Source organism: Streptomyces botrytidirepellens, assembly GCF_003721215.1.
Taxonomy (GTDB): Bacteria; Actinomycetota; Actinomycetes; order Streptomycetales; family Streptomycetaceae; genus Streptomyces; species Streptomyces himastatinicus.
Genome location: NZ_RIBZ01000121.1, coordinates 1 through 49,632, shown reverse-complemented (window position 1 = coordinate 49,632; position 49,632 = coordinate 1). Strand labels below are relative to the sequence as shown.

40 protein-coding genes and 8 pseudogenes are annotated in these 49,632 nt (G+C 70.2%); 20 read left to right on the top strand and 28 right to left on the bottom strand.

What is annotated here, in order from left to right:
- Both EEJ42_RS09570 and EEJ42_RS09565 read right to left on the bottom strand, forming a co-directional pair.
- A partial coding sequence (locus tag EEJ42_RS09570) for a M56 family metallopeptidase (RefSeq protein WP_246096286.1) occupies positions 1 to 619 on the bottom strand: 619 nt, incomplete at its 3' end.
- A 197-nt stretch (positions 620 to 816) separates the two neighbouring features.
- Positions 817 to 1,185, bottom strand: coding sequence for a BlaI/MecI/CopY family transcriptional regulator (locus EEJ42_RS09565; protein WP_009720553.1), 369 nt, complete (start codon positions 1,183 to 1,185; stop codon positions 817 to 819).
- A gap of 229 nt (positions 1,186 to 1,414) precedes the next feature.
- Here EEJ42_RS09565 and EEJ42_RS09560 point away from each other — a divergent pair, with 229 nt between their 5' ends.
- Entirely contained in the window at positions 1,415 to 1,945 is a 531-nt protein-coding gene (locus EEJ42_RS09560) for a TerD family protein (RefSeq protein ID WP_123099531.1), read from the top strand.
- 40 nt (positions 1,946 to 1,985) lie between these two features.
- Here EEJ42_RS09560 and EEJ42_RS09555 read toward each other — a convergent pair whose 3' ends face one another.
- Complete coding sequence (locus EEJ42_RS09555; protein WP_123099530.1) at positions 1,986 to 5,069, bottom strand: CHAT domain-containing protein; 3,084 nt, start codon at positions 5,067 to 5,069, stop codon at positions 1,986 to 1,988.
- Between the two features lie 164 nt (positions 5,070 to 5,233).
- On the opposite strand from EEJ42_RS09555, the gene EEJ42_RS09550 reads away from it, so the two are divergent.
- Positions 5,234 to 8,026, top strand: coding sequence for an alpha/beta fold hydrolase (locus tag EEJ42_RS09550; RefSeq protein WP_123099529.1), 2,793 nt, complete (start codon positions 5,234 to 5,236; stop codon positions 8,024 to 8,026).
- Positions 8,023 to 8,898 carry an ABC transporter permease gene (locus EEJ42_RS09545; RefSeq protein ID WP_123099528.1) on the top strand — a complete coding sequence of 292 codons (876 nt, stop codon included), beginning with the start codon at positions 8,023 to 8,025 and terminating at the stop codon, positions 8,896 to 8,898. The genes EEJ42_RS09550 and EEJ42_RS09545 overlap by 4 nt, the downstream gene beginning before the upstream one ends.
- A 5-nt stretch (positions 8,899 to 8,903) precedes the next feature.
- Here the strand turns inward: EEJ42_RS09545 and EEJ42_RS09540 are convergent, their stop codons facing one another.
- Positions 8,904 to 10,070: an FAD-dependent monooxygenase gene (locus EEJ42_RS09540; protein ID WP_123099527.1), complete on the bottom strand. Its 1,167-nt coding sequence runs from the start codon at positions 10,068 to 10,070 to the stop codon at positions 8,904 to 8,906.
- A gap of 1,008 nt (positions 10,071 to 11,078) precedes the next feature.
- Here EEJ42_RS09540 and EEJ42_RS09535 point away from each other — a divergent pair.
- The 3 genes from EEJ42_RS09535 (at position 11,079) to EEJ42_RS09525 (ending at position 15,070) form a co-directional block, all read left to right on the top strand.
- Positions 11,079 to 13,073, top strand: a complete 1,995-nt coding sequence (locus EEJ42_RS09535) for a glycosyltransferase (RefSeq protein WP_123099535.1) — start codon at positions 11,079 to 11,081, stop codon at positions 13,071 to 13,073.
- Positions 13,070 to 14,320, top strand: coding sequence for an acyltransferase family protein (locus EEJ42_RS09530; RefSeq protein WP_123099536.1), 1,251 nt, complete (start codon positions 13,070 to 13,072; stop codon positions 14,318 to 14,320). Before EEJ42_RS09535 ends, EEJ42_RS09530 begins: the two co-directional genes overlap by 4 nt.
- A 120-nt stretch (positions 14,321 to 14,440) precedes the next feature.
- On the top strand, positions 14,441 to 15,070 hold the full coding sequence (locus tag EEJ42_RS09525; RefSeq protein WP_123099526.1) for an extensin: 630 nt from the start codon (positions 14,441 to 14,443) through the stop codon (positions 15,068 to 15,070).
- A 46-nt stretch (positions 15,071 to 15,116) separates the two neighbouring features.
- On the opposite strand, the gene EEJ42_RS09520 is transcribed toward EEJ42_RS09525, so the two are convergent.
- From EEJ42_RS09520 to EEJ42_RS09500, 5 genes are all read right to left on the bottom strand, one after another.
- Positions 15,117 to 15,896 (bottom strand): lysozyme, encoded by a 780-nt coding sequence (locus EEJ42_RS09520; RefSeq protein WP_246096279.1) that lies wholly within the window; start codon positions 15,894 to 15,896, stop codon positions 15,117 to 15,119.
- A gap of 315 nt (positions 15,897 to 16,211) precedes the next feature.
- A complete protein-coding gene (locus tag EEJ42_RS09515) occupies positions 16,212 to 16,832 on the bottom strand; it encodes a TetR/AcrR family transcriptional regulator (protein WP_123099524.1) in 621 nt (206 codons plus the stop codon).
- A gap of 10 nt (positions 16,833 to 16,842) precedes the next feature.
- Positions 16,843 to 19,017 carry a xanthine dehydrogenase family protein molybdopterin-binding subunit gene (locus tag EEJ42_RS09510; protein ID WP_246096277.1) on the bottom strand — a complete coding sequence of 725 codons (2,175 nt, stop codon included), beginning with the start codon at positions 19,015 to 19,017 and terminating at the stop codon, positions 16,843 to 16,845.
- The gene (locus tag EEJ42_RS09505) at positions 19,014 to 20,015 is read right to left on the bottom strand and encodes an FAD binding domain-containing protein (RefSeq protein WP_123099523.1); all 1,002 of its coding nucleotides are present in this window, start codon (positions 20,013 to 20,015) and stop codon (positions 19,014 to 19,016) included. Before EEJ42_RS09505 ends, EEJ42_RS09510 begins: the two co-directional genes overlap by 4 nt.
- Positions 20,012 to 20,608: a (2Fe-2S)-binding protein gene (locus EEJ42_RS09500; protein ID WP_123099522.1), complete on the bottom strand. Its 597-nt coding sequence runs from the start codon at positions 20,606 to 20,608 to the stop codon at positions 20,012 to 20,014. Before EEJ42_RS09500 ends, EEJ42_RS09505 begins: the two co-directional genes overlap by 4 nt.
- A 61-nt stretch (positions 20,609 to 20,669) precedes the next feature.
- Between EEJ42_RS09500 and EEJ42_RS09495 the strand changes: the two genes are divergently transcribed.
- Positions 20,670 to 21,821 (top strand): XdhC family protein, encoded by a 1,152-nt coding sequence (locus EEJ42_RS09495; protein WP_123099521.1) that lies wholly within the window; start codon positions 20,670 to 20,672, stop codon positions 21,819 to 21,821.
- An 80-nt stretch (positions 21,822 to 21,901) separates the two neighbouring features.
- On the top strand, positions 21,902 to 23,233 hold the full coding sequence (locus tag EEJ42_RS09490; protein ID WP_123099520.1) for an MFS transporter: 1,332 nt from the start codon (positions 21,902 to 21,904) through the stop codon (positions 23,231 to 23,233).
- A 52-nt stretch (positions 23,234 to 23,285) separates the two neighbouring features.
- Here EEJ42_RS09490 and gndA read toward each other — a convergent pair whose 3' ends face one another.
- The 7 genes and pseudogenes from gndA to EEJ42_RS09455 all read right to left on the bottom strand — a co-directional run bounded on the left by gndA (position 23,286) and on the right by EEJ42_RS09455 (position 29,464).
- Positions 23,286 to 24,740, bottom strand: a complete 1,455-nt coding sequence (gene gndA / locus EEJ42_RS09485; protein WP_123099519.1) for an NADP-dependent phosphogluconate dehydrogenase — start codon at positions 24,738 to 24,740, stop codon at positions 23,286 to 23,288.
- 737 nt (positions 24,741 to 25,477) lie between these two features.
- Positions 25,478 to 25,735 (bottom strand): annotated as a pseudogene (locus EEJ42_RS09480) (integrase core domain-containing protein); the annotation flags it as partial.
- A gap of 487 nt (positions 25,736 to 26,222) precedes the next feature.
- Positions 26,223 to 26,615, bottom strand: a complete 393-nt coding sequence (locus EEJ42_RS50750; RefSeq protein WP_184503009.1) for a trypsin-like serine peptidase — start codon at positions 26,613 to 26,615, stop codon at positions 26,223 to 26,225.
- A 79-nt stretch (positions 26,616 to 26,694) separates the two neighbouring features.
- Positions 26,695 to 27,126 carry a trypsin-like serine peptidase gene (locus EEJ42_RS50225; RefSeq protein ID WP_148081909.1) on the bottom strand — a complete coding sequence of 144 codons (432 nt, stop codon included), beginning with the start codon at positions 27,124 to 27,126 and terminating at the stop codon, positions 26,695 to 26,697.
- Positions 27,126 to 28,016, bottom strand: coding sequence for an aminoglycoside phosphotransferase family protein (locus EEJ42_RS09465; RefSeq protein ID WP_123099516.1), 891 nt, complete (start codon positions 28,014 to 28,016; stop codon positions 27,126 to 27,128). Before EEJ42_RS09465 ends, EEJ42_RS50225 begins: the two co-directional genes overlap by 1 nt.
- 136 nt (positions 28,017 to 28,152) lie before the next feature.
- A pseudogene (locus tag EEJ42_RS09460) lies at positions 28,153 to 28,982 on the bottom strand (DUF6192 family protein); the annotation flags it as partial.
- The gene (locus EEJ42_RS09455; RefSeq protein WP_123099515.1) at positions 28,931 to 29,464 is read right to left on the bottom strand and encodes a hypothetical protein; all 534 of its coding nucleotides are present in this window, start codon (positions 29,462 to 29,464) and stop codon (positions 28,931 to 28,933) included. The gene EEJ42_RS09455 and the pseudogene EEJ42_RS09460, both read right to left, overlap by 52 nt.
- Before the next feature lie 159 nt (positions 29,465 to 29,623).
- Between EEJ42_RS09455 and EEJ42_RS09450 the strand changes: the two are divergent.
- Positions 29,624 to 29,938 (top strand): annotated as a pseudogene (locus EEJ42_RS09450) (hypothetical protein); the annotation flags it as partial.
- A 634-nt stretch (positions 29,939 to 30,572) separates the two neighbouring features.
- Here the strand turns inward: EEJ42_RS09450 and EEJ42_RS09435 are convergent.
- A complete protein-coding gene (locus EEJ42_RS09435) occupies positions 30,573 to 31,244 on the bottom strand; it encodes a hemerythrin domain-containing protein (protein ID WP_123099513.1) in 672 nt (223 codons plus the stop codon).
- A 247-nt stretch (positions 31,245 to 31,491) separates the two neighbouring features.
- Here EEJ42_RS09435 and EEJ42_RS54565 point away from each other — a divergent pair.
- Positions 31,492 to 31,903: pseudogene (locus tag EEJ42_RS54565) on the top strand (HemK2/MTQ2 family protein methyltransferase); the annotation flags it as partial.
- A 54-nt stretch (positions 31,904 to 31,957) separates the two neighbouring features.
- On the opposite strand, the pseudogene EEJ42_RS09425 reads toward EEJ42_RS54565, so the two are convergent.
- From EEJ42_RS09425 to ctaD, 3 genes and pseudogenes are all read right to left on the bottom strand, one after another.
- Positions 31,958 to 32,226, bottom strand: a pseudogene (locus tag EEJ42_RS09425) (iron-containing redox enzyme family protein); the annotation flags it as partial.
- A gap of 657 nt (positions 32,227 to 32,883) precedes the next feature.
- Positions 32,884 to 33,240 (bottom strand): hypothetical protein, encoded by a 357-nt coding sequence (locus EEJ42_RS09415; protein ID WP_123099512.1) that lies wholly within the window; start codon positions 33,238 to 33,240, stop codon positions 32,884 to 32,886.
- On the bottom strand, positions 33,237 to 34,967 hold the full coding sequence (gene ctaD / locus EEJ42_RS09410) for an aa3-type cytochrome oxidase subunit I (RefSeq protein WP_123099511.1): 1,731 nt from the start codon (positions 34,965 to 34,967) through the stop codon (positions 33,237 to 33,239). Before ctaD ends, EEJ42_RS09415 begins: the two co-directional genes overlap by 4 nt.
- 323 nt (positions 34,968 to 35,290) lie before the next feature.
- On the opposite strand from ctaD, the gene EEJ42_RS09405 reads away from it, so the two are divergent.
- Positions 35,291 to 35,824, top strand: a complete 534-nt coding sequence (locus EEJ42_RS09405; RefSeq protein WP_123099510.1) for a hypothetical protein — start codon at positions 35,291 to 35,293, stop codon at positions 35,822 to 35,824.
- Positions 35,821 to 36,069, top strand: a pseudogene (locus EEJ42_RS09400) (transposase); the annotation flags it as partial. The gene EEJ42_RS09405 and the pseudogene EEJ42_RS09400, both read left to right, overlap by 4 nt.
- On the opposite strand, the gene EEJ42_RS51740 reads toward EEJ42_RS09400, so the two are convergent.
- Positions 36,008 to 36,562, bottom strand: a complete 555-nt coding sequence (locus tag EEJ42_RS51740; protein ID WP_246096288.1) for a flavin reductase family protein — start codon at positions 36,560 to 36,562, stop codon at positions 36,008 to 36,010. The pseudogene EEJ42_RS09400 and the gene EEJ42_RS51740 sit on opposite strands and share 62 nt — an antisense overlap.
- Positions 36,563 to 36,905: 343 nt before the next feature.
- Positions 36,906 to 37,772 (bottom strand): hypothetical protein, encoded by an 867-nt coding sequence (locus EEJ42_RS51735; RefSeq protein WP_221179344.1) that lies wholly within the window; start codon positions 37,770 to 37,772, stop codon positions 36,906 to 36,908.
- A gap of 157 nt (positions 37,773 to 37,929) precedes the next feature.
- Here EEJ42_RS51735 and EEJ42_RS09390 point away from each other — a divergent pair, with 157 nt between their 5' ends.
- Together EEJ42_RS09390 and EEJ42_RS09385 are read left to right on the top strand one after the other, a co-directional pair.
- Positions 37,930 to 39,105 carry a sensor histidine kinase gene (locus EEJ42_RS09390; protein ID WP_246096273.1) on the top strand — a complete coding sequence of 392 codons (1,176 nt, stop codon included), beginning with the start codon at positions 37,930 to 37,932 and terminating at the stop codon, positions 39,103 to 39,105.
- Positions 39,102 to 39,770: a response regulator gene (locus EEJ42_RS09385; RefSeq protein WP_123099509.1), complete on the top strand. Its 669-nt coding sequence runs from the start codon at positions 39,102 to 39,104 to the stop codon at positions 39,768 to 39,770. The genes EEJ42_RS09390 and EEJ42_RS09385 overlap by 4 nt, the downstream gene beginning before the upstream one ends.
- Before the next feature lie 558 nt (positions 39,771 to 40,328).
- Here the strand turns inward: EEJ42_RS09385 and EEJ42_RS09380 are convergent.
- The 3 genes and pseudogenes from EEJ42_RS09380 to EEJ42_RS09365 form a co-directional block, all read right to left on the bottom strand.
- The gene (locus EEJ42_RS09380; protein ID WP_246096271.1) at positions 40,329 to 41,225 is read right to left on the bottom strand and encodes a poly(ethylene terephthalate) hydrolase family protein; all 897 of its coding nucleotides are present in this window, start codon (positions 41,223 to 41,225) and stop codon (positions 40,329 to 40,331) included.
- Positions 41,226 to 41,439: 214 nt separating this feature from the next.
- A complete protein-coding gene (locus EEJ42_RS09375) occupies positions 41,440 to 42,912 on the bottom strand; it encodes an FMN-binding glutamate synthase family protein (RefSeq protein ID WP_425472866.1) in 1,473 nt (490 codons plus the stop codon).
- Between the two features lie 909 nt (positions 42,913 to 43,821).
- Positions 43,822 to 44,118, bottom strand: a pseudogene (locus tag EEJ42_RS09365) (ATP-grasp domain-containing protein); the annotation flags it as partial.
- Positions 44,119 to 44,300: 182 nt separating this feature from the next.
- On the opposite strand from EEJ42_RS09365, the gene EEJ42_RS09360 reads away from it, so the two are divergent.
- On the top strand, positions 44,301 to 44,627 hold the full coding sequence (locus EEJ42_RS09360; protein ID WP_123099506.1) for a plasmid stabilization protein: 327 nt from the start codon (positions 44,301 to 44,303) through the stop codon (positions 44,625 to 44,627).
- 56 nt (positions 44,628 to 44,683) lie between these two features.
- Here EEJ42_RS09360 and EEJ42_RS09355 read toward each other — a convergent pair whose 3' ends face one another.
- Together EEJ42_RS09355 and EEJ42_RS53785 are read right to left on the bottom strand one after the other, a co-directional pair.
- A complete protein-coding gene (locus EEJ42_RS09355; protein ID WP_123099505.1) occupies positions 44,684 to 44,917 on the bottom strand; it encodes a DUF5133 domain-containing protein in 234 nt (77 codons plus the stop codon).
- A gap of 43 nt (positions 44,918 to 44,960) precedes the next feature.
- A complete protein-coding gene (locus tag EEJ42_RS53785; RefSeq protein ID WP_281291419.1) occupies positions 44,961 to 45,086 on the bottom strand; it encodes a hypothetical protein in 126 nt (41 codons plus the stop codon).
- Positions 45,087 to 45,365: 279 nt separating this feature from the next.
- Between EEJ42_RS53785 and EEJ42_RS09350 the strand changes: the two genes are divergently transcribed.
- Positions 45,366 to 46,574 carry an FUSC family protein gene (locus tag EEJ42_RS09350; protein ID WP_123099504.1) on the top strand — a complete coding sequence of 403 codons (1,209 nt, stop codon included), beginning with the start codon at positions 45,366 to 45,368 and terminating at the stop codon, positions 46,572 to 46,574.
- Between the two features lie 127 nt (positions 46,575 to 46,701).
- Entirely contained in the window at positions 46,702 to 47,316 is a 615-nt protein-coding gene (locus EEJ42_RS09345) for a DNA polymerase ligase N-terminal domain-containing protein (protein WP_123099503.1), read from the top strand.
- Positions 47,317 to 47,355: 39 nt separating this feature from the next.
- Here EEJ42_RS09345 and EEJ42_RS52640 read toward each other — a convergent pair.
- Positions 47,356 to 47,523, bottom strand: a pseudogene (locus EEJ42_RS52640) (glutathione-dependent formaldehyde dehydrogenase); the annotation flags it as partial.
- Between the two features lie 185 nt (positions 47,524 to 47,708).
- Here EEJ42_RS52640 and EEJ42_RS09335 point away from each other — a divergent pair.
- The 3 genes from EEJ42_RS09335 to EEJ42_RS09325 all read left to right on the top strand — a co-directional run.
- Entirely contained in the window at positions 47,709 to 48,269 is a 561-nt protein-coding gene (locus EEJ42_RS09335; protein WP_123099502.1) for a DUF2243 domain-containing protein, read from the top strand.
- Positions 48,266 to 49,093 (top strand): cytochrome c oxidase assembly protein, encoded by an 828-nt coding sequence (locus tag EEJ42_RS09330; RefSeq protein WP_425472865.1) that lies wholly within the window; start codon positions 48,266 to 48,268, stop codon positions 49,091 to 49,093. Before EEJ42_RS09335 ends, EEJ42_RS09330 begins: the two co-directional genes overlap by 4 nt.
- Positions 49,094 to 49,294: 201 nt before the next feature.
- Positions 49,295 to 49,632, top strand: a 338-nt coding sequence (locus EEJ42_RS09325; RefSeq protein ID WP_123099532.1) for a sigma-70 family RNA polymerase sigma factor, incomplete at its 3' end; no start/stop codon positions are given.

Genomic DNA, 49,632 nt, shown 5'->3' with positions numbered 1-49,632 from the left:
GGCGGCGGTGCGGGCCCAGCATGCGGTGCAGCCGGACCAGGGCGCCGGGGCCACCGGCCGCGAACGCCCCGCGGGGCGTACGGCTCGCCGCCATCTCGTACAGCGCCGCGGCGAGCGTCTCGCGCGGGTGGCGGCGCAGCGCGCGGTCGTCCGCCGCCATCTCCAGCAGCATCGCCGTCTGCTCGCGGGCGGCGCGGGCCAGCGGCAGCCACCGGAAGGCCCTGGCGAACGCCTCGGCCGCGGCCAGCGTCAGATGGTGGCGGCCCGCGATGTGCGCGCGCTCATGGTCCAGGACGGCGTCGAGCTGGGCGCTGGACAGCACGCGCAGCGCGCCCGTGCTGACGACCACGCGCGGGCAGCGCCCCGGCAGGCAGTACACGGCGGGCAGCTCATGGTCGAGCACGGTGGCGCGCAGCCCCGCCGAGCGGCGCCCGACCAGGGCCAGCACACCCAGGTGGCGGGAGCGGGCCCGCCGCGCCCGCAGCACCTCGTGGCCGAAGCGGGCGAGCGTGAGCAGCGCCACCAGGAGCGGCAGCACGGCGGCCGGGATGTCGAGGGGGCCGGGCACCGGGAGGCGGGCGTGCCACGACAGCCCGCACAAGTGCACTAAGCCGGACACTCCCGCGTCGAGGTGTCCGGTCGGGACGGCGAGGTGGTACGCGGCCAGCGCCAGCGCGACCGTGAACGACACGGCCAGGCCCTGCCAGGCGGCCACGGCGAGCGCGGGGGAGCGGTGCGGCCAGGCGCTGCGCAGCAGGATCCGCGGGGCCAGGGTGCCGACCGCGGCCGCGTAGCAGGCCAGGGCGAACGCCGGGATCACTCCTGGTTCCGCCGCCCTGCCGCCCGCAGCGCCTTGCGCAGGGCGCTGACCTCCTCGGGGCCCATCTGCTCGACGAAGTGGGCGAGCGCCGCCGGGCGGTCCTGGCTGGTGCCCAGCGCGTCCTCCATCAGCGCGGCGGAGTACTCCTCACGGCTGCGTACCGGCGAGTACAGCCAGGCCCGGCCCTCTTTGCCGCGCTGGAGCCAGCCCTTGTTGTAGAGGATGGTGGCCACGGTCATCACCGTGGTGTAAGCGACCGGCCGCTGTGTGTTGATGTCGTCGACGATCTCCCGCACCGTCGCCGGGCGCCGCCACGTCCACAGACGGTCCATGATCTCCGCCTCGAGATCCCCCAGCCGCCGCATGGACGCTTCCTTCCGCCGTCAGACGCTTACCTCCGTTAGTACGGAGGCCCATAGTAGAGAGCCCTCATCGCGGGGTGGACACCGGGGGGAATGCCGGGCGGGCCTAGGAAGATCGCCGATCATCCGAGCGCCGGGTGCTCCGCCCCTGGCCAAAGCCTCAACTGGCCTTGCGCACGATAGGATTGACCGGACGCGTATTCAACACGGGTAAGGGGAAAGGGAAGTCTGGATGAGTGGTCTGAACAAGGGGCTCGGGAAAATCGAGGTGGCGCTCAAGTGGGACCCCAGCCCCAGCGGGGAACCGGCCAATGATCTCGACATCGTCGCCGGGACCTACCGTGCGAGCGATCCGTACGGTGAACCCGCGTATCTGGTGCACTTCGACAGCCGGTCGCCCGACGGCACCATTTACCTCAATCGGGACAGCCGCACCGGCCAGGGACTGGGCACCGACGAGGCGATGACCTTGGAGTTCGAGCGGCTGTCGGAGGAGTACTCCCGGGTCGTCGTGGGTGTGGCCATCCAGCAGAACGCCGGGCGGAAGACCTTCGGCGATGTCCGGAACACCAGCGTCCGGATTGTCGAGGGATATACCGAGCTGATGGAAGGTGATTTCACCGGCGTCTCCGGAGCCACGGCAGCCACGGTCGCGGAGTTCACCCGGGACGAAGCGGGGGAGTGGGGAATCCACAGCGTCGTCCGTGGATTCGACGTCGACCCGGAAACGTTTACGGATGTGATGGGCAAGGATTATTCCTGACCGCATTTGTGCGCTTTCTCTGTCGCCCGGGCGCACCCCGCTACGGGCCGATGTGAATCATTGACGCCCAGAACAGCGGTTCCGCGTAGCGCCGTTCAGCACGCAGCCGCTGGACCGCCCGGTGCAGCGCGTGTGCCGAGCCTGCCATCGACCGCGCCGCGCCCAGCGCCCCGTACGTGTCCCGGGCGAGATTGGGTGTGATCGCGTCCTTCAGCGTCCACAGGCTGCCGATCACATGGCGGTAGCCGCACAGCTGGAACGCCGAGGCGAGCGTGATCACCTCGTCGACCAGGGCGGTGCCGGGCGCGGCGGTGTGGCAGGCGGAGAGGTACGCGAACTCCGCCTCGTCCAGCCGCTGGGTGGTCAGATCGTGCACGGTCAGCTCACCGCCGTGCAGCAGCAGCCCGCCCGCCGACGGATCCTCGGGGTCGTACGAGCCGTGGCACGCCAGATGCGCGTACGGAGCGTTGCGCAGCGCGGCGAGTACGGCCTCGGGGGTGGCGTCCGTGCCCAGCAGCCGGGACTGCCCGACCGGCAGCTCGGCCACCGCCGCCAGTTCGTCGTCCACCGCGGGCAGCGGCGGAAGCGTGGTGCCGTCCGCGCCGGGCGGGGGCGCGGGCACTCCCCCGGCGGCCAGCGTGGGCGGCTTGCCGGACGGCGCCGCCCGGTCCCGGGCGTGCAGCAGGGCGCCCAGCGTCGGGGTGTACGACGACACCACCCGGTCCTGCACATGGCTGCCGTCCGCGGGGCACCGCGCCGCGTGCAGCGGCAGCAGTGCGAGGGGTCCGGTGGGACACCACCACAGCCGTGGCCACTCCCCGTCCTCGGCCTCGGACCCCACCGGCCGGTCCAGCCCGAGCCGGGTGAGCACGGGGCCCGCGATGTGCTCCCACAGCCACTCCAGCGTGTCGTCCATGGTCCGCTGGTGGGTGTCCGCGTCGGCCAGGCCCGCGGCGGAGGAGAGCGCCGTGACGGCGGCGTGGAAACCCTCGGAGCGGCGGCTGACCTCGGCCCGGGTGATCCCGGCGAGCGGAAGCACGTCGACGCCGGTCCCGCCGTCGGCGTCGGCGCGCAGCAGCAGGGCGTCACAGCGCAGCTCCGCGATGTTGAGCACCACGACCGGGCCCCGCGCGGCCACCGTACGCAGCCGCTCCCAGTCGAGCGGCCGGTGGAACCGCTCGAAGCCCTCGAGCCGCCGGATCTCGGTCAGGAGGGACGCGAACTCCGCGTTCAGGGCGGCGCGTTGCGGGGCGGTGCCGCGCTCCTCGATCAGGTCGGCGCACACCCGCTCGAACCGCCCGGCGAGTTCGGGTGCCGTCGCGTCCAGTTCGGGGTGGCGGCCGCGCAGCCGCAGCGCCTGGGCCAATAACACGCCACGGCCCTGTTCGAGCCGTACCAGCGCCTCTTCGGGGCGGTCCGCGCTGATCTCGACGGCGGCGGCGCTACAGGCCGGCGACGGCAGCTCGCGCAGCCGCACCTCCCTCGACCGCCGGTCCAGCGCCCGGCCGGTGAGCTTGGGGAGCAGATCGTCCAGCGCGACCCCGAACGCCCGCGTGGCCTCGGGCAGATCGCCGAAGTACGCGCCGTTCAGCCCCCAGAGGCAGGCCGACCACAGCCGGATGCGGATGTCCTCGCCGGGTGCGAGCGCGGTGGCGCGGAACTGCCGCGTGGCGGCGAGGAGATCTCCCGGGGCGTGGGTCATTCCCGAACGTGCCGTCAGGAGCGCGCCCAGCTCCATGCTCGCCGCCTGCCAGTGCGGACTGGTGGCCGGAAGCCCGGCGAGCACCGACCGCAGCACCTCGACACCACGGTCGACCTCGGCGACCTGCCCGGTGTGCTGCCCGCGCGCCCCGAGGGCCACGGCCAGCTTGATCCGCATCACGGGATGGTCGTGCTGATGCGGCGGAGTGGCGGCCACCGCATGCTCCAAGTGGCGGATGGCCTCGGCCAGTTCCCCCAGTTCGCCGTGTGCCTGGAAGCGTGCGTGCAGTACGGAGGCCAGATTGGTGAGCAGCTGACCGTGGTGGGGTGACAGGGGAGTGCTGCCCGCCATCGCGCTCCGGGCGGCCGCGGTGGCGGCGTCGAGATCGGCCGGCCTGCCGGTGTTGACGTACTGGTCGAGGAGGGCGAGGCCGAGCAGGGAGTACGCCGGGGACCGCAGCGCGTCGTCGGCCACGGTCCGCAGCGCGTCCCGCAGGAGGCCGATGGCCTCGGTCAGGTCGCCGAGGTGGCCGGTGGCCTCGAAGCGCATCCGCAACAGATTGCCCAGACTGATCCGGTGCCCCTCGCGGGCCGGATCGCCGGTGGGCGTGGCGTCCAGCTCCGCTCGTACGCCCGCGATGGAGGTGTCCAGATCGCCCGGCGCCCCCGTCAGGCTGTACCGGGCCATGCGCCCGCCCGGCGTGGCATCGTCGGCCACGGGGGCGGGCGGTGCCACTCTGGCCTGCGCCGCGGCCAGCGCGTCCAGCACCGCGGCGGGCGGCTCCTCGTCGTCGGGGAACGCCGCCACGGCCTGCCGCATCAGCGCGACCGCCGCGATGATCAGCGTCTGATCCCCGGTGAGATCGAAGAGCGTGGCCAGCGCGGAGCCCTCGTTGAAGAGGATCCGGGGAGCGTTCTCCTCGGGCGCCATCTCCCGCGTGTGACGGAACATCTCGGCGGCCCGCCACAGCCCGGCCTCGTCCCGGGCGGACGCGCTGGCGGAGAACAGCACGACGGAGATCGCGTGCAGGATCTGCCAGGCCGGTGCCACCTGCGCGGTCGTGCCGGTCAGCCCCTCCCTGAGCGCCCGGGGAAGGGCAGTGGGCCGCAGCGCGTGCACGACCGAGAAGAGGAAGCCCGCGGCGAGGCGGTCCTCCGCGGCCTCGGTCTCGGGGGCGTGCGGGCCTCGCGCCAGATGGAAGCAGGCCGCCAGATAGACCGCCTCGATGTCCACCTCGGCCGGGCTCACCTGCGCGGGCGTCAGACGGCCCCGGGCGCGGTCGACGATCCCGGCCATGGTGCGCAGGGTCTCCGGGGACAGCACCGACTCCCGGCTGTCGCCCGAGAACGGGCGGTTGCGGTCGGGATCGGCCATCGCCTCGCGGATCAAACGGCGCAGATTTTCGTCCAGATAGTCCCCCATGGGCGACATTGTGACGTGCGTCGTCCCTCAGCGAGGGCGGAACGGCGTGATCCGCTGCGTACCGCGTCGGGTGTACGGCGCGTTGCCGGATACTCCTTGAGAAGCAGGACGGAATCCGTCTGATGTCAGCGCCGACGTCGGCATCTCATGCCTAGGGTTCTGTCATGGATCTCCGAAAGACCCTGCGCGGTCGGCGGCTGCTCGCGACGGTGGCCGCTGTCGCCGTCCTCGCGGGCACGGGCACCTGGGCCACCGTCGTAGCCGCCGACGACCGGCCGGCCGTGCACCGTGAGGACCGGGTGCTGGACATGCCCGGGACGCGTCTGGACACCTCGTACTTCACCGCGGGCCAGGGCCGCCGCCCCGCGGTGCTGCTCGCCCACGGCTTCGGGGGCAGCAAGGAGGACGTCCGGGAGCAGGCCGAGGAGCTGGCCCGGGACGGTTACGCCGTGCTGACCTGGTCGGCGCGTGGCTTCGGGAGATCGACCGGCAAGATCGGGCTCAACGACCCCGACCATGAGGTGGCCGACGCCCGGCGGCTGATCGACTGGCTGGCGAAGCGGCCCGAGGTGCGGCTCGACGCCCGGGGCGATCCGCGCGTGGGCGTCGCCGGTGCCTCGTACGGCGGGGCGGTGTCGCTGCTCGCCGCGGGGTACGACCGGCGGGTCGACGCCATCGCGCCCGAGATCACCTACTGGAACCTGGCCGACGCGCTGTTCCCGAACGGCGTCTTCAAGAAGCTGTGGGCCGGGCTCTTCTTCACCACCGGCTCGGCCGACCTCTCCGGAGGTCAGCAGGGCCAGGACTCCCAGGGCTCCCAGGACGAGTCCGGCCCGCAGGGCGGCGGAGGAGGCGGTCAGGGCGGTGCTCAGGGCGGTGGTCAGGAAGGCCAGGGCGGCCAGACCGCCCCGAGCGCCCCGCCCGCCGCGGACGGCCGGAACCAGGGCTGCGGACGGTTCGAGAAGCAGCTGTGCGCGATGTACGAACGCGTCGCGGTCGCCGGGAAGCCGGACGACGCCGCCCGGCGCATGCTGGAGGCCCGCAGCCCGTCCGCCGTGGCCGACCGGATCAAGGCCCCGACACTGATCTTCCAGGGCCAGTCCGACTCCCTCTTCCCGCTCGGTCAGGCCGATGCGATGGCGAAGGCGATCAAGGCCAACGGCGCCCCGGTCGACGTCGACTGGACCGACGGAGGACACGACGGCGGCGACCGCGAGACCGGGCGCGTCCAGGCCCGCACCCGGGACTGGTTCGACCGCTATTTGAGGGGCGACCGGGGCACCGACACCGGGCCCGCCTTCCGGGTCACCCGCTCCGGCGGCGTGGACTCCACCAACGGCGCCGTCCAGCTGCGCGGCGCCACCGGCGACCGCTACCCGGGCCTGGAGGACGGCCGCCGGAACGTGGCGCTGCGCGGCCGCGAGCAGTCGTTCGCGAACCCGCCCGGCGGCGGACCGCCGTCGGTCTCCACGGTGCCGGGCATCGCCGCGCTGTCCCAGGCGTCCTCGTTCGGGATCGGCGTCTCCCTCGACGTCCCCGGCCAGTTCGCCCGATTCGACTCCGCGCCGCTGAAACAGTCGCTGCGGATCACCGGCACGCCCGAGGTGAACGTCCGCGTGCGGGCGGACACCGACGACGCCGTGCTGTTCGCCAAGGTGTACGACGTCGGGCCGGACGGGCAGCAGACCCTGCCCTCCCAGCTCGTCACCCCCGTTCGCGTCACCGACGCGAAGCAGGGGAAGATCGTCACGCTCCGGCTGCCCGCCGTCGACCACGAGGTCATCGCGGGCCACTCGCTGCGGCTCGTGCTCGCCTCCACCGACCTCGGCTACGCCTCCCCGGCCCAGCCCGCCACGTACCGCGTCGCGCTCGCGGGCGACGGCCTGAGCGTGCCGACCGCGCCCGGGGTGCACACCGAGCCCGCCTCGCTGCCGTGGTGGGTGTGGGGGCTGCCGCTGGGCGGCGCCGTGGTGGCGCTCGGCGTGCTGCTGACCGGCAGGCGGCCGACGTCCGCGCCGCCGCCGGACCCCGCGCTGACCGACGTACCGCTCCAGATCACCGGCCTCAGCAAGCGCTACGCCAAGTCCGCCGACCGGTACGCCGTGCGCGACCTCTCCTTCCGTGTCGAGAAGGGGCAGGTACTCGGACTGCTCGGGCCGAACGGCGCCGGAAAGACCACCACACTGCGCATGCTGATGGGCCTCATCAGCCCGGACGGCGGGGAGATCCGTGTCTTCGGCCAGGCCATCAGGCCCGGCGCGCCCGTCCTGTCCCGGGTGGGCGCCTTCGTCGAGGGAGCGGGCTTCCTGCCGCATCTGACCGGACGCGCCAACCTGGAGCTGTACTGGCGCGCCACCGGACGGCCCGCCGAGGATTCGCACCTCGACGAGGCGCTGGAGATCGCCGGTCTCGGCGACGCACTGGAGCGCGCGGTGCGCACGTACTCCCAGGGCATGCGGCAGCGGCTCGCCATCGCCCAGGCCATGCTGGGCCTGCCCGATCTGCTCATCCTGGACGAGCCGACCAATGGCCTCGACCCGCCCCAGATCCGCGAGATGCGCGAGGTGATGATCCGGTACGCGGCCGCCGGACGCACGGTGATCGTCTCCAGCCATCTCCTGGCCGAGGTCGAACAGTCCTGCACCCATCTGGTCGTCATGGACCGCGGGCGGCTGGTGCAGGCAGGCCCGGCCGGGGAGATCACCGGCACCGGGGAGAGCCTGCTGGTCGGCCACGAGGGCGAACTGAGCGACGCCCTGGTCGACAAGGTGAGCGCGCTGCCCGGCATCACCTCCGCGGTGCGCACCGACGCCGGGCTGCTCGTCCTGGTCGACGGCGCCGCCCCGGCGCGGCTGCTCGCCGAGCTGGTGCGGCTGGAAGTCCCGGTGACCAGCTTCGGGCCCAACCGGCGCCTGGAGGACGCGTTCCTGACGCTGATCGAAGGAGGATCCGCATGAGCAGCCCCGTGAGCTCCGTGAGCTCCGTTACGGAGGCGGCGCCCGGCTACCGGGCGCGCCACACCCTGCCCCTGCGGGTCGAGGCGGTGCGGCAGCTGCGCCGGCGCCGCACCCTGGTGATGGGCGTGGTGCTGGCCGCGCTGCCGTTCGTCCTCGTCGCCGCGTTCGCGATCGGCGGCACGCCCGAGGGGCGGGACGACCGGGTCACCCTGATGGAGACCGCCACCTCCTCGGGCGCCAACCTCGCGGCCACCGCGCTCTTCGTCTCGGCGGCCTTCCTGCTGGTCGTGCCCGTCGCGCTGTTCTGCGGTGACACCGTCGCCTCGGAGGCCAACTGGTCCTCGCTGCGCTATCTGCTGGCCGCGCCCGTGCCCCGGGCGCGGCTGCTGGCCGGAAAGCTGGCCGTGGCGCTGGCGTTCAGCGCGGCCGCGATGGTGCTGCTGCCGCTCGTCGCGCTGCTGGTGGGGACGGTGGCGTACGGCTGGGGGCCGCTGCGCCTGCCCACCGGCGGCGAGCTGGGCACGGGCGACGCCCTCGCCCGGCTCGCCCTGGTGGTCACGTACATCTTCCTGTCCCAACTCATCACCGCCGCCCTCGCGTTCTGGCTGTCGACCGTCACCGACGCACCGCTGGGTGCGGTGGGCGGCGCGGTCGGGCTGACCATCGTGGGCAATGTACTGGACGCCGTCACGGCGCTGGGCTCCTGGCGCGAGTTCCTGCCCGCGCACTGGCAGTTCGCCTGGGCCGACGCACTCCAGCCCCACATGGAGTGGGGCGGAATGCTGAAGGGCACGGCGGTGTCGGTGGCGTACGCGCTGGTGCTCTTCGCCCTCGCCTTCCGTGGCTTCGGCCGGAAGGACGTGGTGTCCTAGAGGCCTCAGTAGTCCTTGAGCGTCAGCGAGTTGACCACCTTGTAGAAGTCGTTGGTGTACACATCCTGGTCGTCCCCGTTGAGCTCGGCGTCCATCCGCTCCTTGTTGACCAGGGCCAGCTCCTGGTTGGCGGTCACGAAGTCGCGCAGTTCGTGCTCGTAGGCGGCGAAGGCCGTGGTGTGGTCACCGCCCGCGGCCTTCAGCTCGCCCGCCAGGACGTACGCCCCGACCAGGGCCATGGAGGTGCCCTGGCCGGAGGCGGGCGAGCCGCAGTAGCCCGCGTCGCCGAGCAGCGCCACCCGGCCACGGGACCAGGAGTCCATGTGGATCTGGGCGACCGCGTCGAAGTGGAAGTCGGGGGCGCCCCACATGTACTCCAGCAGCCGTGGCATCTCCCAGCGCGCGTTCGCGTACCGCTCGGCCACCAGCTGCTTGTGCTCCGAGGGGGTGCGGTCGCCGAGCACCCGCGCGGGCGGCTCGTCCGAGCCGAAGCCGACGTAGACCCGGGCCTCGGTGTTGTCGCGGACGCTCATCACCATTCCGCCCCACGCGTCGGCGTCGTTCATCAGGTAGGCCACCTGCCAGCGGTCGAGGCCGAGATAATTCGGCACGGTCCACACGGCCAGATAACTGCCCAGGGGCCGGATGAAGTTCTCCTCGGGACCGAAGACGAGTCGGCGGGTGCTGGAGTGCACTCCGTCGGCGGCCACCACGAGATCGAAGGTGCGCGACAACCCGCTGCGGAAGGTGACGGCCACTTCGCCGGGGCCCTGGGCGAGTGCGGCGATCGAGTCGTCGAAGAGATATTCGATGCCCTTTCCTCCCGCGCCCACGAGAATCGTCGCCAGATCGTCGCGGAGAATCTCGACGTCGGGGGTGTCGAGCCGCCCGCCGCTCGCGGTCCATTCGGTGGTACTGGACAGTTCCTTTCCGTCGCCGTCGACCGTCGACATGCCGCGCAGACCGGTGCTGTGAGCGCGGATCTCCTCCAGGACCCCCATGCGCTCACACACCTCCAGCGCCGTGCCCCGGACATCGATGGCCTGCCCGCCGGGCCGCAACCGGGCGTACCGCTCCACCACGGTGACCTCGTATCCGTAGCGGTCGAGCCAGTACGCCAGAGCCGGTCCGGCGACACTGGCGCCGGAAATCAGGACTCGCATATTCCGCATCGTGCACTCCTTTTGGCCGTCCCCCGAATCCCTTCTGCTCGCAAGAGTGAGCGATGCCACCGACACCACACCGACGCACCGCCTATGGGCACCGACAGGTCACCGACGGGACGCCGGCGGGACGCCGACAAGGCCGAACACCGCGGGAGTCACCAGCGTGCAGTGATCGATTAATGAGAGTGTTACCTGATGGTGTTGTGCCGTTCTGTTGTCATCGAAGAGACTGGGGCTTCCGACTGGCCCGTACAAAAAGCCGGTTGGTCGCACTGGTGACGTTCGGTCCTCCCCCCACGATCCGAACAAGGATGGGACCCATGCACACTTCGCTGGAACACGCTCGCGTGTCCCGCGGCCCGGCAAGAGCGGTACGCGCCTGTCCCGGGCAGCGCCGGAGACCCTGCCCTCGCGGCAGCGGACCGGCCACGGCCTCCGCGTAGCAACGCCGAAAACCCTCACGCGAAGCCTCACCAACGGCGATTCGCCACTCCATAAGCCCCCTCGGGCAGCTATACGGCCACGCTCGGCATATGCCCCCGCGCGGACGGCATTCCGCATGCCCCGGCATAGCGCCCCGGCATCCCGTTCGGTGACGCACGACCTGGCAAGGAAGGAACTCCTCAGGTGCTGATTTCGCACCATGCGCGGTCACCCGAATCATCGGAAACATCGTCCGAAGGAACCTCCGGACGTTCGGCCGAACCCGGTGCGTCCGGGACGGCCCAGGCCATCGCCGACGGCCCGAGCGGACATGTGCTGGCGGTCGGCGCGCCCGGCCCGGGCATCGACCGGCTGACCCGGACCCTGGTGTCCGCGGGCCACGAGGTGAGCCACGCCCGGCCCGGCGACGTGGACCGGCAGCTCCGGCAGACCCCGCCCGACGCCATCGTCGCCCTCGACGGCGGCGACGAAGGACTGGAGGTGATCCGCGAGGTCCGTGCCGCCCCCGCGGGCCGGGCACTGCCCCTGCTCATGGTCACCACGGGCCCCGGCCCCACCGGCGTCGCCGACATGCTGCGCGGCGGCGCCGACGACTGCGTACCGGACACCTCCGACCCCGTCGAACTGGCCGCCCGCATCGAGGCCAAGCTGCGCCGGGTCCCGGTGCCCGTCGAGAACCTGCTGCTGGACCCGCGTACCGGCCTGTACTCCCAACCGCACTTCCTGGGCGAACTCGACCGGGAACTCAAGCGTGCCGACGACAGCCGCAGCGGCGGTGTCGTGGCCATGGTCGGCGTCGCCGAGATGGCCGCGCTGGAGGCCCGGCTGGGGCCGCGGGTGCGCCGCGAGGTCGCCGAGCGGCTGGCCGGGGTGGCGGAGAAGCTGGGCGGGGTGTGCGACCGGCTCGGCTGGGACGACGACGGGCGGCTGCTGATGCTGATGCCCGGCGTCGACGACGACACCGCGCGCAGCACCCTCCAGAAGTTCGCCAACACCGTGGCCGGCACCCGCTTCGTCGTCGCCGACGAGAACGTGCGGCTGACCCCGGCCATCGGCTGGACCCCGCTCACCGACTGCCCCGACCGCCACCAGGCCGTGGACCAGGCCCGGGACGCGGTGGCCGAGTCCATCCGCCACCGGGATCTGCGCCCGGTCAAGTACGCGGCCTGGATGCGTGGCGCGCCCCGCGGGCGACGCCGTGTCACCGTGGCGGTGCAGGCCCTGCTCTCGGCCCTCTCGCCCTTATTCGTGCTCGTGCTCGGCGTGGCCGTCCCCTTCGTGTTCTACCAGCAGATGTACGAACTGGGCTGGGACGTCGGATCGGCGGCCTACTGGGTGGTGGTCGGCGGCCTCATCGTCTCCGCGGTGCTCATCGTGCTGGAGTGCCTCTTCTCGCTCGACGCCGCGTCCCGCCCCGAACGGCCCGCGCAGCCGTATCCACCGGCCGGCGCCGTCATCGCCGCGTATCTCCCCAATGAGGCCGCGACCATCGTCGACACCGTCGAATCGTTCCTGCGGCTGGACTACCCCAACGAGCTCGAAATCGTGCTCGCCTACAACACCCCGCACCCGATGCCCGTCGAGGACACCCTCCGGGAGATGGCCCGCCGCGATCCGCGCCTGGTGCTGCTGCCGGTGGCGGGATCCACCTCCAAGGCGCAGAACATCAACGCCGCCGTCACCCGGGTGCGCGGCGAGATGGTCGGCATCTTCGACGCCGACCACCACCCGGCCCCCGACGCCTTCAAGAACGCCTGGCACTGGCTGTCCCACGGGTACGACGTGGTCCAGGGCCACTGCGTGATCCGCAACGGCGACAGCTCCTGGGTCGCCAAGCTGGTGGGCGTGGAGTTCGAGGCCATCTACGCCGTCAGCCACCCGGGCCGCACCCGGCTCTACACGTTCGGCGTCTTCGGCGGCTCCAACGGCTTCTGGCGCACCGATCTGCTCGCCCGCACCCGGATGCACGGCTCGATGCTCACCGAGGACATCGACGCCACCATGCGGGCCCTCCACGAGGGCGCCAAAATCGCCACCGACCGCACCCTCGTCTCCCGCGAGCTGGCGCCCACCACCGTCAAGGCGCTGTGGAACCAGCGGTCGCGCTGGGCCCAGGGCTGGCTCCAGGTGTCGCTCAAGTACCTGTGGCGCGCGATGCGTTCCCCGGCCTTCACCTTCCGTCAGAAGGCGGGGCTGTTCGTCCTCCTCGGCTGGCGCGAGGTGCAGCCGTGGCTGACCCTCCAGATCCTGCCCGTCCTGCTGTACGCGGCCTGGCGCGCGGGCGGCCCCGGCGAACTCGACTGGGCGGTGCCGATCGGCCTGCTGGCCACGCTGTTCACGCTCTCCGCCGGAGTGGTGCAGGCGCTGTTCGCGTGGCGGCTGGCGATACCCGAACTGCGCCGCCGCAGGGCGTGGTTCTGGCGGTACCTCTTCGTGGCGACCTTCTTCTACAGCCACTTCAAGAACATCGTGGCCCGCCAGGCGCTCCTCAAGGAGGTGCTGCGGGACCAGCAGTGGCGGGTCACCCCGCGGTCCGGCGGCGGCAAGGCGGTACCCCGCGCATGAGCACCCTGTCCACGGTCAACAACAACACCCACCACCCCGCCGCGCCCGCCGTCGTGAAACCGGCGCGGTCCGGGACCGCCCGCCGCCGCAACGGTGAGATCCAGGGCTACCGCGGACTGGCCGCGATGGCCACGGTCGTCTTCCACGTGTGGCAGCAGTACTTCACGTACGACCAGGACGGCTCCCACGCCCCGGTGGCCAACCCCTACGCGAACGCGCTCGTCTCGCTCGAGGTCATCGACTTCTTCTTCGTCCTCTCCGCGTATCTGCTGACCCTGTCGTACGCGCGCGCCGCGATCGACGGCGGCTCGACCAAACCCGCCCGGGTGTTCCTCTTCCGGCGCGCCATCCGCATCGTGCCGCTGTACTTCCTCGCCATCCTGTTCATCTGGGCGACCCGCAATCCGTCCCTGCCCGGAGACTGGCCTGACCTGCTCCGGCACCTCACCTTCACCCAGGTGTTCGACAAGGAGCAGATCTTCTACACCATCGGGCCCACCTGGTCGTTGTCGCTGGAGATCATGTTCTATCTGGCGCTCGTCGCACTCGGCCCGCTGGCCGCCCGCGCCTGCCGGCGGCTGCGGAGCAGGGCCGCGCGGGTGGCGGTGTGCGCCGCCGGATGCGCGCTGCTGTACATCGGGCCGATGGTCTGGATCGCCGTCGCGCGCTACGGGTTCGAGGTGCCGTACACCGAATGGCCGGTGTACTTCGGTCCGCAGGCCCGCTTCGGCGGGTTCGCGGCGGGCATGGGTCTCGCGGTGCTGACCGTCGCCCTCGGCGACCGCGGACGGCTGGGCCCGAAGGCGACGATCCCGCTGCGCGTGGCGCCGCTCGCGACCCTGTACGTGCTGTCGCTGCTCAGCGCGGACCCCGAGGACTTCGCCACCACCTTCTACCATCCGCTCTCCGCCGTGCTGTGGACCGTGCTGCTGTTCGCCACCCTCCATGTGCGGAAACCGGGGCGCTGGGAAGCGTGGCTGTCGGCCCGGTGGCTCACCGCGGTCGGACTGGCCAGCTACAGCCTCTTCGTCTGGCACGAGCCCATCATGCTCGGCCTCTACGAGGCCGGACTGCTGCCGCCAGCCGGCCAGGAGGGCTTTCCGCTCGCCGTGCTGATCGTGCTGGTGGTGGCGGTGGCCGCGGCTTTGGTGAGCTACTGGGTCATCGAGTACCCGGCGAGCCTGCTCGGCCGGCTGAAGGACGCCAAGGGGCAGTCGCGGGACTTCTATCCGGAAGTGGCGCGCTAGGTGCCACGGTAAGTGCCGGTGTGTCATGGGTTGTCCCCGGTGTGCGGCTCTTCGCACACCGGGGACACGTGACTATGATCTGGCTTGTTCTTGACGTGATAACGGGGAGACATCAGCGATATGGGCCGACACAGCCGCCCCACACCTGCCCAGCAGGCCCGGGCCACATCCCTCAAGGCGGCCGCCGCCCTCGGGGTGGCCGGGACCATAGCCTTCGGCCTCCACTCCTCGGTCGGGGGCGACAAGTCCACCCAGGCACGCTCCGATGTCCACGCGTCTCAGGAGCAGAAACCGGACATCGATCCCACGGTCGACGACAAGCCCTCGGGCAGCCATATTTCGCCCTCCGAGTCCGCGAAACCCCGGCTCATTCCGGACGGGACGGATCACACGGACGGCACGGGCGGTACGGGCGGTACGGGCGGCGGCGGCTCGGGCGGCGGCGGTACGGAGCCCACCGCGTCGGACACCCCGTCTCACACGCCGAGCGCGGCGCCCTCCACGCCCGCGCACACCGATGTGGCCACCTCGCCGACCCAGCGTTCCGACCAGACCCCGATTGACCCGTCGTCGCCCTCCCGGACACCCGGCGGCGACCCGACCACCCCCGGCACCCCGCAGCCCGGCGAGACCTCGCAGCCGGGGAACGGCGGCGGCCAGGGGACCGGTGTGGTCGGCGATGTGGTGGACGGCCTCGGCGACACCCTCGACGGTGTGGTCGGTGGCCTGACCGGCGCACTCGACGGCTGACCGCTCGCCACCCCGCCCCGCCCCCGGAGCGGGGCGGGGTGGGTGGTTACCCCTTGGCCAGCGCCTTCAGCGCGGTCAGGCTTCCGTTGAAGCGGTTGTGGTCACCCACCACCGGGCCCGTGGAGGTGTACTGCCAGAAGGTGTGGGTCTTCCATCCCGCGGGCAGCGCCCCCGGCGAGGCGGTGTAGCGCGCCACCCACAGCGGATTCTTCGAGGCGAAGGCGGCGCTGTTGCCGGTGCAGGACTTCCACCAGCTGGTGGTCGTGTAGATCACCGGATCGCGGCCGGTGAGGGATTTCACCCGGCTGCTGAAGTCCTTGATCCAGCTGACCATCTGAGCCTTCGTCTTGCCGTAGCAGGTCCCGCCGTACGGGTTGTACTCCATGTCCAGTACGGGCGGCAGCGTCTTGCCGTCGTTGGACCAGTCGCCGCCGTTGCGCACGAAGAAGTCCGCCTGCTTGCTGCCGCTCGACTTGTTCGGCAGGGCGAAGTGGTAGGCGCCGCGGATCATGCCTTTCTTGAAGGCGCCGTTGTATTGCGAGGAGAACGCGGGGTTCTTGTACGTCGTGCTCTCGGTGGCCTTGACGTAGGCGAACCGGACGTTCTTGTTCCAAAGGGATGTCCAGTTGACCGAGCCCTGATGGTTGCTGACGTCGACGCCCTCCACCGTCGCGGCGTCGGGAGTGGCCGCCGGGGCCGCCTTCGGGGCGGCCTTCTCGTGTGCGGGGAGGGTCGAGCCCATCCAGTCCCGCTCGGGGTGCGGGACGGACGCGGACAGGGTGCGGTTCGGGGCGGAGTCGGTGTCAGGTTCGGTCGTCGACGCCATCGCGGGCACGAGAGTGGCGAGGGCGGCTGCGCCGACCGCGGCCCCCAAACCGCCGATGGCATACGGCGAACGCCAGCGCGAGGGGGCCCGGTGTCGCCCCTTTCCGGCCTTTAAGGACATCTGTTCCTCCGGAATTGGTGCTCCGTGGGGAGAGCAGTCCGCACCGAAGGTACGCGCGTAGATGAAACATATGGAAGAGATTTTGGAAATTCCATGGGTCCGCGCTGTGGTTGACGCCGTCACCGCCGACGATATGGTCGGCCATAAAGCGGGATGCCTTGAATTTCCGTCCCGGGCAGGGAATTTCGGAGAAAATCAGTCGTCAGTCGGCGCGGTGGAATAGCCCGCCACCAGGGCCCGCGCCGAGCGCGTCGCCCGGGCGGCGACATCCTCCACCACCTCGTCCGGGTCACCGAACACGCCGTCGAGCAGCAGGGTGGCGTATCCACGGGCCAGCGCCTGCAACGCCTCCAGCAGTGCCACCGCCGCCCCGTGTTCCCCCGGCACCACCTCGAAGGCGCTCGGCAGCAGCAGGTCCACGAACTCCCGCTTGCTGGCCACCACATCGGGGTGGGCGGTGCGCACACCGGGCGCGTAGAGGAGTTCGTACCCGCCCCGGAAGCGGGCGGCCGCCCGTACCACGCTGCCCGCCATGGTGGCCAGCCGCTCCTGCGGCGACTCGACCGTGGCCACCGCCTCCAGATAGATGGCCCGCAGCCGCCGCGAGACCTCCAGCGCGGCGGCCGCCAACAGCGCGTCGCGGTCGGCGAAGTGGCGATAGGGCGCGCCGGGGCTGACGCGGGTGCGGCGCGCGGCCTCCGCGACGGAGAAACCGCGCACCCCGACCTCGTCCACGATCTCCAGCGTCACCCGCACCAGCGCGGCGGCGAGATCGCCGTGGTGGTACGTGGCGCGCCCTTTGCAGCTGGGTGCCATCCGGGCGACCCTACCCGACCGGTTTTCCCTGCTCCGCCGCCCCCGGCCCGCGCTTCCGGGCCTCGGTGCGCGCCGCCCGCAGCGCCTCACGCGAGCGTTCGACGCGGATCGGCAGATCGCGCACCCGCTGCCCGGTCGCGTGGTGGAACGCGTTGGCGATCGCCGCCGCCGCGCCCACGATGCCCAGCTCGCCGATGCCCTTGCCGCGCACCGGATTGGGGGTGTCGTCCTGCTCGTCCAGCCAGACCGCCTCCAGCTTCGGGACATCGGCGTTGGCCGCGACGTGGTAGCCCGCGAAATCGTGGTTGGCGAAGTCGCCGAAGACCGGGTCGACCTCGCCGATCTCCAGCAGCGCCATCGACAGACCCATCGTCATGGCGCCCAGGAACTGCGAACGGGCCGTCTTCGGATTGACGATCCGCCCCGCCGCGAACACGCCCAGCATCCGGTCGACGCGGATCTCGCCGGTGTCGGTGTCCACCCGCACCTGCGCGAAGTGGGCGCCGAACGAGTGGCGGGAGAGCGACGCCCGCAGCTCCACGTCCTCGGTGGTGTCGGCCCGCACCTCCAGACCCCCGTCCGGGACGACGCCGCCGTACGTGTCCAGCTCCGCCAGCAGCGCGCGGCACGCCTTGTCCACCGCCCAGCCCCAGGACGCCGTGCCCAGCGAGCCGCCCGCGAACGGCGCCGGGCCGAGCGAGGCGCGCCCGATCTCCAGCCGCAGCCGCTCGACCGGGATGCCGAGGGCGTCCGCCGCCAGCTGGGTCAGCGCGGTGCGCCCGCCGGTCCCGATGTCGACGGCGCCGACCCGCACCGTGAACGTCCCGTCGGCCTCGGCACGCGCCGTCGCCGACGAGGGGAACACATAGTCCGGGTGGTGCGCGGACGCGACGCCGGTGCCCACCAGCCAGCGCCCCTCACGCCGGATGCCGGGCTTCGGATCGCGCAGCGCCCAGTCGAAGCGCGCGGCACCTTCCCGAAGACACTCCACCAGACCGCGGCTGCTGAAGGGCTTGCCGCTGTCGGGGTCGACACCGGTGTCATTGCGGATCCGCAGCTCGACGGGGTCGATCTCCAGCTCGGTGGCCAGCTCGTCCATGGCCGACTCCAGCGCGAACATGCCCGGAGTGTGGCCGGGCGCGCGGAACCACGCCGGGGTCAGCACGTCGAGCGGCGCCGTCTTCACCGTCGTACGGACATGGGGCGCCCCGTACATCAGCCGCGTCGAACCCCCCGTCTGGTCCGCGAACTCCACCATCGCGGAGCGCTGCTGCACCACCTCGTGGTCGATCGCGGTCAGCCGCCCGTCGCGCTCGGCACCGAGCCGGATCCGCTGAATGGTGGGCGCCCGGTAGGGGATCAGCTGGAACATCTGCTGCCGGGTCAGCGCGATCTTCACCGGCCGGCCCAGGTGCTGCGCGGCGAGCGCCGCCAGCACGGCGGGGGAGCGCGGAATGCCCTTGGAGCCGAAGCCGCCGCCGATGTGCTCCGCGACCACCTCCACCGCGCCCTCTTCGAGCCCGAACACCGCCGCCAGCAGCTGGGAGGACATGAACGGGCCCTGGTCGGCGTTGTACACCGTCAGCCGGTCCTCGTCCCAGACGGCGATGGTGGCATGCGGCTCCATCGGGCTGGTGTGCTCGACCGGCGTGGTGTACATGGCCTCGGTCCGCACCGGCGCGGCCGCCAGCGCGCCCTCGGTGTCGCCGCGTTCGACGAACCCGGGGCTGCCGTCGGTCACCTTCTCGGCGACCTGGGCCCGTTCGTCGTCGAAGCGCAGCACCACATCGTGCGGCTCCTGCTGGTAGCTCACCCGCACCGCCGCCGCGCCCTCGCGTGCCGCCTCCAGCGACGTGGCCACCACCGCGGCCACGATCTGGCCGTGGTACGCCACCTCGGGGGACTGGAGCACGAACAGATCGGGGCTCGCCGGGGCCTCCGTGTTCAGCCGCGGGGCGTTGCCGGAGTCCAGCACCGCCAGCACACCGGGCCGGGCCAGCGCCGGGGCGCCGTCGACCTCCGTCACCCGGCCGCGGGCGATGGTGGCCTGCACCGGCCACACGTAGCCGACGTCCGGCGTCGGGAACTCATAGGCGTAGCGTGCCGCGCCGGTGACCTTGTCGAGGCCGTCGACCCGGGTCATCGGCGCGCCGACGGTCTGCCGGGTGGTGGTCGCGGTGGTCATGCGCGGTCCTTCCTCGCGACGAGATCGCGGATGACCGCGACGATGAGATCGGTGGCCAGGTCGACCTTGAACGCGTTGTCCGGCAGCGGGCGTGCCTGCGCCAGTTCGGCCCGGGCCGCCTCGCGCAGCGTCTCCTCGTCCGGCACCCCGCCGCGCAGCCGCTCCTCGGCGATCCGGGCGCGCCACGGGAGAGGCGCCACCCCGCCGAGCGCGATCCGCACGTCAGCCAGCGTGCCGTCGTCCGCCACCGACACCGAAGCCGCCACGCTCACCAGCGCGAACGCATACGACCAGCGGTCGCGCACCTTGCGGTACCGCATGGCCGCGCCGCCCGGCGGCGGGGGCAGCTCGACGGCGGTGACGAGGTCGCCGTGGCCCAGCACGGTCTCCCGGTGCGGAGTGTCGCCGGGCAGCCGGTACAGCTCCGCCACCGGTACGGTGCGCGTCGCGCCGTCCACCGACCGCAGATGTGCCACCGCGTCCAGCGCGACGAGCCCCACCGCCATGTCGGACGGATGGGACGCCACACAGTGGTCGGAGGTGCCCAGTACGGCCAGATCGCGGTGCGCGCCGCCGATGGCCGGACAACCCGACCCCGGCTCGCGCTTGTTGCACGGCTTGGACACGTCCTGGAAGTACACGCAGCGGGTGCGCTGGAGCAGGTTGCCACCCACGGTGGCCACCGTGCGCAGCTGACCGGACGCGCCCGCCAGCAGCGCCTGCGCCAGCAGTGGGAAGCGCTCCCGCACGCCCGGGTCGCCCGCCAGATCGCCGTTGCGCACGGTGGCGCCGATCAGCACCGAACCGTCGTCGCGGTGCTCGATCCGGTCGTACGGCAGCCGGGACACGTCGATGAGCAGTCCCGGACCCGCCACTCCGAGCTTCATCAGGTCCACGAGGTTGGTCCCGCCGCCCAGATACGTGGCGTCGGGCCGCTCGGCCATCAGCGCGGCCGCCTCGGCGGCATCGCCCGCACGGGCGTAGGCGAACTCCTTCACCGCACACCCCCGGCAGCGCTCGCGGACCGGGCGCCCTCGACGCCCTCGGCACCGGCCGCCTCCATGACGGCGTCCACGATGCCCCCGTACGCACCGCAGCGGCACAGGTTGCCGCTCATGCGCTCGCGCACCTCCGCCTCGTCCAGCCCCGCCACGTCCGGCACACCGGCGGCGGTGTCCTCGGTGACATGGCTCGGCCAGCCGCGCCGCGCCTCGCCCAGCGCCCCGATCGCCGAGCAGATCTGGCCCGGGGTGCAGTAGCCGCACTGGAGGCCGTCATGGTCGAGGAACGCCTGCTGCACCGGGTGCAGCCCCTGACCGTCCGCCAGATCCGCGACCCCCTCGATCGAGACGATCTCGCGTCCCTCGGCGGCCACCGCGAACATCAGGCAGCTGTTCACCCGCTCGCCGTCCATCAGCACCGTGCACGCGCCGCATTGCCCGTGGTCACAGCCCTTCTTGGTACCTGTGAGACCAACCCGCTCGCGCAGCACGTCGAGCAGCGTCGTCCGGTTGTCGATGGTCAAGGCGTGGGTCGTGCCGTTGATGCGCAAGCTGATGTCGCTACTCGGAGAGCGATGTGAGAGGCTCATACATTGAATGTATCAACCTCTTACATGCGTGGCGAGGCCGTGGCGAGGGGAATGGAGTTCCATGCGAGACGTCGAAGCGGAGATGCACCGATGGTGGCGCGCCGGCGAGCCCTTCGCCCGGGCCACGGTGGTCGCCACCTGGCACTCCTCACCGCTGCCACCGGGGACGAGCATGCTGGTCGGCCCGGACGGCTCCGCCGTCGGCAGCGTCTCCGGAGGGTGTGTGGAGGGCGCGGTCTACGAACTGGCCCAGGAGGTCACCGAAAGCGGCACCCCGGTCCTGGAGCGCTATGGCGTCAGCGATGACGACGCCTTCGCGGTCGGCCTGACCTGCGGGGGAGTCATCGACGTCTTCGTGGAGCGCATCGACCCCGCCGCCTTCCCCGAATACGACGACGTGGCCGCGGCGGTGCGCGACGGCGAGCCGGTGGCCGAGGCCATCTGCGTGGCCGTCGACGGCCCCGACCCGGCCGGGCGGCTCGGCCGACGGCTGGTGGTCCGGCCGGACACCGCCACCGGCTCGCTGGGCTCGGACCGGCTGGACGCGGCGGTCGCCGAGGACGCGCGCGGACTGCTGGCCGGCGGGCGCACCGGCACCCTGCGCTACGGCTACGACGGCACCCGCACCGACGAGGAGCTGACCCTGTTCGTGTCGGTGCACGCCGCACCGCCCCGGATGCTGGTCTTCGGCGCCGTGGACTTCGCGGCCGCCATGGCCCGTATCGGCACCTACCTCGGCTACCACGTCACCGTCTGCGACGCGCGGCCCGTCTTCGCCACCAAGCGCCGCTTCCCCGAGGCCCACGAGGTGGTGGCCGACTGGCCGCACCGCTATCTGCGCACCGAGGCCGAGGCGGGCCGGGTGGACGAGCGGACCGTGGTCTGCGTCCTCACCCACGACCCCAAGTTCGACGTGCCGCTGCTGGAGGAGGCGCTCCGGCTGCCGCTGGCGTACGTCGGCGCCATGGGCTCCCGCCGCACCCACGAGGACCGGCTGCGCCGACTGCGCGACACCGGGATCGACGAGGACCTGCTGGCCCGGCTCGCCTCCCCGATCGGCCTGGACCTCGGCGCGAGGACCCCCGAGGAGACGGCGGTCAGCATCGCCGCGGAGATCATCGCCGACCGCTGGGACGGCAGCGGCGCCCGGCTGACCTCGCTCACCGGCCGCATCCACCGGCCCCACGCGGTCCGCCCGGCGGCCGAGGGCTGAGACGGGGTCACGGCCCTTGGCCGTGGACCGTCACAATGGTCCGCGACCGAAGTGGATGGAGTGAGGAAACAAAAACCGCCGTGGAGACCACGCGAGGCACCGACGACGCCAGAGAACCGCTTCCCGACGACACCCCCGCCGATCGGGCAACCGCCCCGGACGCCCCGCCGAAGACCGGCTGGCGCCGCTGGGTCATGGACACCCGGCCGCTGCGCCACCGCCCCTTCCGCCGACTGTGGACGTCCACCACGGTCACCGCCGTCGGCAGTCAGCTGACCGCCGTCGCCGTACCCAAGCAGATCTACGACATCACCGGCTCCTCGGCCTGGGTCGGCTACGCGAGCTTCGCGGGACTCCTGCCGCTCGTGGTGTTCGCGCTGTGGGGCGGGGTGGTGGCCGACCGCATGGACCGGCGCACCCTGATGCTGGTCACCAACGCGGGGATCGCCGTCACCTCGCTGCTGTTCTGGGCGCAGTCCTTCGCCGGTCTCGACTCGGTGCCGCTGCTGATCGTGCTGCTCGCCGCCCAGCAGGGGTTCTTCGGGATGAACTCCCCTGCCCGCAACGCCTCCATCGCCCGGCTCGTCCCCGCCGATGAGCTGCCCGCCGCGGGCGCCCTCCAGTCCACCGTCGCCCAGACCGGCATGATCGTCGGCCCGCTGTTGGCGGGCGCGCTGATACCCGTCCTCGGTCTGCCCGTCCTCTATCTGGCCGACGCCATCGCGCTCTGCGTCACCCTGTGGGCCGTCTGGCGGCTGCCCGCGATGCCGCCCCTCAAGGACAGCGCTGGTGACAGGCAACGGGCCGGATGGCGGGACGTGGTGGACGGCTTCCGCTACATCACCGCCCACCGCGTGCTGCTGCTGTCCTTCCTCGCGGACATCATCGCCATGGTCTTCGGCATGCCCAGGGCGCTCTTCCCCCAACTCGCCTCGCACACCTACGCGCCCTGGGGCGAGGGCTTCGCGCTCGGCCTGCTCTTCGCCGCGATCCCGCTCGGCGCGGTGGCGGGCGGGCTGCTGTCGGGCACCTTCTCCCGGGCCCGCCGCCACGGCCTCATGGTCATCGCCGCCGTGGTGGCCTGGGGCGTGGCCATCAGCGGCGTCGGCCTCAGCTCCAGCCTGTGGTGGGCGGCGGTGTTCCTCGCGGTCGCGGGCGTGGCCGACATGGTGTCCATGGTGTTCCGCGGCGCGATCCTCCAGTCCGCGGCCACCGACGACATGCGCGGCCGGATGCAGGGCGTGTTCACCGTGGTGGTGGCGGGCGGCCCGCGCATCGCCGATCTGCTGCACGGCACGGCGGGCTCCCTCATCGGGCCCCGCGCGGCGGTCGCCGCGGGCGGGCTGCTGGTCGCCGTGGCGATGCTCGGACTGGCCGTCGCGGTGCCCGACTTCCGGCGCTACACGGCCTGACCGCCGCCCGTGCGCGCGCCCCTGGACAGGCGCGCGCACGGTCCTGACCTTCTCAGGCCTCGCGCTCGCTGCGGTCCTGGCCCCAGAGGGTGTGGAACGAGCCGTCGCGGTCGGTACGCCGGTAGGTGTGCGCGCCGAAGAAGTCCCGCTGCCCCTGCACCAGCGCCGCGGGCAGCCGCTCCGAGCGCAGCGCGTCGTAGTACGCCAGCGCCGCCGAGAAACCGGGTGCCGGTACGCCCAGCTCGACGGACGTGGACACCACCCGGCGCCACGCGTCCTGCGCCTCGCCCAGGGCCTGCGCGAAGTAGTCGTCGGCCAGCAGGGTGACCGGCTTGTTCTCCTTGCCGTACGCCTCGGTGATCCGGTTCAGGAAGCGGGCCCGGATGATGCAGCCGCCCCGCCAGATCCGGGCCACCGCACCCGGGTCGATGTCCCAGCCGTACTCCTGGCTGCCCGCCTCGATCTGGTGGATGCCCTGCGCGTACGCCACGATCTTCGATGCGTACAGCGCCTGCTCGACCTCATCGGCGAACCGCTCGGCCGCCTCGCCCGTGAGCTGCTTGGCCGCGGGCCCGGGCAGCCCCTGCGAGGCGTCCCGTACGTCGGCGTGGCCCGACAGCGAGCGGGCGAACACCGCCTCGGCGATGCCGCTCACCGGAACGCCCAGGTCCAGCGCGGTCTGGACGGTCCAGCGGCCGGTGCCCTTCTGCTCGGCCTGGTCCTGCACCACGTCCACGAACGGCTTGCCGGTCGCGGCGTCGGTGTGCGCCAGCACCTCGGCGGTGATCTCGATCAGGTACGACTCCAGACGGCCGCCGTTCCAGGTGCGGAACACCTCCGCGATCTCGCCCGGCGTGAGCCCCAGCGCGCGCCGCAGTAGGTCGTACGACTCCGCGATGAGCTGCATGTCGGCGTACTCGATGCCGTTGTGCACCATCTTCACGAAGTGTCCGGCGCCGTCCGGGCCGATGTGGGTGCAGCACGGGGTGCCGTCCACCTTGGCGGAGATGCTCTCCAGCAGCGGCCCGAGGGACTTGTAGGATTCCGACGATCCACCGGGCATGATGCTGGGCCCGTTGAGCGCTCCCTCCTCGCCACCGGAGATGCCGGTGCCCACGAAGTGCAGCCCGCGGTCACGCAGGGCCTTCTCCCGGCGCCGGGTGTCATCGAAGTGCGCGTTGCCCCCGTCGATGATCACGTCGCCCTCTTCGAGGAGGGGCGCGAACTCCTCGATGACGGCGTCGGTGGGCGCACCGGCCTTGACCATGATGACCAGCCGCCGCGGCCGCTGGAGGGCGGCCACGAACTCCGCCGCGGTCTCGGCCGGGACGAAGTTCCCTTCGTGGCCGTGCTCCTCGATCAGCGCCTTGGTCTTGGCCGACGAGCGGTTGTGGACGGCCACGGTGTGCCCGTGCCGGGCGAAGTTACGGGCGAGGTTGCTGCCCATGACGGCGAGCCCGGTGACGCCGATCTGGGCGGTGGGCTGGGTGGAGGACGGGCTGGGCATACGGTGTTCCACTCCTGTCACGCGCATCGAAAACTTGTGCGAGCAGCAACGACGAGGGGGCGGTGAGCCGCCCTCTCGGTCAGCCGGGTTTCGCCCGGTCATAGTTACACGATGTGCTCGACGCCGGGATGTGTGTCCAAATAAAGCGGCCGGAGTGTGTCACTTCTCCGCTGCCCGGGGTGGGCGCCGGATTGTGGGATATCCACAAGGTGGCGCTTTGGGTGTGCTGTGGGTCATTGGCTCGGGGGCTGGGTTCTGGCCGTTTGAGATCTTGGCGCTCGGCGGCGGTGCTGGGCGGTTGGTGGCGGGTCTGATGCTGACCCAATGCTGACTTTGCTGACGATGAATCAGGAGGCGTGTCGAAACCGAAGAAGCTCGTGGACATCGGCTCCCCTTGAGCGCCGCCCGTGGAGGCAGTCGGATTTGGGACAACGAGGGCGCTTGTCGATGGCTGGTATCAGCGGCTGCCGCTGGTCGACCGCGGTCCCGGGAAGCGGTCCGCACGACTTTGTCATGAAGTTGTCCATCGAGGGCGCGGACCTGCGGTGATGCGGCGATACCTGGAGCTGACCTGCGCAAACGAGCTTTCGGCATCTTTCGGCGTGGTGCCGCGTTATGCGGTCGATTCTCCCCAGGCGCTCCTCAGCGGGGCAGATACTCCCCAGATTCTCCCCGGGAAATGCCCCCGCCAAGGTGCGCCGCAGAGCCTGTGGGGCTCGAATAATCGTCGCTCCTGGTCAAGAGGCATATGTGTACTCGTTGATCACGCCGCCGAGGACGCGAGTGCGCAGGACTTTGCGGCTGGTCGGCTCCGCGCGGACCGGAGCCTTGATGATCTCGATGTCCTCCGCTCGGAAGACGGCGTCGGAGGCGTTGGTGTACTTGCTGTCGCGGTCCCGGATGAGGAAGCGCAGAGAGTCCATACGTATGCCGAGGTCGGTGGCGAGGTTGCGGGCTTGCTGGGTGGCCCAGGCCGCGGTGGGGTGTGCGGTGACGCGTCCGCTCGATGTTCCACCCCGGCGGCCCCGATGATCCCTAGCTGCGGACGCCTCCGCTCCGCCATCCTCGACTCCGGCCCATGGCTGTCAGGTCAGCGTGCGGACTCACGTAGACGAGTTGAGCGCGAACCGAGCACTTACCACAGCAGCCACAGCCTGTAGCAGTTCGAGTTTGACGCGTCAACCGGGCACTGGTAGTCCATTGCGAATGCACTGGGCCCCACTGTGGCTGCAACGCCGGCGGCGTGGCATTCGAGTGCCCAGTAGTAGCGGTCCATCTGGTGCCACGTAGCGCGTAGCGAGGTCGGGGACGAGCCCGACACCCGCTCCGCGGGCGGCGACCTCCCGTATTTCGGCTCAACCCCACTCCGGCCGCGGCCCGTCGGCCGGTTCGTGGGAGTGCGGGGGCGCCCCCGCACCCCGCAGGACCGGACGGGGTCCGGACGGACCTCAGGGGTAGTGCCGGGCTCGGGGGGCCCTGGACTCAGGGGTAGCGCTGGCGGTCGTAGGAGATCAGGGCCGACAGCGCCAACCCACCGCCCGCCTCGTTGTCGCCCTTGGTGTCGTTGCCGGGCCGCTGCGGGCTGGTGCTGTCGGTGCCGATCAGCCGCGGCCACGGCTCCTCGCCCCACCAGCCCCCGTACGGCCCGCCAGAGTGGCCGCCCGAGGTGTCCATGAAGTGGCCGAGTACGTACCCGCTGGTGAACTGCAGCTCCACCGATGTGATCGCCCCGGGTGAGAAGAATGCCGGACGCTGGCCACCCGATAGGTCGCCGGGATACCCGATCTGCTGCCAGTAGCTGCCGTTGTTCCACGACTGCGAGTACGTGCGGTAGCCGACGTACCCGGTCAGGTCGCCAATGTTGCTGTCCAGCACGATCACGACGCAGTCGAACGCGGTCTCCAGATCGCTCAGCCCGTCCGACCCGTCGACCCGCTGCCAGTAGATGACCCGTTCACCCCAGGCGATACCGAATGGCTCCGCTCCGTTGTAGTACGCGGGCGTGAACTTGACCCAGCCGGCGCCCCGTCCACTGCATGCAGTGGGACCCGGTGACCATGAGACGGCGGCCGATCATCGTGCCGGTGCACGAGCCGCCCGCTGTCTCTACCCGTCCCGCGGTGCACCACGGAAATGACGTGTCGCGGAAGATATAGCGGGTGTCTGGTGCGAACACCGCGTTACGAATGCCGTAATCGTCGCGGATTTCGCGCGGCCGGGCCTGTTCTACCAGCTCCGGCTTGTACGTGAGCGGCAGATGAGCCGGGTACATACCTGCACTGCGCCGGTCGTCCTCCCCCTCCTGCGTCAGCTTGGTGCCGGGCGGTACCGCCTGGGGCGGCCAGGTCGCGTCCGCACGATAAACAACAAGCAAAGAAGCGTGCATCAAACGCCCTTCAGAACACGATCAAGTGCCGCCCGGCCTGCAGGTCCCCAGTGCGGCTTGCCGCCGGGAAGGCCCCGGTCTCCGTTCTGCCCCATGAGCATCAGGAACAGGCTCTTCATAGCGGCCAGCCCGCGGGCGCGCCGGATCGCCGCCTCGTCTGCATGCGCGTACATGTCGAAGAACCGTGAGGCCATGCCCGCGGGCAGCAGCACCCATGCGGCGGCGAGGTCCCACGCCGGATCGCCGGCGAACATGCCACCGAAGTCGACGATGCCCGAGAGCGTTCCGTCCGAGACGACAACGTTCGCGGGATGGAGGTCGCCGTGCACCCACACTGGCGGGCCCTCCCACGCGTGGGCCGCAACGGCGTCGTCCCAGACGGCCCGGACGTCGGCAGCGATGTCGTCGGGGGCAACGGCCTGGAAGAAGTTCTCGAAGCCGTCCGTGCAGTTCCTGGGATGGGCACCGAAGTCCGTAGAGATCGGCGCCTCGGCGGGCGCCTCCACATGGAGCGCCTGGAGGAAGCCTGCCAGCGTGTCGGCCGCGTGGGCGCCGCGGCTGATCGCGCCGTGGTCCAGCGGCTCACCGGGAACCCACGTCATCACGGTCCAGTGCTTGGGGAAGCGCTCGGACGGTTCGCCGAACCGCACCGGGGTCGGCACCGGGAGTGGCAGGCGCGGGGCCAGCACAGGTAGCCACCGCCGCTCCTTGAGCTGGAGGTCCGGGGTGGGGTCCATGCGCTGCATGCGCACGGCCAAGTCGTCCCCGAGGCGCCACATTTGGTTGCCCCAGCCGCCCGCCACCTCGCGGATGGCCAGCCCTGCAAGGTCTGGATGTTGCTCCTGCAGCAGGTTGCGGACCAGGCCTGCGGTGATCTCGGTGTCGGTCATGCGAAGTCACAGTACTGAGGCGGCAGGCGAATCGGCTCTCGCTCTCCGGAAACCGTCGTCGGCCACTCGGCATGCCCACGTTCGGCCAGTTCGCCGTCCGCACGGAGGAGGTCAATGCGCCTCCGCCATCTGCAAGTTAAGCCGCAGTTGTTAGTTCAGAGAACGTGGCCCGCACATTCGCGACGTTCTGGTGCACGATGGTCCGCTCGTCCTCGCCGAGCTGTCGGTCACGCAGGCCGGGGACGCCCCGGCTGCGGCGGCTACGAAGGAGTGGCAGGCGGTGACCGGATCCAGAAACTCCACCGTCCGGTCGATGTTGCGGACGGCCGGGGCGACCGGGCTGGTCCGGTCGAAGTCCTCGCGGGCTAGTCGGCCGCGTTCGGCCTGGGCATGGTTGACCTGGAAGCGGGCGGTGTCGTCGCTCATGGCCTTGAAGTCGACGTCCGGCCGCCGCAGCAGGCCGGTGGCCGCGGTGGTCGCCACCGACTCCTCGCGGGTGAACTCCTCCACCACCCGGACCTTGTCCTCCATGGGCACTTTGGCCGCGACCTGCGGACGCTTCAGGAAGTCGGTGGTCACGGCCGCGGCGACCTCCTCGTCCCGGGCCAGCGAGTGGATCGCCGTGATCTTCTCCTGCGGCGTCTCTGGGTTCTCGACCTGGCGGCCGACCCGCCGGGCGGCCGCGTCCGGCGTCCACCGGACCTTGCCCTCCGGCGGTGTCTTGATCGCGGCGAACCGCTCGTCCGGGTCCTTGATGTCCGCCAGGGCCCGGTGAACGGTGTAGGACGCCTTGGCCTGCCGGTGTTCCTTCGGCCAACGCGAGGCCACCCACCTGGCCGCCTTGACCGTGTTCGCCGTCAGGCCGATGTCCTCGGCCAGCCGCCGCACCGACTCGGTCACGGTCCACTGCTGGGTCAGCGACCATGGGCGTCCCTGCGGGGCAGGGGGCCCACGTCGGCGTGGCGGCCGGGGCGGACGGCGGCTTGGCGTTGTCCGGGCCCGGGGCCGCCTCGTGCGGCGAGGGCGTCGGCGATGGCGCCGGTGACGAAGGCGTAGACGGCCTTGTGCAGCGCGTCCACGATCAGTTCCTTGTGGGGCCAGGTGGGGGGCGGGGCACCGACGCCAGTGGCGTTTTCGAGGATCTGGTCGTTGGTGAGGCGCACGACGGTGAACTTCGCCGAGGCCACCGGGCCGCGCAGCCCGGCGTGGGCCATGACGGAACGCAGCACGCCGAGCACAGCGGCCTGACCGAAGTGCATGGCCCAGTTCACCAGCACGGGTTGCTTTCCGGGGTGTTCGGGCAGGCTGGTCAGGCGCTGGAGGACCCGTGCGGGCACGTGTGAGTCGGGCCGTTTGGTGAGGGCTTGCTCGATCTTCTCACCGAGAGTCATCACGACACCTCCAGCGGTGCCGGCGATCAGTCCCTGCCACAGCGCGCGCTTGATCATGCCTCGACGGGTACCCGGTAGCCGGAGGCTCGACCCGCCGACCGGGACGGACTCCACTCGGTTGCCGGGTGGCTCACCCGGGTGCTGCGGTCGGCGGGCTCCATGCCGGGCGGGCCGTTCATCACCCACATGGTCCAGCACCGGATCGTCGGTATGGCGTCGGGCCGTCCGACCGCGCTGCACCACCGCGATCCGCTGGACAACGTCCATGACCCGTACGACCGCACGACGGTCAACCCGCTGTCCAAACCGCACGCGCTGACTATCATGTCGGCCGAGCAGCAGACCATGAACTTCTACATGAACACCGGCGCCACCTCCATGGAGCCGATCGCCCGCCAGCTGTACCAGGAGATCGGCCTCATCGAGGAGGAACACCTCACGCACTACGAGTCCCTGGTGGATCCGGGCGAGACGTGGTGGGAGCAGCTCGTCATTCACGAGTACAACGAGTGCTACCTCTACCACTCCTTCAGCTGACCTGCCCCTTCTGCATGAACGTCTGGGTGGCTTCCACCCTGACCGCCGGCCAGTTGCTCTGACCGCGCGCGACAAGGACCGCCATGGGCGCGCTCGCAGCGCTGGCCGGGGCGGACGCATTGCAACTGGCGTACGGCGCGTTGATGGACTAGGTCACCTGGCCACCACCGCATGACTCATCGGCGGGCCTCCGTCGGTGGGACCGCGGGCGCAGGGATGGCGGGACAGCTGTTGGAAGTGATGCATGCGCGGCAGCGGGACGGCACCGCATCGCGCGACCTCCACAGGCTCCGCACGGGGCCGCGCGCAGCCCACGCGGTGATCCAGCCCGTCTCCATGGCGGCGTCGAGCAGGTAGGTGGGGCGGATCCGGCCCTTGGGGACGTAGGTCAGATCGGTGGCCAGCAAGGTGAGGGCGGTGCCCAGGCCGACGCGGCGGGCACGCCGTCGAGGGTGAAGGCACCGTGTGCGACCGCGACCGTGTCCGAAGGCGCACGATCTTTCGCCTCACCCATGGACCGTCCCTTCCTACGAGACGGCCGAATACCCGCACGAACAGGCAAAAAGCGACATCGAGGCGTTGTCTGCCCGCCGGGCGCGTGACGGCAGGCTTCCGGGGCAGGGCCTTCTCAAGACCTCTTGCGCAGCCGTCGGGCTGCGGTGAAGGCCGCGAACAGCAGGCCCGCGGCCAAGGCGAGCAGCTTCCTGGCACCGCGGCCGACGGGGCCGCCGAGCAGGTCGCGCGACCGGTCATATCCGCTCAGTGGCACGCCCAGGACGGCGTTGCCCGGAGGGCGCCGCGGGACGACGGGGTGCGGGTGAGTGGGGGCGGTCAGACGTGCGGCTTCCCAGACCGCCCCGAGTCGGCGCAGCCGGGCGCTGTCCGTCGCCTCCTGTAGCCGGGGCAGCAGCACGTCTTCTTCGTCGCGGATGTCCTGACGGATCAGGCTGAAGGCGCGCTCGATCTTCTCCTCACGTACGGGATCGCCTTGGGGCAGGCGTTCGACCTCGGCGATCAAATCGTTGATCTCCTGGTGCTCCTCCTCCACGCGGGAGGTGAGTTCTTCTCCGTCCGCCACACTGCGCCTGACCACCGGCCACAGCACGGTTTCCTCGGCGAAGGCGTGGCTGAAGACGAGCCGGACAATCTCCTTCAGCACACGCTCCCGCTCGTCACCTTCCGCAAGGGCGTAGTGGTCCATCAGCCGGTCGATCTCAGCGTGATCGCGCCGCTGCCGCGCCAGGACACTGCCGTTCCCGCCCAGCTGCCCGACGGTCTGTTCCTTGATGGTCTTGGTCATCGGCTTCTCCAATCAGGCTCGGAGGGCCAGTAGTGGCGCGCGGCAGACGTCGACCCCACAGCGCGCGGTGCAGCCGGCGCTGACCGGGTAACCCCGCCACGAAGGACCAAGCGGGCCGACACATCGCACTCCGTGGCCGGTCTGGTCAGGCGAGACGTGTGCCTCAGCGCGACATCTGCGGGTACTCGTGGCGGATGATGCTGATGACCCCTCCAGAGTGTATGCGCCGCAGCATGACACGTAGCTACTGACCGAGGCGCTGAACCGGGAGAACATCACCGAGGGCACCGCCGTTCTGGACATCGGGACTGGAAGCGGCACCTTGGCCATCGCCGCAGCCCGGCGTGGCGCGGGCCAGGTGACCGCCGTCGATGTCTCGCCCTTGGCCGTGGTTACCGCGCGGCTCCACTCCCGGCTGGAAGGGCTGCGGATCCAGGTGATACGCGGCGATCTTCTGACCTCGGTGGCCGACCGCCGCTTCGACCTCATCGTCGCCAATCCCCCCCTACGTACCCTCTTCGGCCGCCCGCCGGGGCCGCGCCCTGGCGTGGAACGCCGGTGTCGACGGCCGGGCGCTGGTCGACCAGATCTGCCAGGACGCGCCACCACTGCTGCACCCCGACGGCGTGCTCCTTATGGTCCACTCCGCGCTGTGCGGCCTCAGCGCGCGTTATCCGTGGTGCGACACCAGCCATCGCCGCCGACCGCCGAGGTCACAGCGGAATTCGCAGTGAGGAGTGGCTGTCGCGCCAGGCGCCCAGAGGCTGGTCGGCGAGCCGGTCCTCCAGGAAGACGGTGGCGTCGACTCCGAAGGCGACGTCGGGGCCAGCGCGGGTTCGCGTCGCAGCAGGCGGTCGATCACGCCATGGCGCACGACCTGTTGGTGTACCGCGTCGGCCTCGACGTGCTCGGTGTAGAAGAATACGGCCGCTTCCCCCGCGCCCATGCGGCGCAGCGCCTGGGCCAGCCGGTCGGAGGAGGGTACCCACCTGGTCTTCCTCTGCGGCCCCGCGCACGGCCGTGGTCGATGCCTCCGCCCCGGCTGTCACAGGTTTCCACCACGTCCTGCCCCGTAACGCCCCCGGCAGCGCCCGTCCGGTACGAGACCTGGCCGTCGGCGCTCCCACCGGCCCCGGCGTCCCGGACGAAGGACGTTGCGCGGTCGCCGGCCGGCCCCTGCGCGCTGGGGCGGCCACGCCCACCAGGCGAGGAGCCATCCCGCTTCGACCACCGCGTCGAGGCCGTGGGCATGGCGTGCCCGGCCCGGACGCGCCTGCAGCTGGCCCCACCCGGTGGTGACCAGCAGTCCGGCCACCGTTCTCACCAGCCAGTTCTGCTCCGGATCCGGCTGTGTGGGGCCGAAAGAAGCGCCTGAAGCCGGTCATGTGCAGTAACGGCCCAAGCCCGGAAGCGAGATTGAACGGACCATGTGCCCTGGTGAGGAACACCGGAGACACCATCGGTCCCGGCCTGTGATCGCGCCGTCGGTCGGGGTCTCATACCGATCACCTCTCCTTGCCGTGCGACTCGGTTTCCCTCCACCAGCGCGGCAGGCGCTCTCCAGCCCGGTGGCCTTGGTTCGGAACGGGGCCCAGTCGGAGGCCCCGGCGTGGCTCGCCGCCAGGCTCCCCGGAGGGGGTCATGAGAGGTATCCGTATTGGAGTGTCGCCATCAGCATGGCGAGTGCGATCAGTGAAGCCAACGCGGCTACGAGCAACCGTTTCTTGAGCAGTTCGTAGCGCTGCGAGTACTCGGCTTTGAGATCCTCGCTGCGGCTGATGACGGTACGCAATATCTCTTTGGTGAGTGCCACGTGGCAGTCGGCGTAGAGCCGGGCGACCTCTTGGTGCTGATGGGTGGTGAGCCAGGGCATGCGGCGGGCGAATGCTTCGCCCTCCTCGTCGGCTCTTTGGCGGTGGTGGGCGGCCACCAGGAGGCCCTCGAGCTCAACGAGGCCTGCGGCCGCCTCGTGGTTGTGGCCCGTCTCCGGGCTCATGGGTGCCCGCCGGCCCTGCCCGGGCGGGCAGGGCCTTCCTCGGGTTCGACGACATCGCGCCGACCCGTGTGCCGTGCCTGGTCGAGCGCGGCGATGGCGGGATGGTGCAGGTCGAAGGCGGGTGAATCGGATCGGACTCTCGGCAAGGTGGAGAAGTTGTGGCGTGGGGGCGGGCAGGAGGTGGCCCATTCGAGGGACCGGCCGTAGCCCCACGGGTCATCTGCTTCGACGCGTTTTCCGAACGTGGCGGTCTTCCAGAGGTTGTAGAGGAAAGGCAGCGTCGAGAGGCCGAGCAGGAATGCGCCGATGGTGGAGACAGTATTCAGTTCGGTGAAACCGTCGGCGGCCAGATAGTCGGCGTAACGGCGGGGCATACCTTCCGCCCCGAGCCAATGCTGGAGGAGAAACGTGGTGTGGAACCCGACAAACAGGGTCCAGAAATGAATCTTTCCCAGGCGTTCGTCAAGCATGGTGCCGGTCATCTTGGGCCACCAGAAGTAGAAGCCTGCGAAGGTGGCGAAGACCACGGTGCCGAATACGACGTAGTGGAAATGTGCTACCACAAAGTAGCTGTCGGTGACATGGAAGTCCAAGGGTGGGGACGCCAGAATAATACCGGTCAAGCCGCCGAACAGGAATGTAACGAGGAATCCGGTGGACCACAGCATCGGGGTTTCGAAGCTGAGGGAACCTTTCCACATGGTCCCGATCCAGTTGAAAAACTTCACGCCGGTCGGCACTGCGATCAGGAAGGTCATGAGGGAGAAGAAGGGCAGCAGTACGGCCCCGGTGGCGAACATGTGATGCGCCCACACCGTCAGGGACAGGCCGGTGATGGCGATCGTGGCGCCAATGAGTCCCGTGTATCCGAAAATCGGCTTGCGGGCGAATGCTGGGATGATCTCGGTGACGATGCCGAAGAAGGGCAGAGCGATGATGTAGACCTCGGGATGCCCGAAGAACCAGAACAAGTGCTGCCACAGGAGCGGCCCCCCGGTCGTCGCGGCGAAAACCATCGAGCCGAACCGCCGGTCTGCCTCGAGGACGAGGAGCGCTGCGGCCAGGACAGGAAAGGCGAACAGCACGAGCACCGAGGTGAACAAAATGTTCCAGGTGAAGATCGGCAAGCGGAACATCGTCATCCCAGGGGCTCTCATGCACAGGACCGTGGTGATGAAGTTGACCGAACCGAGGATCGTGCCGAACCCGGCCAGGGCCAATCCCATGATCCAAAGGTCGGCCCCGATGGTCGGTGTCCGCTCCATGCTGTTGAGAGGCGCGTAGGCGGTCCAGCCGAAATCTGCGGTCCCTGCCGGGATGAGCAGCATGCTGCTGACCACCATCAGTCCGCCGAAGAGGAAGAGCCAGAACGACAGCATGTTGAGGCGGGGGAAGGCGACGTCCGGGGACCCGATCTGCAGGGGCATGATCGCATTGGCGAAACCGGCGAACGTCGGCGTGGCGAATAGCAGGAGCATGACCGTGCCGTGCATGGTGAACGCCTGATTGTATTGCTCGTTCGACAGGATCTGAATGCCGGGACGGGCCAGCTCGGCGCGCATGACCAGCGCGAGGACCCCTCCGAACAGGAAGAAGACGAACGAGGCGATCAGGTAGAGATGACCGATCTTCTTGTGATCGGTTGTGGTGATCCAGGTGACCAGGATTTCGCCCCGCTTACGGTACGAGACAGGCACCGGGGCCGGAGGTTCGATCGCTGTCGTCATGCGCTCGCCTATTTCGTCCGAGGGCAAGACGGTACATGCCCTTGCCTTAGTTAGTGCAGGTCATGCACCTGTGTAGCTTGACCGGAGCTCGCAACAACTCTCATAAGGCGGCGCGTTTGGGTGATGCGCAGAGTGGTCCTGCCAAAAGGGGGCTGCGGGTGCCGCACTCCGGTTTGTCACCGCGACCGAAGTGATTGTCGGCGGCCCGTCGGCCCTTGCGCGTCTCCCAGGAGAGGCCAGGGGGCTGGTTGAGGCGGCGGTGTCTGGGCACTCCGGAGGGGCACGTTGCCTGATACAACCTTGCCCGATCCGGGAGGGCGATCATGAACGAGCCCAGCACATCCCCCCGCGTGCTCGGCATCTACCTCAACGACCATGCGGCGGGAGCGACGGGCGGAGCGGAGCTCGCTCGCCGGACGGCCCGCGAGCACCGGCAGTCGGCCTTCGGCGGCGACCTGGAGGACATCGCCGCACAGATCGTGGGGGACCGGGAGGCGCTCCTGGACATCATGGCCGACCTTGAGGTGCCCGTACGCCGCTACAAGCTCTGTGCGGGATGGCTGGGCGAGAAGGCCGGGCGGCTGAAGCCCAATGGCCGTCTGCGCCATCGTTCGGGGCTCAGCACGCTCGTCGAGCTGGAGGGCTTGCGGCTCGGGGTGGAGGGCAAGGCGATGCTGTGGCATTCGCTGCTGGCCGCGGCCGAGCAGGACACCCGCCTGGATGCGGATCGGCTCACCGAGCTGCTGAACCGGGCGCGGCGCCAGCGCACGGTGCTGGAGTCGGTGCACCATGCCGCGGCCGCCGCGCTGTTCGCCCCCGGTCGGCCGGAAGCGCAGCAGACGGCGGTCGGCCCATGACGCCTCGGCCGGACGGAGCCGACGCCTGCTTGACCGCTCGGGGCGATGCGTTGTTCGAGTTGTGCGATGCTCCGTTGTGCACGGACGGGCCGGCGAAGACACTGGTCGACCTCGCGCTCGCACCTGAACATCGCCGTGGCCACGGAGCCCTTTACGGCGGCCTCAACCAAGGCCGAATCAAACTCAGTCGACTACGTCGGGCAGTGACAGAACTGCCGTTGCCCCGGGCGGTGGACGATCGGCTGGGTCGTCCCGGTGGTCCGGAATGCCGGCGAGCACGCGGGTCTGGCAGCTGCCGCACAGCCCGTTCTCGCAGGAGAACTGCAGGCGCGGATCGATGTCCTGGAGTGCCGACAGCAGGCTTCGGTCGGCCGACACCTGCACCATCTGGCCCGACCTGCGCAATTCGGCCTCGAACGGTGCGTCGGGGGTCTCACCGGCGCGAGAGCTCGCCGCGAACCGCTCCACGTGGCGTGTTCCCTGCGGGCAGGAGGTGGGCATCAGCGCCTCGACCGCGTTGAGCATCGCCTCGGGGCCGCAGCAGTAGACCGCGGTTCCTGCGGGCGCCGCGCGCAGGATCGCCTCCAGGTTGGGCCGCCGCTGCTGGTCGGCCGGCGAGATCGTCACCCGCTGTGGGTGGGACTGGGCGAGCCGCTCGGCGAATGCCATCGCGGCCAGGGACCGGCCGCGGTGGACCAGGTGCCACTGCGCGCCCTTGGCCGCCAGCTGCTCGACCATCGGTACGAACGGGGCGATCCCGATGCCGCCGGCGACAAAGAGACGAAATGGCGCGTCGACCAGCGGGAAGTGGTTGCGAGGCCCGCGGATCTTGAGGGCGGTGCCCGGTGCGAGCCGATGGACTTCAGCTGATCCACCGCACCCGTCCGCCTCGTGCAGGACCGCGATGCGATAGTGGTCCGTGATTGCCGGGTCACCGCACAGGGAGTACTGCCTCACGAGACCGGACGGCAGTATCAGGTCAATGTGCCCGCCGGGCTTCAGGCCGGCAACTGGGTCCAGTCGGCCGCCGCGAGGTCCAGTGCGACAGGGCCGTCGGCGACCGCCTGGATGGCACCCACCGTTACGGCCCTCTCCGAGGACCGCCCTCGCTTGTTCTCCCTGCGCCCCAGCGGGTCCTGCCGCCGGGCTTGAAGACGGAGAGGATCGTCGCGGTCCAGAGCAAGGAGAGGAACAGCGCCATGGCGCCGACCAGCAGGATCCCGGTCCCTCCCGGCTCGGCGGCAGCGTCCTCGGTGCGCTCGGCCAGCGTCTCGATCCACGAGCCCTCGAACGTCGCCAGGACTGGCAGGCTGAGCGCAATGATCAGCTTGGTCAGCACCCAGCGGTGCTTGATCAGCCCCCAGGGCGTGCCGAGCGATACCACCACGCCGGTGATGATCGCCAGGAAGACGCTCGGGATCGCCAGGGCGACGTCGAACGTGTCCATGAACACATAGGCGGCGTGCCGTACCTCGTGACTGTCCGTGGTCACCCCCACGATGGACAGGGCGAGCATGGCGAGGGAGATACCCAGCCAGCCGACGCCGATGCCGATGTGCAGCGTCAGCCACACCTTGCGCGACGTCCGCCCGAGCCGCGGGAAACGCGGCTTCAGCCCGACCGTGATCATTGTCGACAGCAGCATGCCGAGCCACGGCACCTGGTGGGCGAGCAGGAAAAGGAACTGCGCGGGGATGAAGAGCAGGTGGAAGACGATCAGGATCCGCCGGGCGCGCGCGGCGCTCGCTGCGCGGTGAAGTGTGAACCAGCTGGCGAAGGAGAGCACCGCGGCACCTGCGTACCCCACTGTCCCGGCGGTCTGGAACAGGGGGTGGGCAGCGTCCTGTCGCAGTGCGGTCAAGGCCCCCGCGGCGAGTGCGAAGACTCCGAAGGCGAACTGCAGGTTTCTGGGGCTGAGCCATCGGCCGAGCCGTTCTTGGATGACCATGCGACCAGCGTTGTCGGCGGTGCCATGCCGGGGCGTCGGCCGATCCGGGAAAGCCGATCGTCACAACAGCCATGATTCGCCGGTGCTGTGTACAACTTTCTGCGTACAGCTTTCTGCTGACGCGCACACCAGCAAGGGCGCCTAGCCTGGGAGCACGATGAAAGCGCATGACATGCACCCGGCGGCCCCCTGGTACGGCCGCCGCCCCGTGACCAACACGGCAGTCGCGCTCGTCGTCGCGGTGTTCACGGCGACCGGCGGGTTCGGTACCAACGACTTCTTCGGGCCGAGCCTCGCCGGACTCGACGACCGCTTCCCGCCGCTGTGGCTCGGCGTCCCGTTCGCTGTCGGAGTCGGGCTGCTGACCTGGTGGAGGCGCAGGCTTCCGGTGATCCTGCTGGCGGGATCACTGCTGGCGAACGCTCTCGTGTCGGCTCATATGGCCGTCGTGGTCGCGCTGTACACACTGGCCGAGCGCACCACCGCATGGCCCAAGGTCACCGTCGGCACGCTGGCATCCGCAGTCCTGGTGGGCATCCCGATCTGGCGGTTCGCCGGCGCCGACGGCGCGATTCCCATCAGCATCGCGGTGTGTGTCGCACCGGCGCTTCTGGGCATGTACGTCGGCACCCGGCGCGAACTGGTGGAACGCATCCGGGAGCGGGCACAGCGCATCGAACGCGAGCAGCAGCACCGCGTCGCGCAGGCCCGAAGCGACGAACGGGCTCAGATCGCCCGGGACATGCACGACGTGGTCACCCACCGGGTCTCCCTGATGGTGCTGCAGGCCACGGCCCTTCAGGTGTCCAAAAGCGAGGACGCGGTCACCATCGGGAAACACATCGGAGCGACCGGGCGCGAGGCACTCGCCGAACTCCGCTCCTTGGTGGGAGTCCTGCGCAACGACGACGACGCCCCGCTCACTCCGCAGCCGGGGCTGGCCGATCTGGACGCCCTGATTGAGGAGTCCCGGCGGATCGGCATCCCCGTCACCCTCGACGTGACGAACCAGGCAGGGGAGCGGCCCCCGCTGCTTGTGGACCACACGGCCTACCGGTTCGTCCAGGAGGCGCTGACCAACGTGCACAAGCACGCGCCGGGAGCACGGACCCGAGTACGCATCCAGCAGACCCCGCACCTGCTGCGACTGTATGTCAGCAACGGCCCAGGGCGGCCGGTCACCGATGCTGCGCTGCCGGTCGGCGGGCACGGACTGCTCGGGCTCGCGGAGCGGGTGCGGCTGGTCGGCGGCGAGTTCACCGCCGGCCCCACCCCCGACGGCGGCTTCGAGGTGATCGCCGACGTGCCGATCTCCCGGGAGGAGGAGCGATGACCTCTCCGGTCGGTCCGATCAGGACACTGATCGTCGACGACGAGTGGATGGTGCGCTCGATGCTGCGCACCATCCTGGAGGCGGCACCCGACATCACGGTGACGGGCGAGGCGTCCGACGGTGTCGAGGCCGTCGGCCTCGCACGCACGCTCCAGCCCGACGTCGTACTCATGGACATCCGGATGCCGCGAGGCGACGGGCTGACCGCGACCGAGCGGATGGCACGGCTCGACCCGCCGCCGTACGTCGTCGTGCTCACCACGTTCGACCTCGACGAGTACGTGCATACCGCGCTCCGCAACGGCGCCGTCGGGTTTCTGCTGAAGGACGCGTCGGCCGACGACATGCTCGCCGCGGTGCGCAGTGCAGCGCGCGGCGACGCGATGATCTCCCCGCGCATCACCCGCAGGTTGCTCCGGAAGTTCGCCGAGCCGACACCGGACCGGCACAGCGACGCTGAGCAGCGACTCGTAGTGCTCACGGACAAGGAACGAGAGGTACTGGTCGCTGTCGGCGGCGGTCTGTCGAACACCGAGATCGCGGCCACGCTTTACATGAGCGAGGCGACGGCGAAGACCCACGTCAGCCGGATCCTCACCAAGCTGGACCTCGCCAACCGGGTGCAGGCGGCAATCCTCGCTCACCAAGCCGGCTTGCTCGACTGACCCTGGCCCCACCGCCATCGTCCTCTCCGGCGGGCTCTTCGGTGTCGGCTTCGCCGGTGGGTTCGCAGTCGTCGGAGGCGTCGAAGCCGCACAGCGTCAGATCACACGACTTTGCAACTACCCTGGGGTAGCTCTGTATTTTCCGGACCGAGCTGCCTTGAAAAGGCCTCCAGCGCCGACTGGTCCGAGGCGGTACATCGGTACCGCTGGGTCTACCCGCGGAGCTTCGAGCGATGGCCTCTATCCGATGGCTGAGGGGAGTGGTCGGGCCCCGTTGGGTGATGCTGAGGCGAAGTCATCAGCAGACTGCTGTTGGAGGCCCGTCACGGCCGGTCAGCGCTTGCTACGCATACGGTCTGGAGATGCCCACCTTGGACGAACGTCACGCCGGGCCTTCTCCCGGCGCCGGGTGTCATCGAAGTGCGCGTTGCCCCCGTCGAGTCACTTCTCGCTGTCCGGGCGGGTGTGGTGATTTGTGGGATGCCTACAAGCGAACCGAACCCAGGTCCGGAAGGCAGGGCTCCTGCGGTGGACCGCAGGAGCCCTGCGAGTACCCACTCAGAACGGACAGGTGTCCTGCCAGCGCGTGACAAGGGAGGGGTTGGTCTTGTCCGCTTCCCGCGCGGCACCGCACAGGAACGGGCTGAAGCGGGTGTCGCCGTACAGCCAGCGGCTGAAGAACGACACGATCCACTTGCCCTGCTTGGCCTTGCTGCCGTAGCCGGTCATGGGGCAGAGGTGGTCGCCGGGAACCTCGATGTAGAGCTTCTCGGCCTGGGACATGGAGTTGTACCAGGGCAGAGCGTAGGTGTTGCCGTGGGCGACGGGGTCGCTCTGACAGGTCATGAAGAAGGTGGGGTCGGTGACGCCGGAGAAGTTCTGGTTCGGGTTGTACGGGGCCAGGGGCACGCCCGCCTTGAAGCGGGGGTCGTCCCGGAGGGCCACCATCACACCGCCGCCGCCCATCGAGTGACCAGCCGCACCGAGCGTGCCGTTCACCTTGCCGTGGACCGGGTTGCCGACGGCGGAGCTGAGCGAGAGCAGCTGGGTGCCGGCGGCGCTGATCTGGCGGCCGCGCGACGCGGGATCGTCGCTCAGCGTGTGGGTGCCGACGTTGATGACGACGAAGCCCCAGGATGCGAGGCGGGGCGCGAGCCACTGAAGGTTCTGCTGGGTGCCTTGATAGCCCGGCATCAGCACGACGCCCGGGTACGGGCCGTCGTCCGTCGGGTAGGTGATCGTGCCGGATCCGTACCCGCTCGGGTGGGGGACGGTGTAGGTGGCAGTGGCCAGCGGCCCGTTCGTGGCCTCGAGTGAAGCGGTGGTCGGATTCGGGATCCGTGCGAGGGCGGAAGCGTTGCCGGTGGGCTGCCGTCCGGCGGCTGCGGTCGGTGTGACGGACACGGTCAACAGTGCGGAGGCGAGGGTGGCCGCCAGCACGATCAGCACGGCCACGGCACGGGACCGGGACCGTAACGGCGAAGTCCTGCCGGACGAACGACGGGTGGGACGCATCAATGGACCTCCAGGTGCGGCGCGGGTGCGCGCTGCCGGAAGCGCAGCGCGAGCGCAGCGTAAGTTGCGCCACGAACACATGGAAGCCAGAGAACGCGACCGGCTCGGGTTCTCCTTGACGGCCCCTCGAGGAGTCCGCGGACGAAGAGCCGGGTCAGACCGTGAAGCGGTCGGGGTCGGCGGCGGCCCAGTCCTCGGCCCATGTCGCCGGGGGATCGGCGAGCAGTTGCCCGGGGTCCAGCCACTCGTACAGCTCCGCGTGGGAGCGGACGGTGAAGGGGTCGACCCGCGTCCGCAGCATGTGCGGACGCAGCTCGGCGGGGTCATGGACGCCCATGGACGCCATGATCTGGAGGGCGCCGTGGACCGTGGCCCGCTGGAACCGCTCCACGCGCGCCGACTTGTCACCCACATCCAGGGCGCGGGCCCGCCTCGGGTCCTGCGTGGCCACCCCGACGGGGCAGGTGTTGGTGTGGCAGCGCTGGGCCTGGATGCACCCGGTGGCGAACATCATCGCCCGCGCCGCGTTGGTGTAATCGGCCCCCTGCACCATCCGCTTGACCATGTCGCTCCCGGTGGCGACCTTGCCGCTGGCGCCGATCCTGATCCGGTCCCGCAGCCCCGCGCCGACCAGGGCGTTGTGCACGGTGATCAGGCCCTCGGTCAGCGGCGTGCCCACATGGTCGGCGAACTCCAGCGGAGCCGCGCCGGTGCCCCCTTCCGCCCCGTCCACCACGATGAAGTCCGGGGTGACGCCCTCGCTCAGCATCGCCTTGCAGACGGCCAGAAACTGCCGACGGGACGTGAGGCACAGCTTGAAGCCGGTGGGCTTGCCGCCCGACAGCTCCCGCATCCGGGCGATGAACAACACCAGCTCGCGGGGCGTGGAGAACACCCGGTGGTACGGAGGCGACACCACGGTCCGCCCCTGGGGCACGCCGCGCACCTTCGCGATTTCCGCGTTGACCTTGCTGCCCGGCAGCACCCCGCCCATGCCCGGCTTCGCGCCCTGCGACAGCTTGAGGGAGACACACTTCACCTGGTCATGGGCCGCCTTCTCGGCGAACGTGGCCGCCTCGAAGTCGCCGTCGTCCGTCCGGCACCCGAAATACCCGGTGCCGATCTCCCAGATCAGATCGCCACCGTGGCGCAGATGGTATTCCGAAAGCCCGCCCTCACCCGTGTCCTGCGCGAAACCGCCCTGGGCCGCACCGCGATTGAGAGCGAGGATCGCGTTGGTCGACAGCGAACCGAAGCTCATCGCCGAGATGTTCAACAGCGCCATGTCGTAGGGCTTGCTACAGTCCGGCCCGCCGACCCGCACGGTGGGCGGCTGGTCCGGCGTGGCTCTGGGGGCCAGCGACGGCACCAGGAACTCGTAGCCCGCGGCACCGACGTCCCGCTCCGTTCCGAACGGCTCCTCGGCATCCACGCCCTTCGCCCGCTCGTACACGATGCTGCGCACATCGCGGTCGTACGGGCGGCCGTCGTAGTTCCGCTCGATGAAGTACTGCTGGAGCTCCGGCCGTATCGCCTCCAGCAGGTACCGCAGGTGCCCGAGCAGCGGATAGTTGCGCAGCACGGAGTGCTCGCGCTGCACCACGTCCCGTACCGCCACGGCCGTCATGGCCGCGGCCACGACGACCAGCAGCCACCACCACGCCGATACGCACCACGCGAGAGCCGCGCCGAGCGCCACCGCCAGCGCGGGACCAGTCACCAACACGAGTCTCAGCACGTCCGCACGGCTACCCCACTCGCGCCGGTCGATGCGGAGTCACTGCTCGCCCGCCCGAGCCATCGGCACGGCCCCGGCCCGCTACTTCCGTCGGGTCGAGCCGGACCGTGCGCGAAGTGTGCGCACGGCCTGCCGAACGACCGCTACGGCGGTCACTCCGTGAGGACCTCGGCCCAGACGGGACGGGGTGCCGGTCGGGCGCTTCCTCCGGGACATCCCGATGAGGCGCAGTCCCCGGTCCAGGTGGTGCAGGGCGGAAGGCATGGCAGACATCTCCTCGTCAGAGAGCCGAAATGGTGTTTGGGGCGCCTGACTATCGGCTTCCCCTCAGCCGACGCGCTATGCGCGGTGGATACCGCGGCCTGCGACAGAGCTGATCCGCACCGGGTGTGGAGGCGGCGTACCGGGGCAGTCGGCAGTGACGATCTTGATGTCACCATGTGAGGGGGACTGCCACCCATGGCCACTCCCGGCCGTCGGCCGCGCAGCGGGCGTCAGTACGCCTTCAGCCTGCGGAATCTATCGCTCTGCTTCGGACTGATCGCCATCGTTCTCCTCGCGGTGGGGGTCGCCGCAAGAGCCAGTGGCGGCGCGGCCGAGGATCATCCTGTCGCCGCCGTGGCCATGGGGCTGCTGGTGTTGTGCGTCGTCCTCATGATTCGCCGCCGCCGTATCGCCCCCGCTCCCTCCGGGGGAGGCTCTCTCGGGGAGGCCGACTTCGAGGCGATGGCCGCCGGTGAGTTCGAGCAGGCGGTGGCGGACCTGTGCGAACGGGACGGTTGCCAGGTCATCCGCGGGCTGCTCCAGCCGACTCCAGTACTTGTGCTCGCACTTGACGACGGACTCCAGGCTGGTGCTGTGCGTGCCGTAGCGCTCGCTCAAGAGCGGCACGAGAGTGCTCACCGGGAAGTCCCAGTAGCCGACGATGGCGTCGATACGGCCGTCGAAGGCATCCAGAACCTTCTCCGCCTTCTCCATGAGATCGGCCACGGACACCTCGCCGACTTGCAACTCCTCAACGTTGAGGAGGGGGTGAAATCGGTACTCCCGTGCATCGGGCACCTCGCGCAGACTGGGCAGATTGGCCTCGTCCATACCGATCACAAAGATGTTCTTCACGCTCACCGGCTCTCCCTGGGTATCGCCCCGATGTCCGGCGGCCCAGTACCCCTCTGCGTGTCCTTTACCCCCAGCAGCATGCTGGTTATAAACGGGAATCGAGGGGCACTCGGGCCGCCTGGGCCGCCGTTTCGTGATACCGAAAGAAAGGTCGAACAATGCCTACAGGAGCCAGCCGTAAGCGGGAACGGCAGTACGAGCACATCAAGGAAGGCGCGGAGAAACGCGGTACGTCAACAGGCCGTGCCAAGGAAATCGCCTCCCGCACCGTCAATAAGGAACGCGCTCGCTCGGGAGAGGCGAAGTCCGCCAGTAAGACGTCGACGCAGGACCGGAAGTCCGCGCCGCAGCGAGGTGGCGAGCGTTCCCACCGCGGTCCCAAGGGCCCCACCCGCGACCAGTTGTACAACGAGGCCAAGCAGCGTGGCATCGAGGGCCGCTCGAACATGACCAAGCAACAGCTGGCCAAGGCGCTCGGCCGCTGAGCGGCATCGCACCGCCCTCGCGGGGCGGTGCGATGCCGGTCAACCCGAAGGGTTGTTCATGCGTCCGGAGCAAGGACGGAGTCGTCTTCGGCTCGGGCGCCGGGGAGCTGGTGGCGGGCGGCGATCAGGGCAGCGTCGATGTCGCGGGTGCCGGTGGCGGTGCACAGCGTGTAGACGATGTCGTCGAGGCGCTGCTGGGCCTCCGGGCCGCCGTTCTCGGCGTGCAGGGCGTAGAGGGTTTCGTACTGCTGGACGAGGTCGGCGAGAACCGCGGGGTGGGCCATGAGCATGGCTGGCTCCTTCTCTGTCGTCGTTGACGGGTGGCGCGGGACGTCAGGCGACAGCCGGAATCCCCCGGTGCTGTGGGTCCGCAGCCATCCGCTCGAAGTCGGCCGCGGTGTCAGGGGCGTCGTCGTGACGGTTGCGGGCGTGCGCTGGTGTGGTGCTGATCGGTGTCATCCGCTCTGCTCCCTGCGCTCGTTGCCGTTCAGCAGGGCGGGAGGCCGAACACGACACATCTGGGGCCCATAGCGCGTGCGCGCGGCTCCCGCCAGGTGTGCCTGCTGTCCGAAGCACCTCGGTCACTGACTCTCCTAGCCCAGCGCACCGACGTCAAACCACCGGCTCTCTTTCGGTGCGACGACCGCGAAAAGGGGAACCGGGGCAGGGGACCGGGAGGGCCCACCACCTCGGCGTTCACCGGTCGGCGAGCACGGGAGGGCAACGCGAGAGGGGACGATGGTGCCGCACGGCGGGTGGACGTGGGCGTGGCAGTGGCTGGGGCGGGCCAAGTCGGTGGTGGGACGTGGGCCGCAGGCCCTGGAGTTGATCGGCAAGAGCACGCTGGCGGCGGCCGCTTCGTGGTATGTGGCACATGACCTGGTGGCCGCGCAGACCCCCGCATTCGCGCCGTTCTCGGCTGTGCTGATCATGCAGGTGACCGTCTACCAGTCGATGCTTCAAGCCCTGCGTTATCTGGCCGCGGTCTGCGCCGGGGTCTTCGTGCAGGCCGGGCTGGGCATCATGGCCGGGCCCGGCCTGATCACGTTCGTACTCGTGGCGCTGATCACCCTGGCAATCGGCCGGTGGCGGCATCTGGGAGCCCAGGGGACCGAGGTGGCGACCGCGGCGTTCTTCGCCTTCTCCACCTATTCGGCCTCTGCCGGCATGCGCCAGAGCGTCGATCAACTCGGCCAGATCATCCTCCTGGTCGCGATCGGCTGCGCGATCGGCGTGGCGGTCAACCTCCTTCTGTGGCCGCCGATGCGCTACCGCAGCGCCGAGTCCGGCATCCACACCCTTGCGGGGGACCTGTCCGCCCTCCTGGCGGACATCCACCCCGCGTTGCGCGAGCACGGCTTCGACGAAGAGCGGGCCCGGCAGTGGCGGCAGCGCGCCACCGAGATCGCCTGGCTGGTCAGCCAGGCTCGTACGGCACTGCACACCGCGGTCGAGAGCCGCCATTACAACCCCCGCCGGCTGCTGCCCCGCAACAGGCGGCACACGGACTTCTGCGCGTACCGGGACGTCATCGACGCGCTGGAACGCGTCACCCACCAGCTCGCCTCCCTCACCCGCACCCTCCACCAGTGGCCACAGAACGAAGAAGGTAACGAGTGCAACCGTTTCCTGCGCGACTACGCCGACCTGCTCGAAGCGTTTGCCCACTTCACCCGCCCCTTCAGCGAGATCGACGAGGACCGGCTACCGCGCCGGGCAGAAGAGCTGTGCGCGGCCGCCACGACGGTCCAGGACAAGCGTGAGCGGCTGGTCGACCGCGCACAGAGCTCCTCACTCGCCTTGAACGACCCCTCCCGTCCCTACGGCATCCTCCTGGCGGAAGCCACCCGGCTGATGGAGGAAGCCGAGCACTCCTGCGACATGCTCCACCACGCCACCGAGTGCACACACAAGACCAGCGGTACGTCGGCGGGAAGCACCGCCTGACCGCAAGGGGCCGCGCCGCCACCGGATCGGCCCGGGCAGGTGCGCATACGCCCGGCACGGCGGGTACTCGGGCCGCGATGGCCCGACGCGGCCGGTGGGGAGGGCCGTGCGTCCGAAGGAGGGAACCATGACGACGACCGATGCCCTTGGGGCGTATCGGCGCAAGCGGAACTTCGGGAGGTCGGCGGAACCGAAGGGCGGCGCGAGCCGCGACGGGCGTCCGGGCCGGAAGCCCTCCTTCGTCGTGCAGATCCATGACGCGACCACCACGCACTTCGACTTCCGCCTCGAGGTGGACGGCGTCCTCAAGTCGTGGGCCGTCCCCAAGGGGCCGTCCGGCAATCCGCACGACAAACGGCTCGCCATGCCCACAGAAGACCATCCGCTCGAATACGCGGACTTCGAGGGCACCATCGCCGAAGGGGAGTACGGGGCGGGCACCGTCATTCTGTGGGACGAGGGGACGTACCGCAGCACGTCGACGGATCGCCGGGGCAAGGAGATCCCGTTCGCCGAGGCCCTGGAACGCGGCCATGTCTCGTTCCGGCTACAGGGCCACAAACTCCATGGCGGGTACGCGCTCACCCGCATCCGCCAGGGCACGGACCGGGAAACGTGGCTGCTGGTGAAGAAGGACGACACCCGAGGCTCCCGGCACGGCACCCCCGATCCGGCGAGGGCCCGGTCCGTACGCACCCGGCGCACCCTTCGCCAGGTGGCGGCCGAAGCGGGCCCCGGGTAGTCCCGGGCAGGAGGAGAGGACCGCTCGGCCCGCCTGTCTCTGCTGGGCCCCGGCGGCTACCGGAGCGCCGTGGGCTTCCAGGCCCACCGCGTCGATGACCGAGTCGGGTCCACGGCCGCCGGTGAGGTCACGGGCGGCTGCCACGACGTCGTGGTGCTGGACATCGAGTGCGCGGACGCCATGCCTGCGTGCCCGTTCCAAGCGTTCGCCTTGCCGTGCCATGTCAGGGCCTTCATCGCGCTCCTTGTCCGCGTCGCTCGGGTGGGTTTCGCCCCGGCGAGTGCCCGCACACGGAAGGGGGAACTTCCGCCCCCGGTGTGACACCAGCGACCACGGCGGGAAACGCACGGTGACGGACGATCCGCTCACCCCTGGAGGATGGGAGACAGCTGATGGCGACGACTGCTGACGGGGCCTCACCGGAGAGGGCGGCCCGCGGTCTTCAACTGCCGGGAATCATCCTGGGAGTCGGGCTCGGAGGGTTCGTCGACGGCATCATGCTGCATCAGCTGCTCCAGTGGCACCACATGCTCACCAGTACGAACCACGACCGCATCGGGGTGAAGTACTACAGCCCGCACTCCGTCTCCGGCCTGGAGATGAACACGGTCTGGGACGGCATCTTCCACACCGTGTGCTGGCTCGCCGTCCTGACGGGCCTGGCGGTCCTCTACTCCCGCGTCACCCATCACCGCCGCCGCGTGTGGTCCTCCCGGGTGTTGTGGGGATGGATCCTGGCCGGGTGGGGCCTGTTCAACCTCGTCGAAGGCGTGCTGGACCACCAGCTACTCGGAATCCATCATGTGCACGGCGGGCCGCACCAGATGTGGTGGGACATCGGCTTCCTCGTGCTGGGAGCCCTGCTGTTCGTCGGTGGCTACGGGCTCCAGCGGGGCGGGCGCCCCTTCGACCCCGAAGCCCCGGACATCCGGCAGCCCGGACGGCCTGACTGATGGGCGGCCACCCGCACACCGGCCACGGTGCGGGCAGCGGCGTCCTGGAGGCCGCGCTGCCCGCCACCCTCATGCTCCTGTGCGTCTGCAGCTATCTTCGGCTGGCCCATCGGGCCAGGCTCCGCAACCCGGCGCGGGGCTGGAGCCGGTGGCGGTCGGCCTCCTTCGCAACCGGGGGTCTCCTGCTGGCCGTGGCGCTGCTGCCGCCCTTGGTTCCTCTCGCGCACACCGACTTCCGGGGCCACATGGCCCAGCACCTTCTCATCGGCATGTACGCCCCGCTCGCCCTCGTCCTCGGCGCCCCCGTCACCCTGCTCCTGCGGAACCTGCCCACCGCCCACGGCCGACGGCTGGCCACGGCCTTGCACAGTCGCCCCGCCCGGCTCCTGACACACCCGGCCACCGCGCTGCTGCTGGCTTCCGGCAGCCTGCTGGTGCTCTACTTCACCCCGCTGTACCGCTCCGCCACGAACTGGCCGCCCGGGCACTGGCTGATGCACGCCCACTTCCTGCTGTCCGGCTGCGTCTTCGCCCACGTCATCGCGGGGCCCGACCCTGCCGCCAGGCGCCCCGGTGTACCGGTTCGCCTGGTGTGGCTCGGCTGCGCCATCGCCCTCCACGCAGGGCTGTCGCAGCTGATGTACGGCGGGTTCTGGGTCGACATCCCGGCCCCTGCCGTCGAAGTCCGGGGAGCGGCGGAAATCATGTACTACGGCGGTGACATCGCCGAGCTCCTGCTCGCCGGCGCGCTCGTCGCCGGGTGGCGCCCCGAGCGCCGAACCGGACGCTGCCCGACAACCACCAGCCACCGGGTCAGCGTGTGATCGGGGCACCCGGTCAACCTGCGGGCCACACGATGAGGTTGTTTGCGGGTGCTCGCGCCGGGCAGGCGCATCAACGTGCTTCGGAACAGAGGCACGCCCACGGGAGCGGTTCGGCTGCTCGGGGTGTGCTCTGTTCAGCGCTCCCGGCAGGCAGATCTCTCCCAGATGCTCATTCCTGCCTTCAGAGGGAGAGATCGGCGCATGACTGTCGTACGCACACGGAGCAAGCACTCGCACGACGACGCTCCCGACACTTCCACCGAGTTCCGGCGCATTGCCACTCTGCCCGAGGGGCCCGAGAAGGAGGCGCTGCGGCAGGATGTCGTGCGGGCCTGGATGCCGATGGCGGAGCGGCTGGCCCGGCAGTTCCGCAACCGCGGTGAGTCCGCGGAGGATTTGCGGCAGGTGGCGATGCTCGGCCTGGTCAAGGCCGTCAAGCGGTACGAGCCGGACCGGGGCAGCGCCTTCGCGAGCTATGCCGTGCCGACCGTCGTGGGCGAGATCAAGCGCCACTTCCGGGACCACATGTGGGGCGTGCA

Bases quoted from the DNA above. Each gene is read 5' to 3' on its own strand.
- EEJ42_RS09565 (WP_009720553.1), bottom strand. From the start codon at position 1,185: ATGCGGCGGCTGGGGGATCTCGAGGCGGAGATCATGGACCGTCTGTGG.
- EEJ42_RS09560 (WP_123099531.1), top strand. From the start codon at position 1,415: ATGAGTGGTCTGAACAAGGGGCTCGGGAAAATCGAGGTGGCGCTCAAG.
- EEJ42_RS09555 (WP_123099530.1), bottom strand. From the start codon at position 5,069: ATGGGGGACTATCTGGACGAAAATCTGCGCCGTTTGATCCGCGAGGCG.
- EEJ42_RS09550 (WP_123099529.1), top strand. From the start codon at position 5,234: ATGGATCTCCGAAAGACCCTGCGCGGTCGGCGGCTGCTCGCGACGGTG.
- EEJ42_RS09545 (WP_123099528.1), top strand. From the start codon at position 8,023: ATGAGCAGCCCCGTGAGCTCCGTGAGCTCCGTTACGGAGGCGGCGCCC.
- EEJ42_RS09540 (WP_123099527.1), bottom strand. From the start codon at position 10,070: ATGCGGAATATGCGAGTCCTGATTTCCGGCGCCAGTGTCGCCGGACCG.
- EEJ42_RS09535 (WP_123099535.1), top strand. From the start codon at position 11,079: ATGCTGCGCGGCGGCGCCGACGACTGCGTACCGGACACCTCCGACCCC.
- EEJ42_RS09530 (WP_123099536.1), top strand. From the start codon at position 13,070: ATGAGCACCCTGTCCACGGTCAACAACAACACCCACCACCCCGCCGCG.
- EEJ42_RS09525 (WP_123099526.1), top strand. From the start codon at position 14,441: ATGGGCCGACACAGCCGCCCCACACCTGCCCAGCAGGCCCGGGCCACA.
- EEJ42_RS09520 (WP_246096279.1), bottom strand. From the start codon at position 15,896: ATGGCGTCGACGACCGAACCTGACACCGACTCCGCCCCGAACCGCACC.
- EEJ42_RS09515 (WP_123099524.1), bottom strand. From the start codon at position 16,832: ATGGCACCCAGCTGCAAAGGGCGCGCCACGTACCACCACGGCGATCTC.
- EEJ42_RS09510 (WP_246096277.1), bottom strand. From the start codon at position 19,017: ATGACCACCGCGACCACCACCCGGCAGACCGTCGGCGCGCCGATGACC.
- EEJ42_RS09500 (WP_123099522.1), bottom strand. From the start codon at position 20,608: ATGAGCCTCTCACATCGCTCTCCGAGTAGCGACATCAGCTTGCGCATC.
- EEJ42_RS09495 (WP_123099521.1), top strand. From the start codon at position 20,670: ATGCGAGACGTCGAAGCGGAGATGCACCGATGGTGGCGCGCCGGCGAG.
- gndA (WP_123099519.1), bottom strand. From the start codon at position 24,740: ATGCCCAGCCCGTCCTCCACCCAGCCCACCGCCCAGATCGGCGTCACC.
- EEJ42_RS50225 (WP_148081909.1), bottom strand. From the start codon at position 27,126: ATGCACGCTTCTTTGCTTGTTGTTTATCGTGCGGACGCGACCTGGCCG.
- EEJ42_RS09465 (WP_123099516.1), bottom strand. From the start codon at position 28,016: ATGACCGACACCGAGATCACCGCAGGCCTGGTCCGCAACCTGCTGCAG.
- EEJ42_RS09455 (WP_123099515.1), bottom strand. From the start codon at position 29,464: ATGATCAAGCGCGCGCTGTGGCAGGGACTGATCGCCGGCACCGCTGGA.
- EEJ42_RS09435 (WP_123099513.1), bottom strand. From the start codon at position 31,244: ATGACCAAGACCATCAAGGAACAGACCGTCGGGCAGCTGGGCGGGAAC.
- EEJ42_RS09415 (WP_123099512.1), bottom strand. From the start codon at position 33,240: ATGAGCCCGGAGACGGGCCACAACCACGAGGCGGCCGCAGGCCTCGTT.
- ctaD (WP_123099511.1), bottom strand. From the start codon at position 34,967: ATGACGACAGCGATCGAACCTCCGGCCCCGGTGCCTGTCTCGTACCGT.
- EEJ42_RS09405 (WP_123099510.1), top strand. From the start codon at position 35,291: ATGAACGAGCCCAGCACATCCCCCCGCGTGCTCGGCATCTACCTCAAC.
- EEJ42_RS51740 (WP_246096288.1), bottom strand. From the start codon at position 36,562: ATGGTCGAGCAGCTGGCGGCCAAGGGCGCGCAGTGGCACCTGGTCCAC.
- EEJ42_RS51735 (WP_221179344.1), bottom strand. From the start codon at position 37,772: ATGGTCATCCAAGAACGGCTCGGCCGATGGCTCAGCCCCAGAAACCTG.
- EEJ42_RS09390 (WP_246096273.1), top strand. From the start codon at position 37,930: ATGAAAGCGCATGACATGCACCCGGCGGCCCCCTGGTACGGCCGCCGC.
- EEJ42_RS09385 (WP_123099509.1), top strand. From the start codon at position 39,102: ATGACCTCTCCGGTCGGTCCGATCAGGACACTGATCGTCGACGACGAG.
- EEJ42_RS09375 (WP_425472866.1), bottom strand. From the start codon at position 42,912: ATGACGGCCGTGGCGGTACGGGACGTGGTGCAGCGCGAGCACTCCGTG.
- EEJ42_RS09360 (WP_123099506.1), top strand. From the start codon at position 44,301: ATGCCTACAGGAGCCAGCCGTAAGCGGGAACGGCAGTACGAGCACATC.
- EEJ42_RS09355 (WP_123099505.1), bottom strand. From the start codon at position 44,917: ATGCTCATGGCCCACCCCGCGGTTCTCGCCGACCTCGTCCAGCAGTAC.
- EEJ42_RS53785 (WP_281291419.1), bottom strand. From the start codon at position 45,086: ATGACACCGATCAGCACCACACCAGCGCACGCCCGCAACCGTCACGAC.
- EEJ42_RS09350 (WP_123099504.1), top strand. From the start codon at position 45,366: ATGGTGCCGCACGGCGGGTGGACGTGGGCGTGGCAGTGGCTGGGGCGG.
- EEJ42_RS09345 (WP_123099503.1), top strand. From the start codon at position 46,702: ATGACGACGACCGATGCCCTTGGGGCGTATCGGCGCAAGCGGAACTTC.
- EEJ42_RS09335 (WP_123099502.1), top strand. From the start codon at position 47,709: ATGGCGACGACTGCTGACGGGGCCTCACCGGAGAGGGCGGCCCGCGGT.